This window comes from Ectobacillus polymachus (genome assembly GCF_048159605.1).
Classification (GTDB): domain Bacteria; phylum Bacillota; class Bacilli; order Bacillales; family Bacillaceae_G; genus Ectobacillus; species Ectobacillus polymachus.
The window spans coordinates 1-57,671 of sequence record NZ_JBLREB010000006.1; the positions used below are offsets into that span (position 1 = coordinate 1).

The 57,671-nt window shown below is 36.4% G+C and carries 60 protein-coding genes, 1 pseudogene and 1 riboswitch; of the genes and pseudogenes, 22 read left to right on the plus strand and 39 right to left on the minus strand.

Annotated features, from left to right (window positions below; all coding sequences use genetic code 11):
• The 18 genes and pseudogenes from ACM5BR_RS16915 to ACM5BR_RS17000 form a co-directional block, all read right to left on the minus strand.
• Positions 1–283 (minus strand): annotated as a pseudogene (locus ACM5BR_RS16915) (MerR family DNA-binding transcriptional regulator); the annotation flags it as partial.
• 149 nt (positions 284–432) lie between these two features.
• The gene (locus tag ACM5BR_RS16920; RefSeq protein WP_416829202.1) at positions 433–1,200 is read right to left on the minus strand and encodes a MerR family transcriptional regulator; all 768 of its coding nucleotides are present in this window, start codon (positions 1,198–1,200) and stop codon (positions 433–435) included.
• A gap of 91 nt (positions 1,201–1,291) precedes the next feature.
• Entirely contained in the window at positions 1,292–2,236 is a 945-nt protein-coding gene (locus ACM5BR_RS16925) for a DMT family transporter (protein WP_416829204.1), read from the minus strand.
• Positions 2,237–2,279: 43 nt separating this feature from the next.
• Complete coding sequence (locus ACM5BR_RS16930) at positions 2,280–2,639, minus strand: avidin-fold protein (protein ID WP_416829206.1); 360 nt, start codon at positions 2,637–2,639, stop codon at positions 2,280–2,282.
• 64 nt (positions 2,640–2,703) lie between these two features.
• Positions 2,704–3,342 carry a YdbC family protein gene (locus ACM5BR_RS16935; protein WP_416829207.1) on the minus strand — a complete coding sequence of 213 codons (639 nt, stop codon included), beginning with the start codon at positions 3,340–3,342 and terminating at the stop codon, positions 2,704–2,706.
• A gap of 99 nt (positions 3,343–3,441) precedes the next feature.
• Positions 3,442–3,960 carry a YfiT family bacillithiol transferase gene (locus ACM5BR_RS16940; protein ID WP_416829208.1) on the minus strand — a complete coding sequence of 173 codons (519 nt, stop codon included), beginning with the start codon at positions 3,958–3,960 and terminating at the stop codon, positions 3,442–3,444.
• A gap of 113 nt (positions 3,961–4,073) precedes the next feature.
• On the minus strand, positions 4,074–5,294 hold the full coding sequence (locus tag ACM5BR_RS16945; protein WP_416829210.1) for an MFS transporter: 1,221 nt from the start codon (positions 5,292–5,294) through the stop codon (positions 4,074–4,076).
• A gap of 322 nt (positions 5,295–5,616) precedes the next feature.
• Positions 5,617–6,552, minus strand: a complete 936-nt coding sequence (locus ACM5BR_RS16950) for a transketolase family protein (protein ID WP_416829211.1) — start codon at positions 6,550–6,552, stop codon at positions 5,617–5,619.
• On the minus strand, positions 6,545–7,360 hold the full coding sequence (locus ACM5BR_RS16955) for a transketolase (protein ID WP_416829212.1): 816 nt from the start codon (positions 7,358–7,360) through the stop codon (positions 6,545–6,547). The genes ACM5BR_RS16950 and ACM5BR_RS16955 overlap by 8 nt, the downstream gene beginning before the upstream one ends.
• Before the next feature lie 233 nt (positions 7,361–7,593).
• The gene (gene deoB, locus ACM5BR_RS16960) at positions 7,594–8,781 is read right to left on the minus strand and encodes a phosphopentomutase (protein WP_416829213.1); all 1,188 of its coding nucleotides are present in this window, start codon (positions 8,779–8,781) and stop codon (positions 7,594–7,596) included.
• 481 nt (positions 8,782–9,262) lie between these two features.
• Positions 9,263–9,565 carry a YciI family protein gene (locus tag ACM5BR_RS16965; protein WP_416829215.1) on the minus strand — a complete coding sequence of 101 codons (303 nt, stop codon included), beginning with the start codon at positions 9,563–9,565 and terminating at the stop codon, positions 9,263–9,265.
• A 252-nt stretch (positions 9,566–9,817) separates the two neighbouring features.
• Positions 9,818–10,741, minus strand: coding sequence for an RNA-guided endonuclease InsQ/TnpB family protein (locus ACM5BR_RS16970; protein WP_416829216.1), 924 nt, complete (start codon positions 10,739–10,741; stop codon positions 9,818–9,820).
• Positions 10,722–10,934, minus strand: a complete 213-nt coding sequence (locus ACM5BR_RS16975) for a helix-turn-helix domain-containing protein (protein ID WP_416829217.1) — start codon at positions 10,932–10,934, stop codon at positions 10,722–10,724. Before ACM5BR_RS16975 ends, ACM5BR_RS16970 begins: the two co-directional genes overlap by 20 nt.
• A gap of 230 nt (positions 10,935–11,164) precedes the next feature.
• Positions 11,165–12,061: an N-acetylmuramic acid 6-phosphate etherase gene (murQ, locus tag ACM5BR_RS16980; RefSeq protein WP_416829219.1), complete on the minus strand. Its 897-nt coding sequence runs from the start codon at positions 12,059–12,061 to the stop codon at positions 11,165–11,167.
• Between the two features lie 2 nt (positions 12,062–12,063).
• A complete protein-coding gene (locus ACM5BR_RS16985; protein ID WP_416829220.1) occupies positions 12,064–12,795 on the minus strand; it encodes a GntR family transcriptional regulator in 732 nt (243 codons plus the stop codon).
• Positions 12,779–13,546 carry a glucosamine-6-phosphate deaminase gene (gene nagB / locus ACM5BR_RS16990; protein WP_416829222.1) on the minus strand — a complete coding sequence of 256 codons (768 nt, stop codon included), beginning with the start codon at positions 13,544–13,546 and terminating at the stop codon, positions 12,779–12,781. The genes ACM5BR_RS16985 and nagB overlap by 17 nt, the downstream gene beginning before the upstream one ends.
• Positions 13,543–14,730 (minus strand): N-acetylglucosamine-6-phosphate deacetylase, encoded by a 1,188-nt coding sequence (gene nagA / locus ACM5BR_RS16995; protein WP_416829223.1) that lies wholly within the window; start codon positions 14,728–14,730, stop codon positions 13,543–13,545. The genes nagB and nagA overlap by 4 nt, the downstream gene beginning before the upstream one ends.
• Before the next feature lie 220 nt (positions 14,731–14,950).
• Positions 14,951–15,781, minus strand: coding sequence for a pentapeptide repeat-containing protein (locus ACM5BR_RS17000; RefSeq protein ID WP_416829224.1), 831 nt, complete (start codon positions 15,779–15,781; stop codon positions 14,951–14,953).
• Positions 15,782–16,095: 314 nt separating this feature from the next.
• On the opposite strand from ACM5BR_RS17000, the gene ACM5BR_RS17005 reads away from it, so the two are divergent.
• Positions 16,096–16,749, plus strand: a complete 654-nt coding sequence (locus ACM5BR_RS17005; protein WP_416829226.1) for a hypothetical protein — start codon at positions 16,096–16,098, stop codon at positions 16,747–16,749.
• A gap of 70 nt (positions 16,750–16,819) precedes the next feature.
• Positions 16,820–16,993, plus strand: coding sequence for a hypothetical protein (locus ACM5BR_RS17010; RefSeq protein WP_416829227.1), 174 nt, complete (start codon positions 16,820–16,822; stop codon positions 16,991–16,993).
• 30 nt (positions 16,994–17,023) lie between these two features.
• Here the strand turns inward: ACM5BR_RS17010 and ACM5BR_RS17015 are convergent, their stop codons facing one another.
• From ACM5BR_RS17015 to ACM5BR_RS17040, 6 genes are all read right to left on the minus strand, one after another.
• Positions 17,024–17,608, minus strand: coding sequence for a histidine phosphatase family protein (locus tag ACM5BR_RS17015; protein WP_416829228.1), 585 nt, complete (start codon positions 17,606–17,608; stop codon positions 17,024–17,026).
• A 168-nt stretch (positions 17,609–17,776) separates the two neighbouring features.
• Positions 17,777–18,826, minus strand: coding sequence for an alpha/beta fold hydrolase (locus tag ACM5BR_RS17020; protein ID WP_416829229.1), 1,050 nt, complete (start codon positions 18,824–18,826; stop codon positions 17,777–17,779).
• Between the two features lie 235 nt (positions 18,827–19,061).
• Positions 19,062–19,241, minus strand: a complete 180-nt coding sequence (locus tag ACM5BR_RS17025; RefSeq protein ID WP_416829312.1) for an HAD family hydrolase — start codon at positions 19,239–19,241, stop codon at positions 19,062–19,064.
• A gap of 27 nt (positions 19,242–19,268) precedes the next feature.
• The gene (locus ACM5BR_RS17030; RefSeq protein ID WP_416829231.1) at positions 19,269–19,718 is read right to left on the minus strand and encodes an HAD family hydrolase; all 450 of its coding nucleotides are present in this window, start codon (positions 19,716–19,718) and stop codon (positions 19,269–19,271) included.
• Complete coding sequence (locus tag ACM5BR_RS17035; protein WP_416829232.1) at positions 19,711–20,427, minus strand: aspartate/glutamate racemase family protein; 717 nt, start codon at positions 20,425–20,427, stop codon at positions 19,711–19,713. The genes ACM5BR_RS17030 and ACM5BR_RS17035 overlap by 8 nt, the downstream gene beginning before the upstream one ends.
• Positions 20,428–20,576: 149 nt before the next feature.
• Entirely contained in the window at positions 20,577–21,146 is a 570-nt protein-coding gene (locus ACM5BR_RS17040) for a cysteine hydrolase family protein (RefSeq protein WP_416829233.1), read from the minus strand.
• 121 nt (positions 21,147–21,267) lie between these two features.
• On the opposite strand from ACM5BR_RS17040, the gene ACM5BR_RS17045 reads away from it, so the two are divergent.
• Positions 21,268–21,702: an Lrp/AsnC family transcriptional regulator gene (locus tag ACM5BR_RS17045; protein WP_416829234.1), complete on the plus strand. Its 435-nt coding sequence runs from the start codon at positions 21,268–21,270 to the stop codon at positions 21,700–21,702.
• Positions 21,703–21,761: 59 nt separating this feature from the next.
• Here the strand turns inward: ACM5BR_RS17045 and ACM5BR_RS17050 are convergent, their stop codons facing one another.
• The 4 genes from ACM5BR_RS17050 to ACM5BR_RS17065 all read right to left on the minus strand — a co-directional run bounded on the left by ACM5BR_RS17050 (position 21,762) and on the right by ACM5BR_RS17065 (position 23,713).
• Positions 21,762–22,214, minus strand: coding sequence for a GNAT family N-acetyltransferase (locus ACM5BR_RS17050; RefSeq protein ID WP_416829236.1), 453 nt, complete (start codon positions 22,212–22,214; stop codon positions 21,762–21,764).
• Positions 22,215–22,312: 98 nt separating this feature from the next.
• Complete coding sequence (locus ACM5BR_RS17055; protein WP_416829238.1) at positions 22,313–22,519, minus strand: helix-turn-helix domain-containing protein; 207 nt, start codon at positions 22,517–22,519, stop codon at positions 22,313–22,315.
• 17 nt (positions 22,520–22,536) lie between these two features.
• The gene (locus tag ACM5BR_RS17060; RefSeq protein WP_416829240.1) at positions 22,537–23,025 is read right to left on the minus strand and encodes a DUF2975 domain-containing protein; all 489 of its coding nucleotides are present in this window, start codon (positions 23,023–23,025) and stop codon (positions 22,537–22,539) included.
• A 94-nt stretch (positions 23,026–23,119) separates the two neighbouring features.
• A complete protein-coding gene (locus ACM5BR_RS17065; protein WP_416829241.1) occupies positions 23,120–23,713 on the minus strand; it encodes a GNAT family N-acetyltransferase in 594 nt (197 codons plus the stop codon).
• A 93-nt stretch (positions 23,714–23,806) separates the two neighbouring features.
• Between ACM5BR_RS17065 and pdxR the strand changes: the two genes are divergently transcribed.
• Positions 23,807–25,165 (plus strand): MocR-like pyridoxine biosynthesis transcription factor PdxR, encoded by a 1,359-nt coding sequence (pdxR, locus tag ACM5BR_RS17070; protein ID WP_416829242.1) that lies wholly within the window; start codon positions 23,807–23,809, stop codon positions 25,163–25,165.
• Here pdxR and ACM5BR_RS17075 read toward each other — a convergent pair.
• The 5 genes from ACM5BR_RS17075 to ACM5BR_RS17095 form a co-directional block, all read right to left on the minus strand.
• Entirely contained in the window at positions 25,162–25,518 is a 357-nt protein-coding gene (locus ACM5BR_RS17075) for a hypothetical protein (RefSeq protein ID WP_416829244.1), read from the minus strand. The genes pdxR and ACM5BR_RS17075 overlap by 4 nt on opposite strands.
• A 168-nt stretch (positions 25,519–25,686) precedes the next feature.
• Entirely contained in the window at positions 25,687–27,549 is a 1,863-nt protein-coding gene (gene tdc, locus ACM5BR_RS17080) for a tyrosine decarboxylase (protein ID WP_416829246.1), read from the minus strand.
• Positions 27,550–27,567: 18 nt separating this feature from the next.
• Positions 27,568–28,977, minus strand: a complete 1,410-nt coding sequence (gene tyrP / locus ACM5BR_RS17085) for a tyrosine-tyramine antiporter (protein ID WP_416829247.1) — start codon at positions 28,975–28,977, stop codon at positions 27,568–27,570.
• 251 nt (positions 28,978–29,228) lie between these two features.
• Entirely contained in the window at positions 29,229–29,900 is a 672-nt protein-coding gene (locus ACM5BR_RS17090) for an SOS response-associated peptidase (protein WP_416829249.1), read from the minus strand.
• A 37-nt stretch (positions 29,901–29,937) separates the two neighbouring features.
• A complete protein-coding gene (locus ACM5BR_RS17095) occupies positions 29,938–30,405 on the minus strand; it encodes an SRPBCC family protein (protein WP_416829251.1) in 468 nt (155 codons plus the stop codon).
• A 201-nt stretch (positions 30,406–30,606) separates the two neighbouring features.
• On the opposite strand from ACM5BR_RS17095, the gene ACM5BR_RS17100 reads away from it, so the two are divergent.
• The 10 genes from ACM5BR_RS17100 (at position 30,607) to ACM5BR_RS17145 (ending at position 42,569) form a co-directional block, all read left to right on the plus strand.
• On the plus strand, positions 30,607–31,167 hold the full coding sequence (locus tag ACM5BR_RS17100; protein ID WP_416829253.1) for a biotin transporter BioY: 561 nt from the start codon (positions 30,607–30,609) through the stop codon (positions 31,165–31,167).
• Position 31,168: 1 nt separating this feature from the next.
• Positions 31,169–32,620 carry an AMP-binding protein gene (locus ACM5BR_RS17105; RefSeq protein WP_416829254.1) on the plus strand — a complete coding sequence of 484 codons (1,452 nt, stop codon included), beginning with the start codon at positions 31,169–31,171 and terminating at the stop codon, positions 32,618–32,620.
• The gene (locus ACM5BR_RS17110) at positions 32,617–33,711 is read left to right on the plus strand and encodes an acetyl-CoA C-acyltransferase (protein WP_416829255.1); all 1,095 of its coding nucleotides are present in this window, start codon (positions 32,617–32,619) and stop codon (positions 33,709–33,711) included. Before ACM5BR_RS17105 ends, ACM5BR_RS17110 begins: the two co-directional genes overlap by 4 nt.
• Positions 33,708–34,049 carry a hypothetical protein gene (locus ACM5BR_RS17115; protein WP_416829257.1) on the plus strand — a complete coding sequence of 114 codons (342 nt, stop codon included), beginning with the start codon at positions 33,708–33,710 and terminating at the stop codon, positions 34,047–34,049. The genes ACM5BR_RS17110 and ACM5BR_RS17115 overlap by 4 nt, the downstream gene beginning before the upstream one ends.
• Positions 34,016–34,399 (plus strand): MaoC family dehydratase, encoded by a 384-nt coding sequence (locus tag ACM5BR_RS17120; RefSeq protein ID WP_416829259.1) that lies wholly within the window; start codon positions 34,016–34,018, stop codon positions 34,397–34,399. The genes ACM5BR_RS17115 and ACM5BR_RS17120 overlap by 34 nt, the downstream gene beginning before the upstream one ends.
• Positions 34,400–35,244: 845 nt before the next feature.
• Positions 35,245–37,764, plus strand: a complete 2,520-nt coding sequence (locus ACM5BR_RS17125) for an isopeptide-forming domain-containing fimbrial protein (protein WP_416829260.1) — start codon at positions 35,245–35,247, stop codon at positions 37,762–37,764.
• A 37-nt stretch (positions 37,765–37,801) separates the two neighbouring features.
• Complete coding sequence (locus tag ACM5BR_RS17130) at positions 37,802–39,475, plus strand: SpaA isopeptide-forming pilin-related protein (RefSeq protein ID WP_416829262.1); 1,674 nt, start codon at positions 37,802–37,804, stop codon at positions 39,473–39,475.
• An 83-nt stretch (positions 39,476–39,558) separates the two neighbouring features.
• Positions 39,559–40,386: a class C sortase gene (locus ACM5BR_RS17135; RefSeq protein ID WP_416829264.1), complete on the plus strand. Its 828-nt coding sequence runs from the start codon at positions 39,559–39,561 to the stop codon at positions 40,384–40,386.
• Positions 40,387–40,625: 239 nt separating this feature from the next.
• Positions 40,626–41,855: a helix-turn-helix domain-containing protein gene (locus ACM5BR_RS17140; RefSeq protein WP_416829265.1), complete on the plus strand. Its 1,230-nt coding sequence runs from the start codon at positions 40,626–40,628 to the stop codon at positions 41,853–41,855.
• Between the two features lie 81 nt (positions 41,856–41,936).
• Positions 41,937–42,569 carry a class A sortase gene (locus ACM5BR_RS17145; RefSeq protein WP_416829267.1) on the plus strand — a complete coding sequence of 211 codons (633 nt, stop codon included), beginning with the start codon at positions 41,937–41,939 and terminating at the stop codon, positions 42,567–42,569.
• A gap of 235 nt (positions 42,570–42,804) precedes the next feature.
• On the opposite strand, the gene ACM5BR_RS17150 is transcribed toward ACM5BR_RS17145, so the two are convergent.
• On the minus strand, positions 42,805–42,951 hold the full coding sequence (locus ACM5BR_RS17150; RefSeq protein ID WP_416829268.1) for a BH0509 family protein: 147 nt from the start codon (positions 42,949–42,951) through the stop codon (positions 42,805–42,807).
• Positions 42,952–43,379: 428 nt separating this feature from the next.
• On the opposite strand from ACM5BR_RS17150, the gene ACM5BR_RS17155 reads away from it, so the two are divergent.
• The 3 genes from ACM5BR_RS17155 to nrdG all read left to right on the plus strand — a co-directional run bounded on the left by ACM5BR_RS17155 (position 43,380) and on the right by nrdG (position 48,012).
• Positions 43,380–44,546: an oxalate decarboxylase family bicupin gene (locus tag ACM5BR_RS17155; protein ID WP_416829270.1), complete on the plus strand. Its 1,167-nt coding sequence runs from the start codon at positions 43,380–43,382 to the stop codon at positions 44,544–44,546.
• 129 nt (positions 44,547–44,675) lie between these two features.
• A riboswitch (cobalamin riboswitch) is annotated at positions 44,676–44,857 on the plus strand.
• 360 nt (positions 44,858–45,217) lie between these two features.
• The gene (locus ACM5BR_RS17160; protein ID WP_416829271.1) at positions 45,218–47,458 is read left to right on the plus strand and encodes an anaerobic ribonucleoside triphosphate reductase; all 2,241 of its coding nucleotides are present in this window, start codon (positions 45,218–45,220) and stop codon (positions 47,456–47,458) included.
• A gap of 29 nt (positions 47,459–47,487) precedes the next feature.
• Positions 47,488–48,012, plus strand: a complete 525-nt coding sequence (gene nrdG / locus ACM5BR_RS17165; RefSeq protein ID WP_416829272.1) for an anaerobic ribonucleoside-triphosphate reductase activating protein — start codon at positions 47,488–47,490, stop codon at positions 48,010–48,012.
• Between the two features lie 127 nt (positions 48,013–48,139).
• On the opposite strand, the gene ACM5BR_RS17170 is transcribed toward nrdG, so the two are convergent.
• Complete coding sequence (locus ACM5BR_RS17170; RefSeq protein ID WP_416829274.1) at positions 48,140–48,646, minus strand: GNAT family N-acetyltransferase; 507 nt, start codon at positions 48,644–48,646, stop codon at positions 48,140–48,142.
• 343 nt (positions 48,647–48,989) lie between these two features.
• Here ACM5BR_RS17170 and ACM5BR_RS17175 point away from each other — a divergent pair, with 343 nt between their 5' ends.
• The 4 genes from ACM5BR_RS17175 (at position 48,990) to ACM5BR_RS17190 (ending at position 52,429) form a co-directional block, all read left to right on the plus strand.
• Positions 48,990–49,313, plus strand: coding sequence for a PadR family transcriptional regulator (locus ACM5BR_RS17175; protein ID WP_416829275.1), 324 nt, complete (start codon positions 48,990–48,992; stop codon positions 49,311–49,313).
• A complete protein-coding gene (locus ACM5BR_RS17180) occupies positions 49,306–49,869 on the plus strand; it encodes an HAAS signaling domain-containing protein (protein ID WP_416829276.1) in 564 nt (187 codons plus the stop codon). The genes ACM5BR_RS17175 and ACM5BR_RS17180 overlap by 8 nt, the downstream gene beginning before the upstream one ends.
• 1 nt (position 49,870) lies before the next feature.
• Positions 49,871–50,701 (plus strand): DUF4097 family beta strand repeat-containing protein, encoded by an 831-nt coding sequence (locus tag ACM5BR_RS17185; protein ID WP_416829278.1) that lies wholly within the window; start codon positions 49,871–49,873, stop codon positions 50,699–50,701.
• A 348-nt stretch (positions 50,702–51,049) separates the two neighbouring features.
• A complete protein-coding gene (locus ACM5BR_RS17190; RefSeq protein ID WP_416829279.1) occupies positions 51,050–52,429 on the plus strand; it encodes a catalase in 1,380 nt (459 codons plus the stop codon).
• 156 nt (positions 52,430–52,585) lie between these two features.
• Here the strand turns inward: ACM5BR_RS17190 and ACM5BR_RS17195 are convergent, their stop codons facing one another.
• The 4 genes from ACM5BR_RS17195 to ACM5BR_RS17210 form a co-directional block, all read right to left on the minus strand.
• Positions 52,586–53,293 (minus strand): ABC transporter permease, encoded by a 708-nt coding sequence (locus ACM5BR_RS17195; RefSeq protein ID WP_416829281.1) that lies wholly within the window; start codon positions 53,291–53,293, stop codon positions 52,586–52,588.
• A complete protein-coding gene (locus ACM5BR_RS17200; RefSeq protein WP_416829283.1) occupies positions 53,293–54,138 on the minus strand; it encodes an ABC transporter ATP-binding protein in 846 nt (281 codons plus the stop codon). Before ACM5BR_RS17200 ends, ACM5BR_RS17195 begins: the two co-directional genes overlap by 1 nt.
• A 171-nt stretch (positions 54,139–54,309) precedes the next feature.
• Positions 54,310–55,455 carry a LytTR family transcriptional regulator DNA-binding domain-containing protein gene (locus tag ACM5BR_RS17205; RefSeq protein ID WP_416829284.1) on the minus strand — a complete coding sequence of 382 codons (1,146 nt, stop codon included), beginning with the start codon at positions 55,453–55,455 and terminating at the stop codon, positions 54,310–54,312.
• An 81-nt stretch (positions 55,456–55,536) separates the two neighbouring features.
• Complete coding sequence (locus ACM5BR_RS17210) at positions 55,537–55,749, minus strand: hypothetical protein (protein WP_416829285.1); 213 nt, start codon at positions 55,747–55,749, stop codon at positions 55,537–55,539.
• Positions 55,750–56,052: 303 nt separating this feature from the next.
• On the opposite strand from ACM5BR_RS17210, the gene ACM5BR_RS17215 reads away from it, so the two are divergent.
• Complete coding sequence (locus tag ACM5BR_RS17215; protein WP_416829286.1) at positions 56,053–57,174, plus strand: M20 metallopeptidase family protein; 1,122 nt, start codon at positions 56,053–56,055, stop codon at positions 57,172–57,174.
• Positions 57,175–57,671: the final 497 nt, after the last annotated feature.

Sequence of the window (57,671 nt, forward strand, 5' to 3'; positions counted from 1 at the left end):
AACCTTTAGCATTAGCAAAGATTCGTAAAAATTCTACTTGGTTTTCTAAATCCTTCTTTTGACTTTGATTGGACACTCTAGCATAGAGGATGGTTTTTCCTACTTTATTTTCTTGCGAAATCCCCGTATATTCTCGATACTACGATTCAATATAGATATAGTACCTTCTTCCTTTGGGGTTTCGGTGAGCCACCAACTTGCCGTCATTATCCCAACGCTGTAATGTAATGACACTTACGCCTATCATAGACGCAAATTCTTTCTGTTTGTATATCTTTTCCATAATTACATTATACTAACATTGATCATTTTTGCGTATATTTTTATTATCTGTTTTTATCTCCTGCTTTTCCAATCGTTTGATTCTTTATTGTAGCTTTATGAACATAAAAAAAGGGCACCCATTGCCAGATGCCCTTATCCACTACCTATTTATTCCGTTTTCATCCCGGTATAAATCAATACCGCATCCCGAAGGAATTTCGCTGTGCCTGGATGTGCTTTATCATAATAAGCGGTAAATCGTTTATCATCTACATACATTTGTGCTATGCCTGCATGGGCTTCCTTCGTGTAGCGGTCCCAAAAATAACATAGCCATCTACGATGAAGGTCGGCAGCTTTCTGAGCCAGTTCGCTTGCTGGATCACCCGTTACAAAAGCCTTGTTTAACGTATCTAGAACCTCTTTCCCAAGCTTCTCTACTTCAGCATACTGCTCCTCCGTCATGCCCTTTATTTTTTGATTCGAACGATCAACCTGTTCGTCCCCATACTTCGCTCTCGCTTCCTTACCGTACTTCTTTTCATTCTCATCAATCAGCTTTTGTTTAAAGCCTTTGAATTTTTCTGTATCGTTCATGGTCATTCTCCCTTCCCTGGCAGATAATGTTCTTTCAACATTCGCAAGTAAGACATCTAATTGCCTGCGTTTTGTCAGAAGCTTTTCACGATGTTCCTGTAGTGCTTTTCTGTCATCGAAGGACAGAGAATTCAAGATTTGCTTAACGGTTTCTAAATCGACATCAAGCTCGCGATAAAAAAGAATTTGCTGCAGCCGATTCACTTCTGTTTGCCCATAGATGCGGTATCCTGATGCATTGATTCTTGCCGGCTTAAGAATACCAATTTCATCATAGTACCGTAGCGTCCTGCTCGTAACTCCGGCCAATTTTGCCAGCATATGCACTGTATACTCCATGCCCTCATCTCCTGACAAAATCATGATAAACCTTTACGTAACGTGAATGTAAATAGATAATTATGAATTTTTCTCCTATATTTACAACTATTTATGTATTCATTTCTTTTACCTCATGCATTTCTTTCGTTACTCTTCTGTTTTTACCAAAATAATTTGTACCTATAACTCCTGCAAGAATGGCAATTGTACCAATAATGTGATAATACCGTATTGTTTCATGCAAGAACATCACACCAGCTATAACTGTGATAAGCGTTGCAAAATTGCTAAATACACTCATTTTCGAAGCTTCGATTTTCGATAATGTATAATTCGATAAAAATGCTGTGCAGAGTGAAGAGAGAACACCTAAATAGATTATGGATACAACGAACGGAATGCTTAAAAACGGCGTAAAAAACGACGGAACGGATTTCTCTATTATATGGTCTGTTATCGCAATACTATTAAACACGATAAAAGCAAAAAAGGTCATCAAGTAGGTTAACGTAAAGAGGGAATACTGTCTTGTCAGTTTCCGAGCTAACACATTATAGAGAGCACTAGCTAAGGAAGATAAAAGAATGAGAACCGTCCCTTTTACACTGTAAGACGCCTCACTCACATTATTCATAATGAAAATAAAAATAACCCCTGCAACGGATAGGAAGGTACATACAGCTTGCACTGGGCTGGCGTATTCTTTTAATACAAATGCCGCTAATATTAAAGTAAAGATTGGAATCGTAGCTTGGATAATTCCTGCCTCTGAAGAAGAGGTATAAACGAGGCCAAATACTTGAAATGTAAAGAACAATGTCGGATATAGCAATGCCAAACACAAAATAGGCAGAACATCCTTCATCTTAATTTTTATGGATATCTTGTTAAACACAAGTATCAGTGTCGCCGCAAAAAATGCAATTGTAAATCGGTGTGCCAGTGAATCGATTGGACTTGCTACTGTTAATGTAATTTTTACAAACATAAATGCAAACCCAATAATACATGCATATAACATAGCGGCTGCATAGGCCTTTTTATGTGATGCCATTGATTATCATCTCCCATTCTCTTGGCCTATTACGAGGATAATTTTATTTATATTCCATTCGTTTTGCTGTATTTAATACTTCTTCTACAACAGATTCACCCTCGCTTTTATCACGATCAAACCACTTCCAGCTTTCATGTAGTTTAATTCTGCCATCCGGTAAAATTTCTGGGGTAGAATCACATTGTCCTCCCCTTATTTCATTTTTCGTATTGACATGATTGTATCTAAACTGTAAGTCCTTTACGATGCCTATTAATATACCTTTTACAATCTCTCCCCCGCTATAGGTAGCTGAAAGAATACTTCCTTCTTGCCTATATTCAAAAAACGTTTTTGATGAGACTTCACCGTTAGATGTATTTTCAATTGATACGAATTTACGTCCATCATAATTTATCACAAGTGACACCTCTTTTATTTTAGATTTTCAAAGCATGCGGTTAATGTTTTTGTATGTAATACAATCACTTTTTCAGAACGGACCATGATTCCTCTAGTTCTACCAGTAATCCTTTTATTTGGATTACATCTTCTTTTACATTTGCTTGTTCAAGTAATGATGGCAAAGCATAAGCCTCGTAATGTTTGTGTGCATATATGTGCTCCCATAAAGAAACGACTAAATATCTATATGGATGATTCTTTTCATTTTTACAGAAGACACCTGCCAGCATTCCTTCCGAATTGTTCATTCCTACATTCCAAATATTCTTTTGCACCCATTCAAAATGATCTCGCTTTTCATCTCGAACAAGACAATCTGCGATGCGAAGTATCGTACCTTTACTGAAAAGCTTCAAGATATCTTGTTCATTGATATCTTGAAGCTTTTCGTAAATCTGAACAGAGATACTGTCATATGTGCTTTCTTGTTCATTTTCTTTAAAAATAGTATTATGCTGATCCTCCATGAAAGCTTGATAAGCATCATTATCTCTCCAGAAAGAAAGAATTGCTGCTTGTGAAGTATGCTTCCTATCCCATCCTCCAACTTGCCCTAAAAAACCATCTAAGTTTTTTAGAACGTCCCATTGCTCCTGTGCTTGTGAAAACAAGGCTTTCTTATTTTCTGGCACGTTACATTGAATCCATTTCACGAGCATTTTATCATCACTCCAAATATATGAAATTACCTAGATGATATTATCCATAAAGTTAATTGTGCTCTACATACTCTACAATCACAAAGATAGATTAGTTGTTTACCAGCCCTTGCGTTTACATAATGAAGTAATATGTGCAAGATGATGCTGACCATGCCAAGCATAAATACCTATATTTTTTCCTACTGAAACTTCACCTAAGTCAGGATGTATAAATGTTTTTTTCAGGTCAGCAGGGCTTAGACTCCGTAACAGCTTGACCCAGCGTGTGTGCAATCCTTCAAGTAGAGAAAGCGAATGGCTAACAGGCAATTCGTAATCAGGAAGTTCTGCCCATTTCCCTTCATCATAGGTCTTAATAATAGGATTGTCTTCCGTAAGAGCTAATTTAAATCGAATATACGCATTCATATGACTATCCGCAAGATGATGTACAACCTGCCGTATCGTCCACCCTTCTAAGCGATAGGGTGTATCAAGCTGTTCATTTTCTAAGTCTCCTATAGCATCACGTAATAATTTTGGTAATTCTTCAATCTTATTTATCCAGCCCTCAATCACCTGAGCTGTTATCTCACCATCAAACTGAAATTCCCCAATTGGATATCTATCGTTCACTTTCTGTTCCTCCCCTCACATGCCAGTAACAAAAAAAGCACATCTCAAGATAACCATATCTTAAGATGTACTTTTTTACAATTTTTAGATTAAGTTCTATATATTGTAGAGCCTTAGGCTGCTTTGCTTGCTCCAGCCTTTTGTCTTGTTTCTGGGAAGGTAGCAACCAAAAAGATGTATATGCTTGAAACAGCAATAAAGAAAATCATCGCTGGCGTGTAGCCGGCTGTGCCTAAAATATAACTCCAAACAATGGTAGCGATTGTTTGGCCTGCGTAAGCCAATGCCCAGAATAAACCGAACATAATCGTTAGTTTTTGTGGAGTCATTCCCTTTAATTCATGAGGAAGGTTCAAAAAGATCGGGTACTGTATAAACATAGCAAATCCAGATATAGAAATAAGAATGTATGCAAGAAGCGGATTTGTATTAGCAAACACTAAAGTGAGTGCAAATGTTCCGACCATCGCGATTCCAGTTAACACAAGAGTTGGCTTACGTGGAAGATCTCGATTTCCAATTGCAATTCCTGCGAATGTTCCTAGAATTCCAAAACCAGATATTAATAAGTTCGTAATAGATCCATTCAATAATGTATATTGTTCAAAGATAGCTTTAAAGCTTACAAGAGATAAAACATATAATGTTAGGAAGGAAGCAAATGCCATACCATAACGCCATAGAAACCCATCCTTAAACGCATCTTTATATCCATATGCCTCAGCTTGTCCATCATTATTTGTTTTCATTTCAAAATTTTCTGCTTTCCAAAGCCATAGAGCAAAAAATATAATCGTTAATCCAGCAAAACATGTTAGTGTTAAACGCCAGTTAACAACCGTTTGTTTAGCGAAAAGCGTAAATACAACTGCCACGATAAATGCACCGACATTATACGAAACCGTATTGGCAGCATTGATGCGTAACTTTGTTCTTGCATCTGATACATAATGAGCAACAACAGGGTTCATATACACAATAACCATTGAGCCCCCTACAGCCATTACCATTCTTGCTACAGTATATGCCCAATAATTAGGAAGATAAATTGCGACAAGCCCCATCATTAAAAGCCCAATCGCCACTCCAGCTGCTTTTTTGGGCCCTAATTTCATGAGCACAATCGCTGCTAAAATGTTTGCAAACACACGAGCTGTTGTAATAGAATAATTAACTAATTGAGAGATAATAGGATTTACCGGTCCGCCAAAAAAAGTTTTCGTAATTTGCGGTGTCAACGAAGACCCAGCTACCCAGTTCATCGCAAAGGTTACATAAGCAAGCCATAAAACAGCCATCATAACATAACCTTTTTTAGAGTTTGTTGTATCCATAATGTCACCTTCTGTCTGTTATTTGCACTTTATATTATATATTACAAAAGTATTAAAAGACACAAAATGTTCAACAAATCTTCATATTGATTGCGCTTACTTGTCACAAATGTGTATTTTGTGAATATTTTTCATTGTATATTTAAAAAAAAAGAACGATTCCCCATTTTGAAGAATCGTTCCACGTACTCACTTCGTTAATCCATTTCCCTATATTTCCCTACATGCCTCTAGTGTTATGTCTGCAACATGTCTTGCTGTTAAACCATATTTAATTAAAAGATCATTTGGATTTCCACTTTCTCCAAAAGTANCCATTTCCCTATATTTCCCTACATGCCTCTAGTGTTATGTCTGCAACATGTCTTGCTGTTAAACCATATTTAATTAAAAGATCATTTGGATTTCCACTTTCTCCAAAAGTATCCTGTATACCAATCATTTTAATCTTGCATAAGTTATATGGTGATAATACTTCACATACGGCACTTCCTAGTCCACCAATCACACTATGTTCCTCACAAGTAATGATTAACTCATGATCTTCTGCTAAGCTGATAAGAAGTTCACGATCAATTGGTTTTATCGTATGGATGTTTACCACGGTTGGATTGATTCCTTGTTTCACTAATTCTTCTTTTGCTTTTATAGCTTCTTGAACCATTAAGCCAGTCGCAATGATTGCGACTTTACTTCCTTTATTTAAAACTACACCCTTACCAAGTTGAAAGCTATCCTCATTTTCATATACCTTTTCAACTGGACATCTTCCTAACCTTACATAACAAGGTCCATCTATTTCAGAGATTGCCTTAATGGCTGCTTTTGTTTCCATCTCATCACACGGCTGCACTACTGTCATTCCAGGTATTGTACGCATTAAAGCTATATCTTCGATTGATTGATGACTAGCACCATCTTCCCCAACACTTATTCCTGCATGTGTTGCACATACTTTTACATTTAAATGGGGATATCCAATACTATTGCGAATTTGCTCAAATGCTCTACCTGCGGCAAACATAGCAAAGCTACTTGCATAGACTATTTTGCCACTAGCAGCTAAGCCGGCAGCTACCCCCATCATATTTCCTTCTGCTATTCCCATATTAAAATGTCTTTCTGGACAAACCTTTTTTGCATCAATCGTTTTCGTTGATTTTGTTAAATCAGCATCTAAAACGACAATGCGTTCATTTTCAACAATTAACTCTGCCAGTGCTTTACCATATGCTTCTCTTGTTGCTACTTTACTCATGATCATCACCTAATTCTTTCAAAGCTTGTGCTAGCTGTTCCTTATTCGGAGCACTTCCATGCCAAGCATAGTCATTTTCCATATATGAAACACCTTTTCCTTTAGTGGTATGAGCTATAATCACCGTTGGCTTATCTTTGCATTCTTTTGCTTGATTAAAAGCCAAGGCAATTTCTTCAAAGTTATGTCCATTTATTTCAATGACATTCCAATTAAAAGCTGCAAACTTTTTATCAATAGGGGTAGGATTTAATACATCCATAATATTTCCGTCTATTTGGAGTTTGTTGAAATCAACAATCGCACATAAATTATTTAATTTATAATGAGCAGCACACATTGCGGCTTCCCAAACTTGCCCTTCTTCACACTCTCCATCGCCCAACAAAGTGTATACTCGATAATGGTTGTTATCAATCTTATTCGCAAGTGCCATTCCAACTGCTGCAGAAATACCTTGACCTAATGAACCCGTTGACATATCTACTCCAGCGATGTAGTTCATGTTCGGATGTCCTTGTAGTTTGGAATTAATTTTTCTAAATGTGTTTAAGTCGTTTTTGCTTAATAATCCTTTTTCAGCTAGTACCGCATATAGTAATGGAGATGCGTGCCCTTTTGATAAAACAAAGCGATCGCGATTAAGCGCTTCCACATTTGTGCTATCAATTTCCATTTCATTAAAGTAAAGGTACGTAATTAAATCTGCCGCTGACAGAGATCCTCCAGGATGACCTGAGTTAGCTTCGCTTACCATTTTTACAATACTTTTTCGAACTTCTTTTGCATGATATTGTAGATCTATCATGTATTCCACGTCCTATCGCTTAATCTGTTTTTCTAATTGATGTTTTTTCTATTAAACACAATGTCATCTCAAAGTATATGAAACCCTTTACCTTTTGAACTTAACCATGCACCTCTCAATTTTGATAGATGATGACAGTGTAAGAGAATACATGGTCAATTCAAAAGAATGTGAACAGTTTCACTTAAACTTAATTAGTATTTTCACTTACTGTCCTAATTCATGTAATGATACTATCTTAACTTTGGTAACAAGCTTTGACCGAACTTAGGCAATGATACACCAAAATTATCTGCAACAGTCGCACCAATATCAGAGAAAGTTTTACTTACAGGAAGTTCATTTGGTTCTTGAAGCATCTTACTAAATAAGAGTAATGGAATATACTCTCTTGTGTGATCTGTCCCATGATGTATTGGATCATTCCCATGATCAGCAGTTATCATTAACAAGTCATCTTCTCTTAATTCTGCAAGTACATCAGTTAATCTAGCATCGAACTCTTCTAATGCTTTTCCATAACCAATAGGATCTCTTCTGTGACCGTATAACGCATCAAAATCTACAAGATTTAAGAAGCTTAAGCCAGTAAAATCTGTATGAATTGTTTCCATAAGCTTATCCATACCATCCATATTAGACACTGTACGAAGAGACTTTGTTACACCTTCTCCATCATATATATCTGAAATTTTACCGATTGCTAATACATCATAGCCTTCATCTTTCAACTCATTCATAACTGTTCTATCAAAAGGTTTCAAAGCATAATCATGACGGTTTGCTGTTCTAGTAAACTTACCTGGCTCTCCAATAAATGGACGAGCAATTACTCTTCCTAGCATGTATTCTTCGCGTAAAGTTACTTCTCGAGTAATTTCGCAAATTTTGTATAGTTCTTCAAGTGGAACTATTTCCTCATGTGCTGCAATTTGAATAACTGAATCTGCAGATGTGTACACAATTAAAGAACCTGTTTTTACATGTTCTTCACCTAACTCATCTAAAATAGCTGTACCACTTGCAGGTTTATTTCCGATTATTTTTCTACCTGTTTTTTCTTCAAGCTCTTGAATTAACGCATCGGGGAACCCATCTGGAAACACACGGAATGGCGTTTCAATATTTAACCCCATAATTTCCCAGTGGCCTGTCATTGTATCTTTTCCATTAGAAGACTCTTGCAGTTTCGTATAATACGCTAGGGGCTTTTCCACTTTTTTAATTCCAGGTATTTCTTCAATATTGCTTAAACCTAGCTTTTCAATGTTCGGCATATTCAATCCGTTCATTTTCTCTGCTATGTGTAAAAAAGTATGAGCACCTTTATCTCCAAACTTTTCTGCATCAGGAGCTTCACCAATTCCTACAGAGTCCATTACAATTAAGAATATTCTTTTAAAATGTGGTAATTGTTTCATTTTAATACTTCCTTTCTAATTCTTTTTTTGTTCATTAGCAGGTAATATTTCGTAACATACAGCATTCCAACTGAAGCTAAACCAGCGGATTGAATTACTCTTGAAACAACAATACATAAAAAATGAGTTTTGAAAAAAATACCCCATTATAGATCCAATAGATAATAATATAATCCTAACAACTAATCATGTTCGAACACTAATTGGTCGTAATAAAAACTAGAAAGTACTATAAACAATATAATCATTCAGCAGGTTTAAACGCTTTCATTTCTAGGGAGATAAAAATAGATGTTTTTCATCTTATCTACTTGTATAATAACTTGTCTAATTTTATTATGCTCTTATTCTAGCACTGGTATGATTATTTAGCAATATTGTTTTTGAATCCAATAAAGTATTGATTTCATCTTGAAATACAATACTTAAAGGTTCTTTATTTATTTATATTTGTTTGTTAGTAATAGTAATAATTATGTCACTAAAACTTTCGATTACAATCCACAAACCTACCAAATTCTTCATCATATTTTGATGGAGTAAACTCTATTAATTCATAATCAGCAATATCATGTATGTAAAATGGGTCTTCTTTAATGATTTTCATTACTTGGTCTTTAGATGTCTGATTAATTAAAATGACGCCACCTACGCGTGGATTTCTTCTACCAGAAAATATGAAATTCTTTAATTTGTAATTTTTATCCAAATACAGCTTGTGTTCTTCTAAATATTCATCTACTTTTTCTAAAGATTGTTTGTAAGTTAACAACGCAAAAAACATAAAAAAATCCCCCTCTTCAATTTTTTTCTAATTATATACCTCCCTATATATACTGTAAATAAAGTGAAACCTATCCATAGCATGAACCTGCTTTGCCAATCGTACTCTTTTCTTCTTTAAAGACTACTAAGTGAACTACCCACCACTTAAACTCTTACGATTTTTGAAGTGGGGGCTTCTCGACTTATCGCTGCTTTTAGTAGCCAACGAAAACTGACCGAGCTAACCCTCTTGTTCCAAGAGTTTATCTCATTATGCTAACGCTACTAAGCTTAATCCTTCTCTTTTGATATTGATAGAAGCATCCCAGTCCCTGTCTGCCACAAAACCACATTTACAGTGGAAGATACGCTCAGAAAGAGATAGAGACTCCTTTACTTGACCACAACAGGAACAAGTTTTGGATGATGGAAACCACTTATCTATTTTGATAAGCTTTTTTCCTTGCTCCTCTAACTTGTATTGGAGGAATTTTGTGAACATGCCCCAAGCGGTATCCGTGACACTTTTCCCAAAGTGGAGTGCTTGCGACAGTGCTTTCATGTTGAGGTCTTCTATAACTACACAATCATATATGCGTGATAAGCGATACGATTCTTTATGAAGGAAATCTCTTCGTTGGTTTGCAATTTTTTCATGAAGTCTTGCTACCTTCAAACGTTGTTTATGCCAACGCTGACTACCCTTTGTTTTGCGTGACAACTTATGCTGTTCTGTTGCTAACTTTTTTAAGGCTTGTCGATAGAAATTGGGGTAATTGGCTTTCTTACCTGTTTCACTCTCGACAAATAAGCCGTTCATAGCAAAGTCCAGTCCAACAGCGTTTTGGATCTCTTTTGTTAGAGGATGATCCTCATATTCAGTGAGAATTGAAATATAGTATGCATTCGTCTTCGTTCGGGAAATGGTACATGATTTGATGATATGATGTCGTGGAATTTTTCGATGTTGTTTCAATTTGACAGGTTGTTTTATTTTAGGCAATTTGATAGAGCCATCCAATAGCACAATATTTCCGTTTACCATATTTGTTGTGTACGATTGTCTTGCTTTGCGAGTCTTGTACTTGGGGAATTCCGTTTTTCCATCGAAAAAGCTCTTGTATGCTTTTTGGAGATGAAGCTGTGTGTTTGCCAAAGCTAAAGAATCTACCTCTTTAGGGCCATGGAAACTCATCTTTGTACTTTGCGGGAGTCGGGAACTTTTGTTGTTTGAGCCTATCTTTATCGTCTTTATATTTTTCGTAGGTTTCTTTTCGCTCTTCCAGCATTTTATTATAGACAAACCGAATACAACCAAATGTCTTTGCAAAAAAGACGCATTGTTCCTCTGTCGGGTATATGCGAAATTTATACCCTTTGTTTACCATGCCCTTTCACCTCATCCAGATGCCGAATATATGTTCTATTATACCATAGAGGAGAAAGTGTTGGCTATCGCCATCCGAAATTCATCTCCCCCTTACCGCCTGGCTACGCCCTTCACACGCTTGAAGAGGGAGACTTCTTTCGGAGATATGTTAAATATAATGGGATAGAGCTACTTTTCCCCTATCCCATCATTTATGTGAACTATAGAGTTTTCATTATTTCGTAGTTGTCATTTATTTAGAAATAAATTAAGCGCTTTCTTTATATGCCCGTCTGCTTCTTGCAAATAATGAACAGATGCTTCACGTGAAACATCCGTTAATGCAATAAAAAGGGCTTCTTTCAATTGGTATTGACTACTCTTTAATATCTCAGCAGCTTCATACTCTGGGATATCTGCAACGGTTTGAATGATACCTATCGCCCGCTGAACGAGCTTTTGATTAATAAGTCTCATATCTACCATCTCATTCCCGTACACTTTCCCTAATCGGACCATGACCGCCGTTGAAATCATGTTCACTATCATCTTTTGTGCTGTTCCTGCCTTCAGTCGCGTAGAGCCTCTAATGATTTCCGGCCCCACTATAGCTTCAATTCCGATGTCACTTATTGCAGACACTTTTGTATTTTCATTATTAGATATTGAAATGGTTAAAGATCCTTGCTTTTTCCCATATTCCAATCCTGATACGACGAACGGGGTACTTCCACTTGCCGTAATACCAATTATGGTATCGATTCTATTTATTTCCCTATTCTTTAATTCAGCTTGAATCACCTTTTCATCATCTTCGTTCTCTTCAAGCGCTTGCCACATCGCTTCATTACCACCTGCTACAATAGTGATCCAGCGATTGCTTTCTACTGAAAATGTAGGACCGAGTTCTACCGAATCGAGCATGCCGATGCGCCCGCTTGTGCCAGCGCCAACGACAAATACCCGTCCCCCTTCTTTCCACCTTTTTACGATTTCTTCTACAGCCTTTGCTATTTGAGGAATAGCAGGAGAAAGACCGAAATAAATATGCCTGTCTTCCTCTAGCATTAGTGACACAATTTCTTGAGCCGACATTTCATCCAAATTCAAACTACGCATATTTCTTTCTTCCGTCTTTTTCTTCATTATCAATGCCGCTCCATCTCGATTTTAAATTTATAGCGGTCTCCGCGGTAAACCGATTGAACAAACTCGACAGGCTTTTCATTTTCCAAAAAGCTTGTTCTCTCAATTAGCAGTACGGATGCTCCTTCCTGAATTTGCAAAATTGCTGCTTCATTCTTTCTGGCGATGGATGCTTCCAGTACTTGTTCTCCTTTTGCAATACGAATACCCAATGTATTTTCCATATAATCATACATAGATGAACTAAGCACTTCTTCCGTTAAGTTAGGTACCAAGGTTTCGGAGATATACAGCATTTCGTAAGCCATTGGGATATCATCCGCAAGCCTTACACGCTTAATTTCATACACGATCTCCCCTTCATTGATTTTCAATTTTGAAGCGATCGTAACAGACGCTTTCACAAGATTGAATTCCAGAAGTTTCGAACTTGGAACCATGCCTCTTGCCTGCATATCTTCCGAAAAACTCGTTAGCCCTTGAAGTCCTTGTTCAATTTTACTATTGGCGACAAATGTTCCTTTTCCCCGCTGACGTACTAGGTATCCGTCATTCACAAGATTATTAATCGCTTGGCGAACCGTCATTCGACTTACATTGTATCGCTCTGACCATTCCCGTTCGGACGGAATGACTTCACCCGGCTTTAGGTCCTCCTTAGCAATCAGCTCCTTTATCCCTTCTTCTATTTGGTGATAAATCGGTAAAAGGGAATCTTTATCTATTTGAAACATTTATCTTGTCCTCCATTTCCCGATCCTTCCATAAGTTTAACGCCTCCCTGTCGGCAATTATCGTGACATTCGGATGCGTCTTTAACGCAGTCGCAGGAATGGATTCTGTAAGATCGGATACGAAAAGCTTGTGCAAGATTTCTGCCTTCCCTTTACCAGACACTAATAAGAGGATTCTCTTGCTTTTTAATATCGTCGCAATTCCCATCGTAATCGCATGTGTTGGTACTTCATCTATCTTATCGAAATAGCGTGCATTGGCGTTTCTCGTTGATTCAGCTAATTCTACTACCTGTGTTTTAGACTGAAACGACGTACCGGGTTCATTAAATCCGATATGGCCGTTATGTCCGATCCCTAGTATTTGTAAGTCCACTCCGCCCAACTCTTCAATCGCATCATCATAACGTTTGCATTCGGCTTCAAGATCATCTGCTTTTCCATTGGGAATGAATTGATGCTCCTTCGGCAAATCAATATACTGGAATAAATTACTGTTCATGTATGTGTGATAGCTTTGCTTATGATTTGGGTTCATGCCAACGTATTCATCTAAATTGACTGTATAGGCCTGTTTATAACTCGTGTTGTTTTCCTTAAAATCTTGAATGAGGCATTTATACGTTCCAACGGCTGTACCCCCCGTTGCCATTCCCAAAACAGCATTTGGTTTTCTTCTTATCGTTTCAATCATTAACGCTGCTGCACGTTGACTCATTTCATCATAATTTTCCACTTCAATGATGTTCACTTTGATCCCTCCTGTACTGTATAGGCGATACGTCCAAGGCAAAACGTCATGTAGATATCATCTTTTTCATCTAAAATGACTAAATCGGCGTCTTTCCCGGGTTCAATGCTTCCCTTTCGATCATAAACATTTAACTGCTTCGCTGGGTTAACACTTGCCATTTGAATGACCGCATCCAATCCGCATTGTGTAAATTGTTGAATATTTCTAGCTGCATCCTTTAGTTTCAGAATGCTTCCTGCTAATGTGCCGTCCTTCAGCGTTGCTTTCCCATTTTTCACCGTTACATCTTGCCCTCCTAGATCGTACGTTCCTTCCCCAAGACACTTTGCTCTCATGGCATCAGTAATTAAAATGAGACCTTCTTGTCCTTTATTGTTGAAAGCAAGGCGTACCATTTCAGGACGGGAGTGAATGCCGTCTGCAATGATTTCACATTTGATTTCATCATGCAGTAAAGCAGCACCGACAACTCCTGGTTCTCTATGATGGAGGGGTCTCATTTGGTTGAACAAATGAGTAGCATGATTTACTCCTGCCTCTATGCTTTTGACGACTTCCTCGTATGTGGCATCTGAATGACCAATCGAAGCTACAACTCCTTCTTCTGTCAAATAACGAACAAGCTCCAAGCCATTTGGCTGTTCCGGAGCCATCGTCACAAGCTTAATATGGCCGCCAGCAAGTTCCTGCCACTTGCGAAACAGGTCAATGCTAGGCATTTGTACATAGTCGGGATTCTGAGCCCCTATTCGTTTTGGGGAAATAAATGGTCCTTCCAAATGGACACCGAGTACCTCAGCTTTACCTGCCTCCCTATGGTTATTTATATAAGAAGCTGCATTTTGTAAAGCTCTTTCAATATCGCTTTGTGCAGTTGTCATCGTCGTCGCCAAAAAGCTCGTCGTTCCTTCCTTCGGCAAAACGGTTGACATGGTGTCCAGCGCATTCTCTGTCCCATCCATCGTGTCTGCTCCGCCCGCTCCATGAATATGGAGATCAATAAATCCAGGTATAATCTTGTAGCGGCTGGATAAATCTATCGTTATACAGGAATTATCTGGTTCAGGGCATGCTTCCATATTACCGACAGCAGCAATCACATTATTTTCTATCAAAAGGTACCCAGTTTCAATTAACTGATTACTTGTATATACTTGCAAATTTTTAATAAGAGTTTTCATATTGAAACCTCATCCTTTCCTAATTCTAAAGTCATCTTAACATATATAAAACTAGTTGTCTATACCAATTATAGTGAATATAAAAAGCTTCCATTCATCAAATTATGTAGGCTATTCTTTAGATTTCCCTACAGCCCCATTCCCATACTGAGATTTAATAATTAAAGTACTATAAAAAAACATCTCTGCTTTTACAGAGATGCTGTATGTATAAAATATATTACTTACCTAGCCAATGCTCAGGAATACGTAAAGAAGATGGCAATTTCGTATTTCTATCTCCCTTAGCCGAGTTAACTTGTGCTTGCGTGAGGAAGATACTTCCTGTAAGATTAGCACCACTTACATTAGCGTCTCTTAAATCGGCTCCGATTAAATCAGTCACTCTCATATCAGATTCTCTAAGATCTGATGCTATAAGCAAGGCTCCTCGCAAATTGGCTCCTCTAAGATCTGCCCCTCTTAACTTGGCACCAATTAGATCTCTTCCCCTATTTTCATTTTTCTTACATGAAACTTTTGCACGTACTAGTTCGCTTGTACGTAGAAGTAAATCATTAATGGTCGCTCTATGCGCTGGTACATCCAGATCTAGGATTGATTTTGGACTAAGATTCGTGAGGTATTCCGTTTTTTCTATAGCAATCTGCAATTCTTCATAAATAGGCCTAGCATCCTCTAAACGAAGAGCTTCATATAAGTAACAAAGCATTTCATGAAGTTGTTGCATAATCGGAAATACATCAAACATTTCCTTAGTTAACTCTGGGTTATCTCGCCAATCATTTCCGCCATAGGTGACTTGGGATACTTTCTGTCCTGCACCAAAGCATTCATATACAGCACAGCCTCGAAACCCTTTTTTTCTGAGATTATTATGAATGCCACAACGATAATCTGATTGCAAGTTCGGACAAGGAGTACCTCCATCTTTATCAAATGCAAAATCTGCTGATTTTGCATAAGGCAAAGCTACACAGCACAAGCCAAAACAATTTTCACAGTCTGCATGTAAATGATTAAGAATAGTATCGTTAAATTGATTAGACAATACTTACACTTCCTTAATAAGAAATTACGTTTCTAGTTTTTATTAACATTTTGCTCATTATAATACCGCCTATTATATTCAAATATCATATTATCCTTAATTGATATTCTTCGCTACCATTCTTTTTTGTCTTTTCACTCTTCTCCATCTATGTTCCTCCCCTTGACTTCATTCATTTAACCATATAAAGTACTAGAAAATGTGTATTTTATGGATTATTTTACATAATATACCTTAAACCGTATATCTACGGGATCTTTTTGTTGAAGGTAAGCTTCTTTACTTTGAAACTGATAGTAAGGGGGATAAAAAGAATGGATTTTATTCTGGAGAATAAGTGGCTGTTTCTTATTGCTGCCGAAGTTGTATTTTGGGTTTCTGTTTCGACCTTTTTGCTATTACGATATTGGTTTGGATTGAAAAAATTAAGTATAACCTTCTTTGTTTTGTTTATTGTGAACGATATGTGGATTGCAACTATGGGGTTTTTTGATTACTTGAAGACAAATATATTCTCTAACTATCAAATTGTAATTATCGTATTTCTTGTATACGCTCTTACTTATGGAAAGAATGATTTTAGAAAACTTGATGCCTTTATGCAAAGACAAGTAGCAGCCTGGAAGGGCCAACCGATTCCAAAGGTTGAAGGTGTCAAAAAGCTCTATGGAAAAGAACATGCAAGACATGAAAGAAAGCAGTTTTTTATCCATTTCCTTGTTTATGTGATTGCTCATATTATTTTTCTAGTAATGTTCGGTTTTTCTGATCAGATTACTAGCTTCCGTGACATTGAAAATGTGTTAAGTCATTGGTTTGAAGAGAAGCAAACGAATTTCCCGTCTAACAATCCTACTATCAACAATATAAGTAGGGTTTGGTCGCTCATCTTAGCTATTGATGCTGTGATTTCTCTATCTTATACATTCTTTCCTAAATCAGAAGGGGCCAAAAATGTGGATTTGTAGCCGATAGAGGTCACACTGCTTCGCTCATTATCAAACAAGAAGGATATCTTGAGGAGGAAAATAAGAAATAATGAATAAAGATTTTAAAAAGTTCATTTTCAAATCGATTGGACTGGCTATGGGGATTGCTACACTTGTTCTAAATATGATACAGACACTTGATAGTAAAAGTGCTATCACTTTATTATCCATTGGTCTAATTTGTTTAACTATTAGTGACATTGAAAATAAAAAAGATAATTAGCTTGTAACAGCGGCCTTTCTCTGCATCATACTAGGAAGGGCCGTGATTTAACACAAAAGAATAGGTAGTACAGTTCAAATGCTTAGAACTGGGGGTTCTCTTTCCTTTCCAACCCCTTCCTTGTAATTCTTTAGCAATCAGCATGTTAATAAAACCATGTCCAACTAAGGCTACTGATTCATGTTCCTTAGCATAGTTAACTAATTCTTCTGCTGCCTTTTTAGCCCTCTGTTTTGCATTACTCAAAGACTCACATTGTTTAGCGTATCCACTAAACCATAAACATCTTAAAATCACTGCCCAAATACTAGGCTTTAATTTTAAATTCCATAATTTTGTTGAAGGAACAGGCAATTCAGTTTCACGAAATAGAGGAGAAGAAATCGCTTTTACATTGGGATTTAATAATCTAACTGTCTCGGTAGTCCTTTTTAAATCACTAGTAATGACTAGTTTTGATGTTTCCAGTTTTTCGACAGTTGCTAAAGGGTAAGAGCTTTCTTCCAAAACTCCACTATCATCATATTTTTTAATCCAATCCTTAAATTCTTTACATGTTACCCTATTATTATCTATATGCTTAGATTTTCCATGCCTGATTAATGAAATTTCCATGATAAACTCCTATCTGGATTTTTCCTTAAAGTACTCCTTGATCTATTGATAAAGAAATTAAGGCTGAGATATTCACCCAGCCTATGCATTCTTGGAAAATTCTTGCATTAAGGACCTTATTTGCCCTTATGATTCTCTTCCATTACATGAAACCCATGTTAATAATTCTTAATCTTTGCCATTTGATAAAAATTTAAGAGTTTCTCCCGTTAATATATCTCGGTTTTTTTCATAAATAGCCCAATCTGTTGCATCAGGAATAACGACTTCTTTTTTCTCCTTTGTACCTGTTAACTTGTCCAGCATATTATGCTCTGCGAAGAAATCGTCTTGACCATAAATAACAAGAGTAGGGACAGTTATTTTAGAAGCATCGTACAAAGGCTTATTGCTCCATATTGAAAACATATCTTCTACCGGACCCATCGGGCGTCGAATGGCGCCTTTAAATTGATAACGTTGTGAGTCGGAAGCTAAGAATACATCCTTCACTGCTTTCATAGCATCATCGGATACTAATTGTTTATCGCCTTGCATCATCTTCCAATCATGTATACCATTCTCAAAATCGATTGTTTGGTAAGCTGACTGATATTTAAATTGTCCTGTTGCATCTTCATAAGGTTTTGTCATCATCGGCAATGAAAAGCCATTCATATATCCATAGAGCACGAGCTTATTGATGTCGTTTGGGTGACTAATTGCATAGTTACCAGCCACTACACCGCCATAAGACCATCCGACAATATGAATTTTACTTACATGACGTTGTTTCTTAATCAAATTTACAACCGTTGCTAAATCCTGCGTAGCATCATCCAAATGAATTACTGGAGGATTATAGCTAGCAGAAACCGTCATTTCTCTTGGACGCGAAGAATTCCCGAACCCCCTAAAGTCCATGGCCCATGTATCATAGCCTTTACGCGCATAATCATCCATCCAGGAATATCCTGGTACATCAAAAGCTTTAGCTGTCGGTACACTGAATGGCTCCAAAAACAAAACCACTTCATCTGAATTGTATGTTTGTTTTGTGTTTAAACTTTTATGTAAGACGTAAAGTTTGTCCTCCTCCCCTTGAGGAATTGTGTACTCTTCTTTTACGACTGTTGGTGATTCCGTTTGTTTTGCAGTTTCCCCACCTTTGCTACATGCCGTAACGAATGTAAAGCAAGCAAGGATTAAGATCGTTGTATATAAGAACTTGATTTTCATAGTCAAACTCCTTTTTATTTGATGGAAAAGAGAAGACCGGCTTTTCTCCCGTAATACGTTCTATCTCATCTCCCATTTTAGCCAACTACTTACCAGCATATTAAACTTATACAATTTTCGATTTTTTCTCAATAAATTCGTTGAAACTTTTCAAAAAACTCATAGAAATAGAATCCATTTTGAAAAAAGGTAATCAAAACGGATTCTATTTTGTAGTGTTCTATAGACCTTTCATTTATTTTCCCTGCCATGCTGATAATAAGCCTTCAAGTGCAACTAACTGCTTCACCTCATCAATTAAGAAAGTTGGTTCCTCTCCCTGCAATTTTTCTTTGCTGTGACTTCCCCAGCTCACACCACAAGAGTGTACACCAGCTGCCTTTGCCATTTGCAAATCGAAAATGGCATCCCCAATCGTTTAATTGATAAAGCTCGATTAGCTTTAAAATGCCTGCTGGATGCGGTTTATAATGGGATACTTTGTCAGAACCAATATATCTTTAAAATATGTATCTATTTTTAACGTTTGTAGATTGCGGAGTAGTACGTCTGATTTTTTGCTGGATACCACAAAGAGCTGTTTCCCATCTTGTACGAGATTGTTCAGAACTTCTGGAATATACGGGAATACAGCAAGCGTATCATTCTCATGTTCCTTGTATGCTTGACGGAAAGTCACAAGTAGCTCTTCAAATAATTCATCTGTAAACTCTGTTTCTGCCATTTCTTTAAAAGACACTTCAATAGGGATTCCCATATAATGTTCAATTAACTCTACACTTGGTTCAGCTAAACCAAATTTACGAAAAGCTTGTTGTGTTGCTAGAACACTACATTGTTTTGAATCTGCAAGTGTACCATCAAAATCAAATATCATATTTTTATTATTCATGTCGTATTACCTTCTCCATAACTTCTATTGCCTGATTAACTGCTTCAATAGCATGAATAACGGTTGTATCAAATAATGGAACTTCTGAATCCTCTTGTTTGACTAATAATCCGATTTCTGTGCAACCTAATATAATTCCTTCCGCTCCGTCATCAACTAATCTCTTAATGACCTCTTTATAATAATCCCTTGATGATTGCTGAATGTTCCCTAAACATAACTCTTCGTAAATGACTTTATTTATTGCATCTCTATCCTCATGATTTGGTATCAAAACCTTAATACCATTAGACTCTATTCGTGATTTATAAAAATCTTGCTCCATCGTATATTTGGTGCCTAGTAACCCAACCGTACGTATTTCTTGCTTTTGAATTTGAGTAGCTGTTGCATCAGCAATATGTAAAATTGGTAAACTCACTTTTTCTTCGATATATCCAATTACTTTGTGCATTGTATTTGTACAAATAACGATGATTTCTGCTCCTGCCTTTTCTAAAGACTGTGCAACATCTGCTAATAAATTACCGGCACTTTCCCAGTCACCTTCTGCCTGATATCGTTCAATCTCTTCAAAGTCCACGCTATATAAAAGACACTTCGCTGAATGTAATCCACCTAATTTATTTTTTACTTCTTCATTTATAATACGATAATATTCTAACGATGACTCCCAACTCATTCCACCAATAAGACCAATCGTTTTCATCAATAATCCCCTTCCTTTTTGATATATACCAAATATTGTATATCTATCTCATAGATGGAACAATATTTTTCTACCTATACTTTTTTCGTTCATATAAAAAAATCCTGCATCACTACAGGATTGGATTTCAACTCGGTTGTCTCAAATCATTATGCTTCGTTCAAAAAAGCAGCATTCTGTGTTAAAAATTCATTTGTTGTAGAGACAGTTGCATACATTCCATTTAGGGCACCGATAAATGCAAAATGAACCTGTTCAGCTGGGATTAACTGGTCTCGATACATTAAATCTTTTGTTGTACAAGCATCTTCAATTACAGTACATTCCAAACCTAATTCCCTTGCAGCTCTTACTGTAGCATCAATGCACATATGTGTCATCATGCCACAAATCACTAATTTCTTAATCTCTTTTTCTTTTAACTTGTTTCGTAATTCTGTATTAAAAAAACTATTAGGTGCGTGTTTTACGATAATATTTTCTTGTTCTAAAGGTAAAACCGATTGATGAATTTTTACCCCTTCTGTATCTGGAAGGAAAAAACCAGCTCCAGATCTGTTCGAAACATGTTGAATATGGTAAATTTCATACTTCTTGGCTCTAAACCAATCCAGGATTCTGCATGCATTGTTTGCTGCTTTCATAGGATTGCTTAGTTCCATTTTTCCATTTGGAAAATAATCATTCTGAATATCAATTAACATCAAAGCTATGCTCATTATAGCTCCTCCCTACTTATGAAATAGATTATAATCAAATCATAATTAATATTCTGATTTCCATCCATATTCTGGTGAAACACATCTACTCAAAATAATTTCATGATGAAAGGAGTACTATATGCTGCTTGATGAAATTGATTTTCAAATTATAAGGTTATTAAATGAAAATTCACGTCTTCAATGGAAAGAAATAGGGAAACTGATTCATATGACAGGACAAGCTGTAGGAAATAGAATTAAAAAACTAGAGGATAATGGAGTTATTAAAGCCTATTCCATTATTCTAGATGAAATGAAATTAGGTCTTTCTTATACAGCCTTTGTGACTGTATTTATGAAAACAACAAACCATAGCTCTTTTGCTAGTTTTATCAACGAAAGAAAAGAGATATCAGAAGCACATCGAATATCCGGAGAAGGATGCTATCTGTTGAAAGTCAAGGTTAATTCTCAAGAGCAATTAAATGAGTTTCTTAATACTGTTCTTACATTCGGTAACTATAAATTAAATCTTTCTATTCAGGTAATTAAAGAGGCAACGTATCCCATCTAGAGTGAACAATGAATACTACCTTAGATTGACAAAGTTCACAATGAAAATCACATAAATTATTATATTTCAAGCGATAATCGGATCATATCTCGACATTGAATTCCATTCTCAAATATCTCTTCCGTATAATGTTTAATAAAGAAGTCTTTGTCGACCCCGTTTATCCTAAAACCACATTTCTGATAGAGATATAGCTGCCCTATACTTGAATTCCCTGTCCCAATTTCCACTGTTTTGTATTTCCTAGACTTAGCAATATTTATTGCAGCCCTTAACAACTGCTTGCCGAGACCTCTTCCTTGCTGGTTTTCTACAACTGCAACATTGACTATTTCAACCGTGCCCGGCCTTGTAGGAAGTAGTACGAACTCGCCAATCACTTCTGTTTCATCCTCTGCTACATAACATTCTCCATATTTTAAGTACGACTGGACAAGCTCTTTAGACGGATCGGCCAATAATAACAAATGCCAAGGAGGCTCCTCCTGTAAATACAGTTTTCTTATCTGCATGGAATCCTCCTTATTAAATTAATATTTTGTAACCCCTAATAAGACAGCTCACTTAATTTCAACTCAAGCACGCGTCAATAAGAACAAGGTTCAAACAATTATTCCTCTACATACTCTAATATATCCCCCGGCTGGCAATCTAAAATTTTACATAAAGAATCAAGCGTGGAAAAGCGAATAGCTTTTGCTTTATTATTTTTAAGAATAGATAGATTAGCCATGGTAATTCCTAGTTTTTTTGAAAGCTCGGTCGAACTCATTTTTCTTTTATCCATTATGATATCAAGATTCACTATGATTGGCATATCAACTCCCCCTATGATTAAATTGTTAGATCATTTTCATTTTTAATATCGATTGCAATTTCAAATAATCTTGCTAAAACAAAACATAACAAACCTATCGTTATACTAATAAAAACTACGACTATGATAGGCCCCCCAAAAACAGTATATTGGAAAAATTGAACGGAATGTTTCAAGTAACTAACACATCCAATAAAAAGAATTACTTCACTAAAAGAACTTATCGCAATTACTTTTAGTGATTTTACACTTTCGTTAGAAAAAGGATTGTTTTTCACTACTAAATCAGACAGCTTTTTTAATTTGAATAACAAAATAACATATGGAATCGCACATAAATAAATACAAGCTGACACACTCCATACTAAATAATGATCCAATAGCCCAAACTGACTTTTGAAAAAAGCTGTAATAATCAGTGGAGTTCCTATCAGCAAAACAATAGTAATACATAACCCAAAAATCAATAAGATGTTTAAAACTATCGAACTAGTTAATTTCTTCATGATTTTGACCTCATTTCTTTTTTATTTACTATAAACCAAAATTTATTGTTTTTCAATAAAAATTTATCGTTTTTCAATAATAAATTATTGTTTTTCAATAAATTAGTCTATGCTGTTTGTCCCACTTTCTAAATTGTTCTTTCATAATTGCCCATTCTTCCTTCGTGATACTATACATAACGGTATGACGTATCGTGCCGTCTCTTCGAATCATATGATTTCTTAAAATGCCTTCTTTTACAGCGCCTAGTCGTTCAATTGCCTTTTGTGAACGGATGTTTTCATGGTCTGTTTTAATTTGCACACGGTTCATACCTATTGTTTCAAAGCAATATTCTAGTAATAAATATTTACAATTTGTGTTGATAGCTGTACGCCAATAGCATGGTGTAATCCAGGTAGAGCCGATTTCTAAGCGTTTGTGCTGTAACGAAATATCCAGGAACCGCGTTGAACCGATAATGTTATTCGTTTTTACATCAATAATGACAAATGGATACTCGGCGCCGTTCTCCTTCTGTTTTAGAGCCTTGTTAACATATTGCTGAACATCAGCCTTACTATGTAACTGAACACTCATATACCGCCAAATCTTTTCGTCAGTACCAACTGCAAAGATACCCTCGGCATCATTTAGCTCCAGCGGTTTCAATTTAACATATTCATTTTCCAACTTCGTATATTGCATTTCACACCACTCCTTACCCTTATTCAATACGAATTTTGGTATGATATACATAACCAAAATATGAATTTTTATCCATACCAGGGAGGATAGGTTGTGGAATTACATATTGCATTTACAAAATCAAATCCAAAATATATGCAAATTTACGAGCAAATAAAAACTAATATTTTTAATAAAACATTACATGCTCATGAACAACTACCTTCTAAAAGAGAGTTAGCTATGCAACTTAATGTTAGTGTTCATACAGTCAAAGAGTCGTATGAACAACTTTTAGCTGAGGGATATATTTATAGCGAGCAAAGACGTGGATATTTTGTTTCCCCATTTGAATTTGAGTGGCTATCACAAACCGAACCAACGACAACAATTATGGAAAAAACAACATCAGAATTTCGCTTTAATTTTCGGAATGGACAAGTTGACGCGAATGCTTTTCCGTATCAGCAGTGGCGAAAGCTTGGACGTAAACATATAGTCGCTACTAATGCCCCTAACGGGAACTGGCAAGGAGAATATGTATTACGTGAACAAATTGCTAAGTATGTCGAGCGTGCTAGAGGATTTCACTGTGATCCAACACAGATTTATATTTATAGTGGTACACAAAATCAATTACAAGCATTATGTCATTTTTTCGGGGATGTACAAGTAGGCTTAGAGGAACCCGGTTTTAATCGGGCGCGTTTTATTTTTGGGCAATGCCGTTTACCCGTCACCCCAATTGTTGTTGACGAATCAGGTGTGACTATTCCACAAACAAAGATAAATATTTTATATACAACACCTGCGCATCAATTTCCATTAGGTATGGTGATGTCATTTGAAAGAAGAACAGCGTTACTAAACTGGGCCTCTGAACAGAAGGCATTTATAATCGAAGACGATTATGATTCCGAATTTCGTTATAAAGGGTCCCCTATTCCATCACTTGCCCAAATGGATCAATTACAGTGCGTTATTTATTTTGGTTCATTTTCAAAAACATTGTTACCTTCCCTACGCATTAGCTATATGATTCTACCGAAATCCCTAGTAAAGGCATTTAATGAATATAATGATCAGCAGAAATCAACCGTTTCTAAAATCGACCAACAAATTATTGCAGATTTTATCGCTCAAGATTTATACGCGAAGCATATAGCAAAAATGCGAACACTTTATCGAACAAAGCGCATAGCACTTATAAACAGCATCCAAGATCATTTAGGAGATGAATTTACTGTCATTGGTGAATATTCGGGGTTACACATTGTTTTACAATTACCCTCATGGTTATGCGAGAGTGAAGCTATCACACGTGCTCGTAACGTAGAAGTGGCAGTTGACCCTATTTCGACTTCCTATCAAACGGAGGCCACGCAAAATATGGTGATTTTAGGCTACGGCGCATTGCCAATCCATGAAATAACAGAAGGAATTAGACGGTTAGCTTCTGTTTGGAAAGACTAACGTATTCCCTCACTAGATTCCGGTGCAACTGGATCAGAAATGTTGGTTGGTTCTCCTATTGATGGAGATTTAAATCCCTTCTGAATAGATTCCTTTTTTTCACCATTATTTATTCCGTCTTCTGGGATGGCATTCTCCATTTTTTCTTTTGTCCAGTAACCAGCAGGATCTTCTGTATCATTTGAATTTTGAATAGGAAATGAAATTTCTGGGGCGGTTTTAAATTGGGTAAGAGGGTCATTGTTTGCTGAAGTTTCTTTACTGGTCGTTGCAAATACAGTAATAATGCCTAAGGACACTGCTAAACTTACACAAGCTACAGTAGCAAAAAGTAAAAATTTTAACTTTTTCATACATACCTCCTTTTTATTTCATTCATTTAAATCATACTATATTTATACATTTTTGTATTATTAAAACAATTGATTTGTCCTAATAAAAAAAAGCTGATTTTTCTTAAGAAAAACCAGCTTTTTCAACACCTTTGGATTTAAAATTTACTCCTAGTATCCAATGAAGAGCTAGCTCTTCACATTATAAATCTTCTCAAGTTTAGATTGCATTGCATTCTGAATCTTAGTAGCATATTCTTCGAATACATCTTTATAATGAGCGTACGGAGACAACGCACAAGCCCGTAGTACTGTTATCTTCCCTTCTTTATTCCATTCGCTTTCACTAATTCCAAGACTTTTCACATATGGTAGTGGGCTGTTACCATAGTCAGGAATAGCAAAATCTGTATGAGATGTAATAAATTCATTGCTATAAAGTTGACCTTCAACGTAAGAAGCTTGACCAAAAAAGTCATGGTTTAATTTGTTCATTTTTCCTAAATCCGTGTTTCCTTCTTCATTAAATACATAATCAACCATATTAAAATCGGGTTTTGTTAATGGATAAACATTAATCGTCTTATCTCCAACTTTAAATTTCTTACCCTGTAAGAAGTGATAAAAAAGATAAGCTCCTTCAATACTTGCACCAAGTAATTTACCATAACCAGTTACGTTTAATGGTAATACTTTATGGGCTGTCCAAACTGCGGCTGCAGTTGCCCCTGCTTTAGAGCCTTCAAGAATATATGCACCAAGCAATGCAGGAATATCTGCTCCCTTTTCAAATACATATGTTGCAAAGTATGAAATGACGTCACGCATTCTAATATCTTTTACAACAATTCCACCGGCAGAGTAAGGTATATACCCCATTTTATGCGGATCAATTGTAATGGTTTCAACCTGGCTCATTGCTTTGAATGAATTATAAATATCCTCAGTCAACCATTCATTGTTTCCCGTAAAAACATTATATTTTTTATATACTTCATTAATTTTATTGTAATCAATAAATTCATTGTTTTCATCTAAGAAAATAGATCGAGCATATCCACCATAAGCAGCATCTACATGAATGTAGAAGTAAATACCCTCTTGCATTAATTTATCGCGCAGCGCAACCATTTTATCAATATGATCTACTTGTCCTTCTTCTGTTGTACCAATAACACCCACCACACCGAGAATAGGTTTTTTTTCTGCAGCTAATGCTCGAATTTTTTCTTCAAGTTTCCCGATATCCATACGGTAGTTATTATCAACATCAATTGCTTCCACTCCATCAAGGCCTATGCCAATAATGTCTGCTGCTTTTAGCCAAGAATAGTGTTTGGTTTGTGGAATCAACCATTTACCCAGCTCTTGTAGATGTTGACCACTACGTGCAGAGTGCGCTTTGATTTCATCAATTTTTTCAGGAATTTGATCTAAAAGATTTAAAATCTCTTCTGTAGACATATTTAATAATTGCCATTCCGATTTATCTTTAACAAATTCAGGAGCTACTTCTTTAATCGCTAAAGGAAGAGACTTCATGTTTCTTGCATACCAAAGGCCTTCTAGATTAGCAATTGAACCATCTGCACAAATATGCCCCCAACTCTTACCTTTTTGATAGCTCATCATAGCAGCAAATTCATGTCCTACTTCTTCTTCCATTTGAGAAGTACCTGGTGAAGATTCATATGCCACATTATTCCCATTCCATAACATTGCAGCTGTATACGCAATAATAGCTGGCATTAATGTTTCAGAATTCATATGTCCCCAAAACCGTCCTGCCGAATGCCATGGCAATGAATTCGTACGAAGATTTGATGATAATACATTCATTACGCTGCGGATATGATCCGCCGTTTCTTGAAAGCTTTTTGAACTTTTATCTTGCGGAGTTATAACTGGTAAATCTTGTGGTTGGTAATTTTGACGCCACCCTACATGTTCATCTACCATCTTGTTTAACAGCTCTTTAAATAAATCGGCATTTTCACCTTTATCCCCTAAGAATAGTGCTTTTAAATCTATATCTGGCATTGTATATTTCATTTTTCAGTTCCCTCCAAATTATGATTCTTTCTTCCACTCTGGCTTTTTAAATCTGTTGATGACAAGTGCTATACCAATCATTACTAATGTAGCGACCACTTGATAAATAATGTATCCCGTATATTGATTTGGATTTAAAATCGATGGCGGAATAAGGCTTACAATAATTGTAAAAATGATACTTATCATCGAAAGAAGGAAGACAATCCACATTAACCCATTTCCATTACTACCCAATCTGAATGGTCTTTGAAGATCAGGCATTGTATAACGTAAACGAATCGCTGAGAGAGCGATTAAAATATATACAACACAATACAAAATCGTTGTTGTAATTGTAAGAATAAAGAATGCACTGCTAACATCTGGAACTACTATATATAAGATAGACACTAAGGAAATTACAATTGCTTGAATCATCACAAATGTAATGGGAATATCTCTCTTCGTTCTCTTTTGAAAGAATTTCGGAAGGTTACCTGCTTCTGCAACTGTAATCATCGATTTACTTGGTCCAAGCACCCATGCGCTTAACTGTACTAAAACCCCAATTAATATCATCAATGAAATGAGATTTACAAAAATAATGGGAATACCTAAATCCGTGCAGAAGATCAAATATGGCTGTGTAATATTAGCAAGCTCCAATTTACCTTTTGGTACTGCATTTGCTTCAGTTAAACCAGCAATGATATTAAAAATTGCTAATAAAATTACTGAAGCGATAACAGCAATCGGATAGTTACGTTTTGGATTTTCAATTGCATTCGCATGTACAGACGAAATTTCTACTCCTGCAAAAATAAAGATAATCCCCGATAGATAAGTTATACTTCCTAAATCCTTAAAATTAGGAACAAGATCACTTCGCTTAAAGCCCCCTAAATAACTATTAGGCTGAATCCCGTTTTTCATCATGTAAGCGACACCTAGAATAACAAGAAATACAAATGGAATATACACACCAATAACCGCTCCCCAATTACCTGCAACTTTAACCATATCAAACTGAAGATTCAATAAGGTTACACTCCAGTACGAGATAAGGATAATAAAGAAAATAAAATAATTATTTGAAGATAAATGGGGTTTATTAATGACGTACCCTAATAGAACTCCTACAGTTGAAGAAACCATAACCATCCCAAAAAACATTTGAACCCATAATAACCAGGAGGTAACAAATCCCCATTTTTCACCTAAACCGTGAGTCACCCAAACTTGAGGTCCTCCTTCTTCAGTGAATCCTGTTGAGAGTTCAGCTGACATTAATGCAATCGGTAAAGCAAATGCCAACGCAGCAACGAGCATATAAAAAATTTGCGTCCAACCAGTAATAGCAAGGGTTGGCACACTACGTACAGTCCCAAAAAAAGCCATCGTAATACCAATCAATCCGTAAAGTGTTAATTGTTTTGTCTTGTCCATAAATAATGCCTTCTTTCCGATATTCAATTTTTGGTTGAATGTCTTATTTAAAGATTAGAACCAGCTCTTTTTTAGAGTTATCATGCCACTTGATATTTATGTCAGGTAAATATCTGGTAAAAATTTGGTACTCACGAAATTCTTCAGACATTTTCGGGTTTCTGAACGCAAAAAGAGAACCGAAATAACGTTGGTACGTTATTTCGGTTCTCTTTTTGCATTATATTCGGCAGGAACTTATGCTCTAAGTTTTAATAAACTGGCTTTATTACTTCTGGAAGGTCATTTTTCGGTGAATTGACTAAATCTGAAATCTCGTATGCTTCCATTTGTTCCCCTGAATACGGAATAAGTAGTTGTTGTAACAAATCCAAGTCATCAATAGACCTATCTAACCAAGCCTTTTCATCCTTTTTACTTTGTAAAATGACAGGCATACGATCGTGGATGTCACTCATTACGCTATTCGGCTCTGTTGTAATGATCGTGCATGAATGAATTACTTTATCATTTTGCTCCCATCGATCCCATAAACCTGCAAATGAAAAAATCTCATGTGATTGAAGCTGAATTCTCATTGGAATTTTCTTTCCATCTTTCTTTTTCCATTCATAAAAGCTATCTACAGGAATAATGCAGCGTCTCCGCTTAAAAGAGGATTGAAAAGAAGGCTTTTCTTGTAATGTTTCTGTTCTAGCATTAATCAATTTGTAGCCTATTTTTATATCTTTCGCCCAGGATGGAATCAACCCCCAACGAAGCTCCCCTAAACGATTGTTTTTTCCATCATTCACGACAGCAAGAATATTTTGCGAAGGAGCAATATTGTATCGGGGATGGTACTCTAAATCACCTGGAAATATTGCTTCAAAACGTTCTGCAACACTCCCTAAATCGTCAATTAAAGTGAATCTCCCGCACATACCATCACAACCTTTTTATAATTTAGGAGTTATTTAACTAATCCCGTTCTATCATACACTTGTCTAGGTGCTCAAGCACAATCGGCCATGCCTGTTCGTGCTGGTTCTTTGACTCCTCATCTGGAAATCCTGCGTGCGTAAGACGTAGCTGAGTGCCATTACCGAAAGGTTCAAGTTCAACTGTGACGACGGTCTCAGCCCCCTTTGTTCCCCCTGCACCAGTAACCCACGTCATTTCAACGAGACAGTCTTGCTCAAGTCTTAGAAATCGTCCGTAATGAGGATGATGCTGTGTCTCACTATGCTCGTTGGGCTTAAAGATTGTCTCAAAAAAGAAGACCGAGTTGACTTCTCCCTTCATTACCATCGTTCCAGGTGCTGCGAACCAACGGTCAAATTGTTCCGTCCAAGCTCGAAAAAGCACGCCGGGCGCTGCATCCATCAAGCGTTCAACCTTCAGATGAAATGGTCTTGACGAAAGATCAGGTATCGTAATAGGTAGCATTCTAATTCCTCCACTTCATACAAAATTGTGCTGAATTATTCTAATAATATCATCGCTACAGAACGATCTACAAATGAGCGCTCTGGACGGGATTTGAATATCAAATTTCTCATCGTAATGGGAAAGTTCTGCCATTGTATTCTTGCAAAAACATCCCTTATACTTATGTTACCTAATTTTAAATGGAGGTTAACATAAGATATGAAATTAATAAATATGGTTTATGTTTCTATGTTTGCGGCAATTATGGGGGCACTAGGGGTGATTCCGCCTATCTTTTTGAGTTTTACACCTGTGCCTATTACCTTACAATCGATGGGAGTCATGCTTTCTGGTTCTATATTAGGAGCTCGTCTAGGTCCTAAGTATGCGGCACTTAGCCAAGCCTTATTTTTGCTTGTTGTGGCGGCAGGTATGCCATTGTTATCTGGCGGACGAGGTGGAATCGGTGTTTTTGCTAGTCCTTCTGGAGGCTACTTAATCAGCTATATTGTAGGTGCCTATGTGATCGGGTATTTTGCCTATCGAATGAAAAAAATTTCAATCATTAAGATAATGCTAATCAATATTCTCGGCGGTATTTTCGTTGTGTATTTATTTGGTATTCCCTTTCAAGCACTGATGATGAATATATCAATTGCAAAAGCGGCCTACATGAGCCTTGTGTTTCTTCCAGGTGACTTCATTAAAGTGGTCGTTGCTTCCTTGCTGGCTATAAAATTGCAAAAAGCAATTCGGGTAAATAAAGAGATCGAGGCATAGGATGAGAATTACAGGTACCTTTCATCTGTCTGCAAAAAAGAATCCCAATAAGCCTGCGATTGTCACAGAAAATGAAGTGATTACCTATAGAGCATGGAATGAACTCGTACAGCAGACGGCGGCTGCTTTCTTTAGCGAGGTTCCTGTTTACAAACGGGTGGCATTATTTTTACCAAATAATCGTTTGTTTCTCCAATTATTCGCTGGTGCCAGTTTCGCCGGCTGGGCTAGTATTGTTGGAGATATGAGATGGAAAGAACAAGAAATAAAGGAACGACTCGATCAAACGAAGCCAGATCTGATCATTGCCGATGAAAAGATGAAACCAACCTTAGACAAGCTTCCTCTCCGTGTGATTTATTCAGATGAATTTGAAAAATGGATTCATCCTGATATAGATTTGCCAATGGTCGAAGCTGAGAATGAGGCTCCTTTTTACATTGGATTTACTTCTGGTTCGACAGGAAAGCCAAAGGCCTTCGTAAGATCTCATACCTCATGGGTTGAGAGCTTTCGTTGCAATCAAGCGGATCTTGGGATGACGGAAGATGAGCATGTACTCATTCCAGGTTCCTTTGTGAATTCCACCTTTTTATACGGGGCCTTAAGTACGTTATTTTTAGGGGGCACGATTTATGTGCTGGCTAAATTCTCTCCTGCTCGTATTATGGAGTTTCTGCATCTTTATCCGATTACTACGGTATATGTTGTACCAACAATGATCCAGGGGTTATTAACGGAAGGCTGCCGGGATGAACAGACGATCACCTTTATTTCTACGGGAGCCAAGTGGCTGCCGCTGACAAAGGAACAAATGCGGTTCCATTTCCCTAACGCCCGTTTTTATGAGTTTTACGGCACATCCGAGCTCAGCTTTGTTACCGTGCTAAAAAGCAACGAGCAAAGACAATATGCTGCTTCTGTCGGCCGGCCTTTCCATAATGTTGAAATCTGCATCCGCGGTAAAAATGGACCCGCTCCGGCCGGCGAAGAAGGATTACTATACGTAAAAAGTAAGATGATCTTTGATGGCTATATAGATAATGAAGAAGAAACAAAAAAGGTATTACAAGGAGAATGGGCAACTGTTTATGATATGGCCAAAGTGGATGAGGAAGGCTACCTATATATACTAGGACGGCAAAATGACATGATCCTTTACGGAGGGACAAATATTTACCCACAAGAAATCGAGGAAGCGTTGAAAAAATGCCCTGGGGTGGAAGAAGCAGTTGTATTTGGTATCAAAGATGAGTACTGGGGACAAAAACCGGTGGCCTGTATAAAAGGAGAAGTGTCAATCCCTTCTATAAAGCATTACTGTCTCCAAACTTTACCTGCTTATAAAATTCCCCGCGTCTTTCGAAAGGTTGAAAATTTTACATATACCACTGGTGGAAAAATTTCACGCCAAGAATTAAGGAAGCTGTTTGAACAGGGGGTGTTAAAATGAGCCGAGCGGTGATCGTCAAAGCCAAGCGAACAGTAATAGGAAAAAAAGGCGGCATCTTAAAAGAATACTCACCTGAGCAATTGGCCGCTTTTGTCATCCAAGCTCTCACAACCAACCTGACTGAAGAGGTCGACGAAGTGATTTTAGGAAATGCCGTAGGGCCTGGAGGAAATCTAGCCAGATTATCAGGTTTGGAGAGCGGCCTGCCGCTTACGGTACCAGGTATGACAATTGACCGGCAATGCGGTTCAGGATTAGAGGCGATCCGCCTTGCCTGTTATCTCATCCAAGGAGGGGCAGGTCAAATCTATATTGCAGGCGGGGTCGAAAGTAGCAGTCTATCGCCGTTCGTCCAGCGTGCCCGCTTTTCACCAGAACGGATTGGTGACCCCGATATGGGTGTGGCTGCCGAGAATGTGGCTGAAAAATTTGGGATTACACGTTCCATTCAGGATGAATTTGCCTTATTAAGTTATAAACGGGCTGTCGAATCAGTTAAAAAAGGCTATTTTTCAATGGAAATCGTCCCCATTCCCAATCTCCCTTTCTATGATGAAGGCATCAATCTAAAGACGAATTATGAACGGATGCTACGGCGTTTATCACCTTGTTTTAAAGAAAATGGCACGGTGACGCTGGGAAATTGCTGCGGCATCAATGATGGGGCAGCGGCAGTTCTTGTGATGTCAGAGGAAAAAGCAAAAGAACTTGGGTACCAGCCCATTCTACGGTTTGTGGATAGTGTCGTAACGGGAGTGGACCCAAACTACCCAGGCGTCGGTCCAATTCCAGCTGTTTCAAAACTATTGTCGAGGAATTCCTTATTGATGTCGGACATCGACCTCATTGAATTAAACGAAGCCTTTGCTTCAAAGGTCGTCGCTTGTGCAAGGGAGTTATCTATTCCGTATGAAAAGTTAAACGTGGAGGGCGGGGCCATTGCCTTAGGTCATCCTTATGGAGCATCCGGAGCAATCCTGGTAACGAGATTGTTTTATGAAGTCCAGCGGTATCAAGCAAACTATGCGATTTCAACGATTGGGATAGGTGGCGGTATCGGGCTTTCTATGTTATGGGAGAGGATATCTTGAAAACAGACGAAGTGATCGTAACAATCACCAAAGAAATGGTCCAAGGCTTTGAGAAGATTTTCGGAAAACAAACAAAATTACCGCCTACCTTTCCGATGCTCTTTTATCAATTCATGAACGTTCCATGGCAGTATGAAGCAGCACCGATCCACCGGAAGCAGATATGTACTTGTTCAAAGGAGCTGTCCATCGGGGACCGTTTTCGCTGCAAGGTAACGCTTGATAAGGAAATAAAGAAAGGAAAGTATACCTTTTATACTCAGACGCTGATTGGTTATGACTTAGAAGGAAGCGAGTGTTTTCAATGTGTGTCAGAATTAGTCGTACATTCACAATAACAGAAGAAAAAATTAACCAATATGCCTGTCTATCCGGAGACTTAAATCCGATTCATCTTAATCAAAAGGAAGCAGAGCGTGCCGGATTCCCCGCTCCCATTGCCCATGGCATGTTAACCATGGGCCTTACCCTCGAAATTACCTCTTTTTTTGCGGAAAAGGGATTGAGGATTTCCTCCTATGACATGCAATTTCTAAAACCTGTTTTCAGAAATGATACCATTCGCATCGTTGCAATGCAAAAACAGAAAAATGCTGCTTCTGATATAATCCTCGAAGGGTTTAAAGGAACGGAACTGGTTATCCGCGGGAAAATAGTATGGGAGGATAGCTGTGGTAACAAGCTATAGGAAAAATAGGAAAGGAGAAATAACTCCTTTCCTATTTTTAACATCTTTTAAAATTATTTATTACCTTAAAATCGTTTTCGTAAGCAGTCTGTACCATACGAGTGCCAAGCTAACAATCAGAGTTAACGAAGGTTCTTTGGAATTCAACTCCGTACCAAGTAGATCCCAACTCACAAGATCTTTGCTTTACTGCGGATGTATAAAGACCTTGTAATTGAGTTAAGGAATCGTCAAACATATGTAAAGGCCCTCTGCCTTAATTACATGTAACCTGTCATGCAATACTGCTTCACTATCGGTTACAAAAAAAGTTACACCGTTTTACCCCTTTGGTTTTGATTTTCCAAAGGGGCGTTTTTATGTCCAAGAGAAGAAGAATATCTAGAATTGAGCAGAGTTGTCCATCATTTTCTAATTCCTCAATAGCTGTGATTGTTTCCCAAATTTTTCTCTTAGAAACGTTGAAACCATGTATATACTCTTCCAGCATGATTGTTACGACAGATGTTCTCTATATCAGATACATTGAGGGATTTATATACTCTCTCCCTAGATTTGTATGAACTATTGAATCTAGCAAACAATAAAGTATTCAATTAATGATTCTAACATCGAATTTATCCACACCAACAAATTAATCTTGCTTTTGATAAAAAATACCAATTATACGGAAAAAATACCATAAATTTAACAAAAAACCACATAATATTTTACATGTAGGTAACATTTACTAAAAAAGTCATAAAAGGAGGCGAAATTTTTCGTTTCATGACTGTGGATGTTACTTCAAAAAATGCTGATGAATGAAACTAATATTTCAAAAAGGGGGGAAAGGAGCTAAAGGAATGAAGAAAAAAGCATCTGTATTGATGATTTTTCTTTTACTACTGCAGCTATTCTCACCAGGATTGACATCTTTTGCTGCATCTCCGGTAAAAGACATAAGTCATACAATACAAACAAAAGAAGCAGCTAATCTGTGTTTAAGAGAATATGAAGGACAACTCAAGTTTCAATGGCCCTCTAACAAAAAGAAAGTAGACCTTGTTATTGTTCAAGATGCAAGTGGTAGTTTTCAGAACACCTTACCAAATGTGAAAAAATCATTAAAAAGTATTGTCGATCAATTGGATCCACAAAATGATCGAGTTATGGTAACAAGCTTTCAAGATTATCTTGGATTTAAAAAGATGAACGGTAGCGTGCTGGATAAAAGTGGAACGGGCATAAAAACCACTTTGCAGTCAGGTTTAAATAGTGGTCTACAGTCTGCCAAAAATGGGATTGACAAAATTAACGCTAATAGCGGTACACCAATGGCAAGCGGTCTACAGTTTGCCTTGCAACAATATGAACAAGCAAAAGGACAAGCCGATCCAGATCGAGAAACTGTATTTTTGCTAGTAACAGATGGTGTTGCGAACGTCCAGTTAGATGGATATATCTATAAAGAAACAAATCAACTAACAGATACAGGAAAGGGATATAGCTCTTTAGAATACGGTCAAGATTACAAAGGGGCGTTGTCTCAAGTAACCGATCAAGCGAATCTGATAAAAGGAAAAGGGTATAAATTAGTTACTGCTTTCTGGGAAGATAAAAAAGCTTTATCTGCTTCTGATCAATATTATACAAAGTACGACGTAGTAGGACCATATGCACAGAATGCCCTTCAAAATATGGCGACAAAACCAGAATGGTTTGTTTTATCCAATAATATTGAAGAGTTTACTAAGAAATTATTTGACACAGTAACCGAAGTTACCAAAAACGACAAAATGGTTTTAGATTTTTATAATGACTTGCAAGTAACAGAATTTAATGTATCTGGACCGAACGGTTCTACTACAAAACCTGTTTTGAAAGATAACCAATTAACTTGGGATCTAGCAAGACAACCAGCAGGAACATACACCCTTACTTATAAAGTCAAAGAAACAAAGCCTCAGCCAAATGGATTTGACGTTGCAGGTGGATATTTTATTTCATCTGACCAAAGAATTGAAATTCCAACAACGAAGACCTCCCCAAATCCAAATGCAGATCAATGCTACAACAATGTATCGAAAAAAGTTTCAGATGCTGATCAAAAGTTAGTAGATGCTGCGCTCCTAAACTCAATTAATGAAGAATTCCAATATGATATCAATTACAGATTGGGATTCGACGTAGAATCCAAACAAGTAATTGCCCTGCAGGATGATTTAGAAGATATATTAGATATTTTAGATACGAAATTAACAAATGCAAAAGGGGAAACTATTCAAATAACCCCGATAATAGATAAAGCTACGTCTATCGTTACGTATACGCTTCCAAAGCAAAACGGTTCATATGCGTATCTAGCCGGGCAACAGTATACATTAACCATTAAAGCGAAAATCAAGCCGGATACAAATCTAGATGTGCTAAAACAATTCATCGCAAGCGGTGGGATTCCAAATATAGCTAAGCTTATTTTAGATAATAAGCCTTTGGAATCGAATAAAGTTACCGTTACTCCTCCAATTGAAGAACCAAAGCTTCATAAAACCGTTTCAGATAATGATGAAACAAATGTCGAAAAGGCAACTTTATCAAGTACGAAAGAGAAATTTACCTGGAATGTGAATTATGAGTTTGGAAATGCACCTGGTGGCTATAATTCCATCGTATTGAGTGATGATTTAGAGAATGTTTTAGATATTGTAGATGTGAAGGTTGTCAATAAAAAAGGTGAGAACATCAATGTCCAACCGAACATTGATCCAACTTCGAAAAAAGTAACAGTAGAACTGCCAAAGAAAGATGGGAGCTATGCATATTTAGCTGGAGAAACTTACACATTGCATATTACTTCTAAAATTTCTGATCAGGCGTCTACAGAAGAATTAGCGAAGTACTTATCAAAAGGTGGAATCCCTAATAAAGCAGAACTATTGCTTAACGACAAATCGACGATGTCAAATGAAGTAACGGTTGTACCGCCGATTGGTCAAATTGAAATTGAAAAAGTCGATGTCTCAGATTCTAACATCAAACTAAAAAACGCCGTGTTTCAGATACTAGACAAAGACGGTAAAGAAGTAGGTAAAATAACAACCGATGTAAATGGGAAGGCGACTTTAGACCAACTTTTATTAGGAAAATACACAATTAAAGAAGTACAAGCACCAGATGGCTACATGCTGTTAAGAGATCCAATTGAAGCAGAAATTACACTGGAAACTCCTATACAAAAAATACAAGTAGAAAATACAAAAAGAGAATGGACAATTCCTAGTACAGGTGGTACGGGAACTCCAATCTTCTATTTCGGCGGCAGCATAGTAATGCTATTAACTTTATTCTTTTATTTCCGTAAAAAAGTGGCTGGTAGATTTTAAAATTAAAAAATTCATAGAGATGGTGAGGAGAAAGCACATGAAGAAAATCTTTAATATTATGTTGGCCTTTGTGCTAACTTTATCAATGCTTCCTAATTTAATTGCAAATGCAGAGTCAGAGTCTAAAGAGAAAGGTTCTTTAACCATTCATAAGTACGAGCAAGAGAAAGATGGAGACAAGGGCGTAGAAGGTGATGGTTCTGCAAATCAAACCATTCCAGATGGCGTGAAACCATTACCAGGCGTAACGTATGAAATTAAACAAATTGCATCATTTGAAAAAATCTCAAATGAAGGAAAAATCGTAAAAGAAAATGTAAAACCTGTTACAAACGGAAAGACCATTACAATTACAACAAACGACAAAGGGGAAGCTGTATTTAAAGAATTACCTTTAGGTCGATATGAAGTGAAGGAAATTTCTGGTCCAGCGCATGTTAATTTAAACCCAAATACGTATACAGTTGACATTCCAATGACAAATAAAAACGGAGATGTGTTAAATTATGATGTTCACATCTACCCAAAGAATGAAATCAAGCGTGGTGCAGTAGAACTAACAAAAACAGGTGCAAATGATACAGAATTAGCCGGTGCTGAATTCTCTTTATTTAAAGAAGATGGTACAAAAATTAATAAAAATGTTTTAGTAACAGGTGCAGACGGGAAAATCCGTGTACAAGGTTTGGAATATGGTAAATACTATTTCCAAGAAACAAAAGCGCCGGATGGATATGTTCTAGATTCAACAAAGTATGCGTTCTCCATTGAACAATCAGGTACAACGAATGAAGATGGTACCATTACATCTGGTGTACTAGTAAAAGTAAAAATGAAAAACTTCGAAGAGCCTACGATTGATAAAAAAGTTAACGGAGAATTAGAAGTTTTACCAATTAATCCAATCACAAATTTTAATTATGATATTAAAACATTAATTCCAGAAGATATTAAAGATTATAAGCAATACGTTGTCTCCGATACTTTAGATAGTCAATTAATGATTCAAGGTAAGCCAATCGTTAAGATCGATGGCGTTGAAGTAGACGCAAGTGTTGTAGACGTAACGATAGATGGACAAAAAGTAACAGCTACTGTAAAAGATTTCTCAAAATTAGTTGGTAAAAAAGAACTCCATTTACAAATTACAGCGCAAATTAAAGAAGGTGTAGAAGCTGGAACAAAAATTCCAAATACAGCGATGATCGATTTCACAAACAAAAATGAAGTGACGAAGGAAAAAGAAACAAAACCAGTAATTGTCTCACCAACAACTGGCAGCATTTCATTAACAAAAATCGACAGTGGTAAAGATCATAAGAAATTACAAGGTGCAGAGTTTAAATTAGTCGATAAAAAAGGGAATACCGTAATAGTTGAAGGCAAAGAAGTAGTAGGCATATCAGATGCGAACGGCGTTATTACTTGGAATAACCTTCCTTACGGCGAGTACCAAATCGTTGAAACAAAATCACCAACTTATACAAAAGACGATGGTACAATAGCTTCTTATCAATTATTAAGAGACCCAATCCAGGTAACCATTGACAAAGATCACACAAAAATTGAATTAACTGTAGAGAATAATAAAAGTGGTTGGGTACTTCCTTTAACAGGTGGTATAGGAACAATTCTGTTCACTGCAGTAGGTCTTGCCCTAATGGCTGTTGCAGCATTTGTTCTCTTTAGAAGAAAGTCTACCAACAACTAAAGTTTTAGACATGTAATAGGAAAAGAGGAGAAGCAAATCGCTTCCCTCTTTTCCGTATTTTCCTACCCTTAAAGGAGCAGATTATGAAACGAAACATCATTTTCGGATGCATTTTTTTAGTAGGATTTGGTGTTTTTTTGTATCCAACGGTTAGCAATTGGTTAGCAACAAGAGCACATTATTCTGCGGTTAGCTCTTTTGATACAAAAATAAAAGCAATGGAAAAGCAAGAAATCGAACTCCGGGCAAAAGAAGCAGATGAATATAATAAAAAAGTACAAAATTCCACACAGCCTCTTACAGATCCATTTAATGGGCAAAAAAATAGAAATTCAAATTCCTATGCAGATGCGTTAAATATAGGGGATGTAATGGGATATATTGAAATACCTAAAATAGACGTAAAACTTCCGATTTATCAAGGAACCTCTGAGGAAGTTTTAAGTCGCGGGGTAGGTCATGTAGATGAATCATCTTTACCAATTGGAGGAGAAGGTACGCATACCGTTTTGACAGGACATCGTGGTTTGCCTTCTGCAGTCTTATTTAGCAATCTAGATAAACTAGAAAAATCTGATGTTTTCTACATTCATTCATTAGATAAAACCCTTGCTTACAGGGTCGATCAAATTAAAGTGGTATTACCCAATGAAACAAATGACTTATTAGTTGTGAAAGATCAAGATTATGCGACGTTGATTACTTGTACACCTTATGGGGTGAATACACATAGATTGCTAGTTAGAGGACATCGTATTCCTCTTAATGCACAAGAAAAAGAGAAAGAATCAGCTTCAAAATCATTTTTTCCAGAAGAGTTGATGATATGGATGATAATTGTTCCAATTGCTATTCTAGTTGTACTTATCATCTATATGAAAATAAGAAAGAAATCATTACCTGTAAGGTAAGCCATAGAAAAACACCTGATTAATCTCTAATTGATCAGGTGTAATAAGATTTACATTTAATCTTTTTCTTCTTCTAGATATAAGACTGAACACTCCATCTGTTAAATATCCATTCACGTCGTAAAAATATGAGTGCTTTTCCGTAAAACTTATGGTAAAATCTTGAATAAATTTAAATTTATGGAAAATATTAGCAAAAGTAGATTTTCATCTTTTTAGAAGATGTAAAGGAGGAAATGATGAATAATTTCATTGACATACAATATATATGCCATATGATATGTAAAACATTCACAGTTCCTGTTTGTTTTTTATCCACGGATAAAAATATCTTGTATGAATCTACTCCTAATGATAGTTATAATCCTTTTTATTCTTCAAAAGAAAAACAGTTACATGAATTATATCAAGAAAGTGATTTTTTTGATTTTCCGCTCATCAAAACGAATCCTTATCTTGAAAATTTTGTTGTAATTCATATAACCAATCATGAACATATAAAAGGGACTCTTATAATCGGTCCTTCTATGCACACCAAATTATCAGAAAAAATGATCATCAAACTTATGAGTAAGTTTAATTTAATTACCGGACTACAAAATGTACTCAACTACTTTCATTCAGTACCTGAAATTAAAAAAATTAGTTTAATTCATATAAGTATTTTATTACATTACATGATTTATAATGAAAAATTAGATATAAGCACTGTTTGGAAAAAAAATAAATTACTAGAAGAAAAATCATATGACATTATAAATCTAGATTTATATATTTCAACACGCCATCAAAGCAATCCCGTCCATTACGACATATCAATTGAGAAACAATTTTTAAACACTATTAAAGAAGGAAACAAAGAAAAATTAATAGAATATGCATATGCATTTCCACTAGAAACTGCTGGAATTTTATCAACAACGGATCAGCTAAGAAACCAAAAAAACTATGGAATTATTGCCATTGCCCTAGCTACTAGATACGCTATAGATGGTAATCTACCGTCAGAAATTGCTTTTTCACTTAGTGATTTATATATACAGACCCTTGAAGAGTTAAATGACTTGCACGCTATAAATAGATTATTAGAAAATGCTTTATGTACTTTTGCGGATCGCGTCAAAGAATATAGTGTACATAAATACTCAAGCACTATCACTGCTTGCCTAAATCATATTTCCAAAAACATTTACCATGAGATATCACTTCAAGATCTCGCTAGCGTTACGAATATAAATCCCTCTTATTTATCCCAGTTATTTAAAAAAGAAGTAGGTATCCCTTTAAGTGAATATATTCAACGAGAACGAATAGAAGAAGCTAAAAAACTATTAACTTTAACTAAATATCCTCTATCCGATATTTGTACTTGGCTCACTTTTAATGATCAAAGTTATTTTACAAAGATTTTCAAAAAAGTTACTAACACTACCCCAAGGCAATATCGCCAAACATACACTGTAATATAAAGTGAAACTCCTATTCGTGTGTCTTACTACTACAGGTTACACGAAGTGCTTCTTTCAAAAATTAGAGCGAGGAATAGAGATATGAACAAGAAGAGAATTTATAATATATTGATAATCCTGCTATTTACGGTTGGTTGTATTTTCATTGCAAAACCTTTTTATGACGCTTATAAAGCTAAGAAAACGCAAGAAAAAAACTTAGAAACTATCATGAAAATGAAGTACAACAAGCAAGAAACCACATTTACTGATGCTTCCAACATAAAACGACCAGATTTAGCAGATGTATCCAATGCTTCATTAGATGAGAAAGCGGTCATCGGGCGTTTATCCATTCCAAGCATTGGTTTGGGACTACCGATTCTAAATTCTTCGACAGAAAATCATTTATTATCAGGTGCAACAACAATTAGAGAGAAACAACAGATGGGAAAAGGAAATTACGCATTAGCAGGACATAATATGTCCAAAAAAGGTGTGTTATTTAGCGATATTTCGGAATTAAAAACGAATGACAAAATATATTTATATGATAATGAAAATGAATACGAATATGCAGTACAACAAATAACAGAAGTTTCACCTAGTACATGGGACGTTGTGGAAAATCACGGCAAAGATGAAGTAACACTTATTACATGTTTATCTGTACTTGATAATTCAAAGCGATGGGTAGTATCTGGTGATTTAGTATATGTAAAAAAAATACAGTGAGCCCCAAAAGTTGAGGATTGAATTCTGTATTTGTACAGGGCACAATCCTTTTCGTTACCCTTTTACATATTCTATTATTCTTGTGAATTTTGATGACGCACTTTACCCTGAACCTCGACCTTGTTTAATCCTTTTTTCAATTTCAGATGTTCTTTTTCTTTTGAACATAAAAACACCCCTTAGACAATTAAAGGGGTAAGACGGTGCAACTTTTTTACTTAGTATTTGTATTTAATTATTCAGCAATTTCTTGAAGATGAAAGTAAGTTACGTTATAAATATGTTCAATCTCAGCATCCGTCATAAATATTAACGTATCTTTGTGTAACCCTTTATTCATTGCAATAAATTCGATCATGTTTTTACGTTCTGTTCTAGCCATTATTAATTCCTCCCTTTATTGTATTAACACAGATATATTTTAGTTATTTCTATTATATAACAGAACGAGCGATACGCAACACAAAATTTTCAAAAAACTCAAAATATTTTTTAGGAGGATCTTTAAAACTGTTTTTCCTAAACCATCAACAATTGTAGGTTTAAAAAAGCGATTTTAATAAAGGAATTGTGGCTTTTCCATCATGTAAGCTTCCGGTAGAATGCTAGGATTTCAGAATGTATGGACTACTCGTTCCAACTGCTAAATGTGCTTTGTAACCAAACCAATATGTAAATACTTTACCCTCGCTTCTCTCTCCTCCCCCATTATTCTGTACATCTGCATACCAAACATGTTTATATCATATATTTGGTACAAGCAATCATACAGGTATTGCAGTGCATTGTAATGAGAAAGGAGCATATTTTGTGGAATCACGACCTTCGAAAAAAACTGTGTATGGAAATATACCGCACCCTATCAGAGATGATGGCGCTGGCGCGACCGATTTTGGTCCTCGTGACATCATGCGAGATATTGAAAACCCCGATATGTTCGTTCCCCCGGTCACCGACGCCGGAACGATTCCTAATTTAAAGTTCTCTTTTTCCGATACCAATATGCAGTTAAATCACGGTGGTTGGTCACGGCAAGTAACGATAAGAGAACTACCGATCGCAACCACGCTTGCGGGGGTGAACATGCGTCTGACGCCGGGCGGTGTACGGGAGTTACATTGGCATAAGCAAGCTGAATGGGCCTACATGATTTTAGGGCGGGCACGAATCACCTCGGTCGACCAGGACGGGCGGAATTTTATAGCCGATGTCGCAGCAGGGGATTTGTGGTACTTTCCAGCCGGAATTCCACACTCGATTCAAGGACGAGAGGAAGGTTGCGAATTTCTGCTCGTGTTCGACGATGGCAACTTCTCCGATTTCGATACCTTCTCTATTACTGATTGGTTCGCCCATACACCAAAGGATGTGTTGGCTGCGAATTTCGGTGTAACGGAAAGCGCCTTTGCTCATATCCCTACAAAACAGCGCTACATTTTCCAAGCAAAGTTGCCCGGCTCACTGGAAAGTCAGGAGATTTCGGATCCTTACGGTACTGTGCCAAAAAGCTTCACACATCGGCTTCTTGCACAAGATCCGATCGTAACTCCGGGCGGGACGGTACGTATCGTTGATTCCACCAACTTCCCCATTTCGTCTACAATTGCGGCGGCGTTAGTGGAAATCAAGCCAGGCGGAATGAGAGAAATGCATTGGCATCCGAATAACGATGAGTGGCAATATTACCTCTCAGGATCTGGACGCATGACGGTATTTGCAGCGAATGGCACTGCCAGAACTTTTAATTACCGGGCCGGCGATGTAGGATATGTACCGTTCGCCATGGGACATTATATCCAAAACACAGGCAATCAAAGCCTATGGTTTCTGGAGATGTTCAAGAGTAATCGCTTTGCCGACGTGTCATTGAACCAATGGATGGCGCTAACTCCAAAAGAGCTAGTAGAGGAACACTTGCATGTAGGGCCAGAATTGATGAACGCACTGCGCAAGGAAAAATGGCCTGTCGTTAAATAGATGATAGAACAAAAGATGCAACACTTGAGACATTGATTTAGTTAATAGAATATAACTAATTTTAATTTTTCACATTTACTTCTATTCAGTAATTGTGGTACACTTATTTTTGTATTAGAAAACTATATATTGTGTTCGTTTTAATTAGGTACCACTATATGTGGTTTAATAGGGAAGTTCGGTGAAAAACCAACGCTGTCCCCGCAACTGTAAAGCTGACGAAGACCTAAGTCCACTATGTTATGTAAAACATGGGAAGGAGGTCGGAGGATGAAGCAAGCCAGGAGACCTGCCTTTATAAAACCGATCAATCATTTCTTCGGGGATTGAGAAATGGAGACGTAACCATTTTTCAAGTTTCTAACGTTTCCATTTAAAGCTATCTCTTTTGAAGAGATAGCTTTTTTAATTTTGTTCAGTAGATACCCCTCCCTATTTGGTGAGAAATCTGGACGAAAATTACGCCAAGAAGATGTAATTAATATTTTGAAAAGGCGAATGATCATGTCTAAACTTTTAAAAAGGAAAAGTAATACTCTACTTGGTCTACATCTAAATATCGAATAACATTCAAATTATGTTCGGTAATTATGATGAAATTGATTTTAAAATGTATATATAATACCACATTAGAGACTAATCGTATTTTTTTATGAAAGAATGGGATGTATATGAAAACAATAAATAAACATCAAGAAGTAATAAAACGAGATAAGTGTATTGTGCCATTTTGTGCAGATAAAATCATTCAAGCTATTGAAAAGGCGGAACAAGCTACAAAACTGGGAGTAACCCCCACTCTCGCTCAAAGTATATGTAATAAAGTTTTGGAACAAATTCAAGTAGACATAATTTCTGTAGAGGAAATTCAAGATTTAGTTGAAATCGAACTTATGAAGAGTGAGCGAACAGATGTAGCAAAAGCTTATATTTTATATCGTGAAGAACGAACAAAAGCAAGAAATGGAAAATCATTTGAAACGATTGCATCCATTATTAGAGCTGAATCTAATGATATTACAAAAGAAAATGCCAATATGAGTGCTGAAACACCTTCTGGGATGATGATGAAATTTGCGAGTGAAACGACAAAAGCTTATACTTTCTCAGAATTGTTGAAACCAGAGCATCGCTTTTTACATCGTACCGGAGCCATTCATATCCATGACCTTGACTATTATCCTACGCGGAGCTTAACTTGTGTTCAACACCCGCTTGATCAAATGCTTGAACATGGATTAGAAGTGAACCATGCTTCCTTACGTCGTCCTAACAGTATTCATGGAGCCACAGTGATGGCTTGTATTTCCCTTGAAACTGCACAAAATGAAATGCATGGAGGGCAAGCTATCCCAGCTTTTGATTTTTATATGGCTCCTTTCGTTAAAGTAACTTATGAAAAAGAATTAAAGAAGGCTTGTGAATTTACAGGAAGTGATTTTGATGAATTAAAGAAACTTCCAATAGCCGTTTATAAAGAAACAAGTTTAGAAGGGTTAACAGGACAAGAAAGGGTTCTCCAACATGCGTTAAACCGAACTGTGAATGCGGTTTATCAAGCGATGGAAGGGTTTATCCATAATATGAACAGCATTCATTCGCGCGGAGGCAATCAAGTCGTATTTTCATCCATTAATTATGGGACAGATACATCACCGGAAGGACGTTGTGTGATGGAACAATTGCTGCGATCAACTGAACGTGGTGTTGGTAATGGACAAACAGCGATTTTCCCAATTCAAATTTTTAAAATAAAAGATGGTGTGAACTTAAAAGAAGGAGATCCAAATTATGATTTATTTCAATTGGCCTGTCGCGTGACAGCGAAACGTTTCTTCCCTAATTTTATTAATTTAGATGCGCCATTTAACCAACATAATAAGTGGAATTCAGAAGACCCGAAACGTTATCTCTATGAAACTGCGACAATGGGCTGCCGTACTCGTGTCTTTGAAAATCTTCATGGGGAAAAAACATCCATCGGCCGGGGAAATGCATCCTTTACTTCGATTAACTTAGTGCGCATCGCTTTAGAAACAATGGAAGAAGTAAAAAAAGAACAACTTCCTGAAGAAGAAAAATGGAATCGATTCTATACAAAACTTGAGTACATGGTCGAGACAGTTGGAGAGCAATTAAAAGTACGTTATGATTTCCAAAAACAGGCTTTAGCAAAACAATTTCCAACGCTGTTGAAATATTTATGGCAAGGCGGACGCCAATTAAAACCGGAAGATCATATTGAAAAAGTTATCAATCAATCTACTTTAGGTATTGGATTTATAGGATTAGCAGAATGTTTACTAGCTTTAATTGGAAAACATCAGGGAGAGTCTGAAGAGGCACAAGCAACAGGTTTAAACATCGTATCATTTATGCGTGATAAATGTACGGAACTAAAAGAACGTTATCAGTTTAACTACAGCCTGCTTGCTACCCCTGCCGAATCCTTGTGCAAAAAGTTCCCTAAGCTTGACCGGGAACGCTTTGGCGAAGTTGAAGGAGTAAATACACGAGAATATTATACAAACTCGAATCATGTGCCTGTATGGCATCCTATTTCTGCAATCAAGAAAATGCAAATTGAAGCTCCATATCACCCATTAACATTGGGTGGACATATTGCATATATTGAATTGGATGGAAAGGCATCAGAAAACTATCAGGCAATTCAAAAGATGGTACTTATGGCACATCATCTGCAAATTGGTTATTTCAGTTTAAATCATACAGTTTGTCGGTGCTTAGATTGTGGGCATGAAACGAATCATGCAGAAACAACAGAGTGTGAGTCGTGCCAAAGTAATAATATTGATGTCATTCAACGGATTACAGGTTACCTAGTAGGAACAACATCCAAATGGAACGAAGGGAAAAAGGCCGAATTACGAGATCGAGTTGTTCATTCTTGAAACAAATGATATAAGGAAAGTGAACATACATGAACATAGCAGGGTTTTATCCGGATTCCATTTCCAATGGAGAAGGGTGGAGAGCGGTTCTCTTTGTAGCAGGCTGCCCGCATCACTGTCCAGGATGTCAGAATCCACAATCATGGGATAAAGACTATGGAGAACCATATAATGAAGATGATGTATATAATCAAATTGTAGAGAATCCCTTTTTAGATGGTTTAACTTTGTCGGGAGGAGAGCCCTTCCTTTACTGCAGAGAGCTCTTTTCATTAGTTCAACGGGTTAAAGAAAACGGATTAACGATTTGGTCTTATACTGGTTTTACATTTGAAGAACTTTTGCAATGGTCTAAAAAGAATATGGATGTTCTAGCATTTCTAAAAGAAATTGATGTATTGGTAGATGGTAGATTTCTAGCAGAAAAAAAGGAACCGAAAAGAATATTTCGTGGAAGTGCCAATCAACGGATTATCGATGTGAAAGCTTCAATTGAAAAACAGGAAGTTGTATTACACTTGCTATCCGAAAGTGAAAATGGTTTAGACAAATAAGTCGATTAATAAAAAAAGCTATCGTTTTGAATAAAGCTTGATCAAAACGATAGCTTACTTTTATTTTTAAGAGCTGTTTTTTATATAAGCTCCATATTTCACTAAAGCACCTGTTAGTTCAAGAAGATTAATTATTATTTTTATAGTAGAAGATGGTAGCAGCTAATTCACCATTCTCAGATTTCGCATAGTTAGGAATCCGTCCAGCTTGAATATAACCTAATGAAGTATATAGTTTATTGGAAGGGTCTCCTTCTCTAGTATCTAATACTAAAAGAGACCTGCTTTCTTGTTTTGCTCTTTCTTCTGCTTTTTGCATAAGTGAGCGTCCAATACCGTTACGTCTAAAGTTTGGATGAGTCATTAACTTGCAAATTTCAGCTCTGTGGCTTCCATTTGGCTTTGTAATTAAATGCAATTGAACACTGCCCGCCACTTTATTGTTTATTTTAGCAAGAAACAATATCACCTCTGGTGCTAAGACAGTTTGCCAATACTTTGTCGCTTCTTCTTGTTCCAGTGGAGGTAAAAAACCTATTGACGCTCCATCATCTACTACGGTTTTCAAAAGTTCAGAAAGCTCTTCAATATCTTCATCAAGTAGTTTAATCTCTTTTATTTCTAGATCTTGCATCACTTTTCCCCCTTTTGTTCACTCAATATATAATTGTATATTATCACCAACAACACCCATTCCCTTCTTTTTTTCTATTTCTCTTCTAATTCTTGATGGGATTAGATAATATATTTACCTCTGCTTCAGTCAATTGACGGTTTACAATTGCAACAAAATCAATATCGCTAGATCCTTCATAAATAATCAAATTTAGATTTGGAAAAAATTTGTTAGAAATATAGCCCAGTACCTTGCATTAATTAATAGTAAATGGTATTTTATTCATAGATAAGGAATATATGTATATTCAGCTATTATACATTGCACAGTATCAACCATTACTTTATAGGTGGTGAGTTATTTGAATATTCAATTTAAAAAAGGTGCACTGGAATTATGTGTATTGGTCTACACGTTGAAAAAGGATCGTTATGGATATGAGTTGGTTCACAGCATCTCTGATAAAATCCAAATTGCGGAAGGAACCGTATATCCTTTATTACGACGCTTAACGAAAGAGGGCTATTTCGCAACATACTTGTCGGAATCCAATGAAGGCCCGCCTAGAAAATACTATCAGCTGACGAAAGCAGGACAAGAATATCTTGAACGGTTAGTAAAGGAATGGAAGCAATTTTCTGCCAGTGTCAATGAAATTATTAAGGAGGGAATGAAGTATGACTAAACAACAATTTTTAAATGAACTAAACCGTCTGTTAGTACCATTGCCTGATGAGGAACGAAAAGATATTTTAAGTGATTATGAGTCACATATTGATTCTGCGATAAAAAATGGAAAAAGCGAGGAAGAGGCGGTTAAAGATTTAGGTTCGCCGAGAACAATCGCATTTGAATTAGGGACTCCTATTGAGAAGACGGACACTGCCGATTTGATCTCACAAAAGGAAACTACAAATCGAAGTGTCGGTCCTAACATTTTTGCATTTTTAGGAATGCTGCTCTTCAATCTCATTTTCATTGTTGGACCTGCATTGGGTATCGCTGGGGTATTTATTGGGCTTTATGCCGCGTCAATCGGTTTTCTTGTTACACCACTTGGATTCATCATGAATTTGTTTACACACGATACACCGATTCTTCTTATGTTCTTCGTCGTCCTTGCGGCTTTTTCATTTGGGTATCTGCTGTTATGGTTAACGAACTTTTTAGCAAAAGGTTATATACGCTTACTCTATTGGTATTGGAAGCTTAATGTGAAAATCGTGAATGGGGGTTATTAGAGTGAAGAAACTTTCAATCCGTATTGCTATATTAGGATTGGTAATTGGGGTCATAGGAGTTTTCTGTTTTGGTTTTGTCAATCCTGCTCCGTCAGTCACAGTAGATGAAACAAAAACGATTCAAGTAACGGATATCAACAAGATCTCGCTGGAATCCCGTTCATCTAGTGTCCATTTTTATCCTTCAACATCGGATGTTTTGACCGTTCATCTCTACGGCCAATCTTCCCGAAAGGATCAGGTGCTTTCCGTAAGTAAGAGCGGTGATACAGCAATGATTAATATCGGGCATAAAAAAGATTACATGTTTTTTACATTTTTTGGCTTCGTGAACAAAGGCTTGCAAGTTGATGTGGAAGTACCGCAAAAAATGTACAGTGAAATAACTGGCCGTTCTTCCGCAGGGCATATCGAAATCCAGCAAATTTCAGCTGGTCGCTTTGATTTAGATTCTTCCGCAGGCAGTATTAAAGCTGACGACTTAAAAGGGGATGTAACCGCCCATTCTTCTGCGGGAAGTATAAATCTAACTAACATTGAGGGAAAAATGGATTTAGACAGTAGTGCCGGTTCAGTTAATGTCCGATTAAAGGCAATTACGCATGACATCACCGCTCACAGCAGTGCCGGTTCCATTCAAATTGTGACCGAACAGCAGCCGGAGTCCCTTCAACTGAATGCCCGGTCATCCGCAGGCAGTGTTAAAAGCAATCTAGCAAACATTTTGTACAGTACAAATGAACGTGACCGTGTCAACGGCTCCATTGGTTCAGGTGGACCTAAGCTGCAACTAGATTCCAGCGCGGGTTCCGTATCCATCAACAAACATTAGAAGTTTAAAGATACAATCATAGAATGGAAAACTGTTTAGGCTATCGAAATTCGATAGCCTTTTTGTGTCTGGATCAATTACATCGTCTATGACAGCTTCGTTTTCTAGTAAGCTAGTGGACTTTGCTCTTCTCCAAAGGTCCACTGCATAGGAGTTTTCTTTAACTAGCGGTCTGTTCACACATCGGTTCAAATTCACTTTATATTGCAATTCCCTGAAAAATGCTACTAACTTTAAGAAACTATATTTCTAATGAATGTTGAACATCAAAGAAGAAGATACATATTCGAGCCTTAAAAATCATATTTAGTAACGATTGATGGAAATTAAATTTTGGAGGCTATAATAATGAATGAAAAGCATCATAAACAGAGGCAAACTTTATTAGAGGAAAGCCATTATGAGAATCGAGACCTCTCCAATGAGCCAGCTAAACTTCATTCCCAGACGATTGGCTCTGGGGGATCTGTACTGGAACAAGATGGTGTACTACACGAAACCTTACAAGAATTTATTCATGAAAAGATTTTAGAAAGACCCGTTCATGTAAAAGGATTTGGTGCATTTGGTTATTTTCAAACGATATATTCGATGTCCGAACATACAAAACTGAGCTTTTTACAAAATTCTAATCAGAAAGTTCCTGTTATGGTTCGCTTTTCGTTAGCTGTCAGTACGAAAGGAACACCTGATACATCTAGAAATGTAAGTGGTTTTGCTACAAAATTTTATACAGAAGAAGGCGCTTTTGACCTTTTATGTAATCACATTCCTGTCTTTTCTGTTCGTGATGCGATACGATTTCCGGAATTTATTAAAGCAATCTTACCTTCACCAAAAAATAATTTAATTGACCCTAATAGGTTTTGGAGCTTTGTAGCAAGAGCGCCTGAATCGATTCATTTTATTGTACGTTTATACTCAGATGCTGGTACGATAAAAAGTCTTCGCCGCATTCCAGGACATAGTGTAAATACATATGTTTGGAGAAATGCTCAAGGTATTAGAAAGTACGTTAAATACCATTGGTACCCATTTGAAGGTGTACAATACATTAGTCGCGAAGAAGCAAATAGACTAGCTGCTGAAAATCCTGATTACGCTGGTAAAGATTTATACGATACGATTGCAGGTGGTAAACCGGTGGAATATGGCTTATATGTCCAGCTCATGAACCCAAAGGATGAAGCAAATCTTTCTTATGATCCTTTAGACGATACAAAAGTATGGGATGAACAAGAGTATCCCCTAATACCAGTAGGCAAAATGGTATTAAATATAAATCCTGATAATTATATGGAACAAGTAGAAAAAGTCGCCTTCTCCGTTTCTAATTTACTAGACGGCGCAGAATTATCTGATGATAAAATACTGCAGGGCCGTGCCAATATTTATAGTGATTCTCAAAGAAGAAGAATTGGAACTGAATTTCGTAAGTTACCGGTTAACCAACAGCAAAATTGGACACCAGCTAATCAAATTACAAGTGGTGATGGAAGATATGTTGAAGGCAAACTAGAAAGAACTTCTATAACAAAGCAAGACGATTTTGGGCAGGCTGGTGAATTCTATACGAGGCTACCTCAAATAGAAAAAGAACATCTTGTCGAAAATTTAGCCAGTGATTTGAAAGTCATATCTGATGATATTAGAAAGAAAGTTATGGAGTATTTCAATAAAGTATCATCTGACTTAGCAAAGAGAATTGAGATTGAAATGAAAAAGTGATAAGAAGATTAAAAAACGTCATTATTACGATTAAAATGACGTTTTTTTGTATAAAATTTATTAATTTCCACCATGTTCTTAATAACCGTATACTTTCACAAATACTACAATTGTTGCATTGAAATTAACGTGCAACAATTCCATTGATTCTTTCTTTCAATCAAACCTGCGTTTTTTATAGATGACCACTGTTATAACAATTGATAAGGCTACCCATCCCAATAGCACAAGCATATTATCAATGATTTTACTAAAGCCTTCTCCATTGCTTAAACCGAGCCAAATTGCGTTTAATTGTTCATTCGGTAAATAATCGATGACCTTTAAGAGCATTTCGTTTTTTACCATTGGTTTAAGCATAGAACTCATCCCAAATATCACCATTACAGGCATTCCGATAATACTCGTTTCCATTACCGTTCTTGATAGCAAGCCAAGAATTGTTCCAATCGCAAGATAAAAAATCAAACCCAATATGACACTTAATACAAATAATGGAGGTGATGGAACTTTGTAATCTGATAAAAAGATGGAGCCAATAATAACAACAATCGTCGTGACAGCAGATAATGCACTTTTTCCTATTAAAATCTCCAAAGTACTTGCTGGTGATAATAATAATCCTCTCAAAGTATTTTTCTCTTTTTCTTCTGCGACCATTGCTGATTGAATAAAAGCACCGGCGATAACAAGAGCAAGATTGATTGGATATGTGTTCAATACGGCTCTGTCATCACCCATGCGTCCAAGCCACGCAGCTAAAACTAAAGGTAAAGCTAACGTAAAGATAATGTATGAATTTCTTTGTAGGTCTTTCCAATCCTTTATAAATATTGCATTTACTCGTTTAAATGAAAAGGACATCATAAATTCCTCCCTGTTAATTGTACGAAAATGTCTCCAAGTGTCGGTTCATTTGAATGAATCGTTAAAAGCTCTCCAGCTTTCATATATCGGTAGATTTCTTTTGCACCTTCTTCGTCTTTATCAACAATAACTGAACGGTTTCCCTTTAATAAAAGTGAAATCGATGTGTTTTCTTGTTGTGCTCTTAAATTTTGAGGTGTATCGAGTAGCCTGATTTCCCCATTGTGTAAGAATGCAACTCGATTACAAAGCTCTTCTGCCTCTTGCATATCATGGGTCGTTAAAAAAATGGTTGTCCCTTCTTGATTTAATTTTTTTAGACCCTCATGAATATGCTTCGTATTGACTGGATCTAAGGCTGAAGTCGGCTCATCTAAAAAGAGAAGATCAGGTTTATGGAGGATGGCACGTGCCAATGTGACACGCTGCTTCATTCCTTTTGATAGCTTTTGAACTAGTTTTTTCTTATCTTGTACTAGATTAACTGATTCAAGAACCTCATTAATTCTACTTTTCTCTACTTCATATAAATCACAATATAATGCAAGGTTATCGTAGATGCTAAGCCGATCGTAAAGACCACTATTATCCGTTAAAATACCGATTCTCTTCATATAACTAGGATCTTTTAATTTATGTATTGGTTTTCCGAACACCTTGACCTCCCCAGCATTTGGATGCAGTTGGGCTGTTAATATTTTTATCATTGTCGTTTTACCAGAACCACTAGGTCCTAGAAAACCAATCGTTTCTCCTTTTTTCACTTCAAAGTTTACATTTTTCAAAGCTATATTGTTTTCAAATGATTTAACAAGCTCCCTTACTTCGATAACATTTTCCATTTCAATTTCTCCCTTTTCCGTTTGTGCTTTCTTGATTCAAGTTTAGCTGCAATAGTAGACAAACGCAGTAATATCAAGGTGAAAAGAGTGTAGGTAAGGTTGAATGGCATCAATTTTCAGATGAATGGAGCATATTTTTTGTCCAAAAATACGTTTTACCGTGAATATAAATTAGATCCCGATGATATCCTTCAACTCATTTAATTTCCCTTTAGATAATGGAACAGAACTTTTCTTTGGATCTCCAAGAATTAAACTATAGCTATTTCTAGTCCAAGTAATTACCTCACGTACTCTTTGTAAATTGACAATATATGATCGATGGCAACGGAAAAAACCAAATGGTTGTAATCGATCAGATAATTCATTTAAAGTTATGGAACAAGGAAAGACTTCTCCATTAACATGTAGTTGTGAAATTCCTTCATTACTCTCAACGAAAACAATCTCCGTAGGATCAAATAGGATGATTTTTTCATTGATTTTTGCTGGAATCTTTTCGAATCGCAACTGTCTGTGAATGGTCGTTACTTCCCCTTCAGCTTGTTCTTTATCCTCCCTTACCTCTTTAGAAACTGAACTTACAATTTTTTCACTTTCTATCTCAGTAGCTAATTGTTCTTGTGAACCAACAGGAAGGTCTTCTTTGGAAACTGAATGTAATTCTTCATTTTCCTCATCCACCACTTCAATCTTCTTTAAGCCTTCTTCATTAAGACGGTAAACAATATTTGTCATAGAAATTGCACTTTCAAAGTTATTTGTTGTGATAAGAATCGCCTTACCTTGCTCAGTGAATTCTTCTAATACTCTTTGCATAATGATTTTACTTTCTATATCAATGTTTTGGTCAGGCTCTTCCATAAGTAGGAGATCTGGCTGATGTAAAAGGACTCTAGCAAGCTGTAACCGTTTTTTTTCTGAAAAAGAAAGCTTGATAATTTTCGTATTAACTTTCTCAATTAAATCAACTTTTTGAATGACTGAATCGGTCTCAATGTCCACATCATATAGCCTTTTAAAAAACTTCAGATATTCCTTTGGTGTAAGACGATCATACAAAGCTTCATCTAACATAAAAATCCCTACACGCTTAGATAAGCTTTTATAATGAACGTTTAATGGCAACCCTTCTAACAAAATCTCGCCATTCGAAATCGGAGTCTCTCCAATCATCATGTGTATTAACTGTTTTCCAACTTCATTATTGCACTGAATTGCAACCGCCTCTCCCTTATGAAGCTCTAAATCTATCTTTGGAAAAAGAATCCTATTTCCTTTACTTTTTTCAATTTGGTTTATTTGTAATATACTCATGCGCTAAGACACCTCAATTAGAGAAATTAGATTTTATAACTTTATACCGTCAACAAAATGGAAATTTGATATTATCAAGCCCTAAAAATAAAGGAGAACACATACACATTCATCTTCACGGATTTCATATGTAACTAATCTAATAATTTCATTTTTATCATTCATGAAAACAAAACCATCTAATTCGTCACATTTATATACTCCTATTGAAATGATCATTTCAGAGCTACCCCAATGCTCTTTAAAAAATGAAATTACTTCAGCTTTATTTTCACGATTAATTGCTTGAATCATAATTATTCCCCTTCATACCCTTGTGTCAAATATAAAATTACTGAATATTCCATATAATTATTATACAATATGGAAAAAGCCGTCACTAAATCTATTAGTATCGGCTTTATTTTTAATGACTATAAGAATAGTAATTGTATCATTTTTCAGCAATTCTCAAGAATATATTGATGTGTTTTGTTAAATGGCTTAAGTTATTGTTATAGAAAGGGGAAATATACGCTATAACACCAGGAAACTCCCTCTTCCACTATTTGAGAGGAAGACAGATTTTAATTTGGCCAATATGTAGGAGTGATTTCAATGGATCGAAAAAATTTAGATTTATCAGTTCAATTACGACATGAGTTACATGCACATCCGGAATTATCTTATCAAGAAGATTGGACAAAACAGCATTTAATGGAATTCCTTAAAAAACATACGACTAACTTAGAAATTACCGATAAGGGTAAGTATTTCTATGTAAAATATATGACAGGTAACAACAAACCAACGATTGCCTTTCGCGCTGATTTTGATGCACTGCCAATTCCGGAAACCATTGATCTTCCATGGAAATCCCAATATGAAGGCGTTGCCCATAAATGCGGCCATGACGGACACGCTTCTACTCTTGCTGGATTCGCCCTTGAAGTAGATCAAAAAGGTGCAGATAAAAATATTATCTTCCTCTTCCAGCATGCGGAAGAGACAGGACAAGGTGCCCTTGATGCCCGTGAAGTCATTAAAGAAGAAAATATTGAAGAAATCTTCGCTTATCACAATATGTCGGGTATTCCGTATAATACAGTAAGTGTCATCGATGGAACAGCATGGTGTGCTTCTAAAGGAATGTCAATTGAAATGGTTGGTTCTCCTGCGCACGCAAGTGAGCCGGAAAAAGGTGTAAATCCTTCTTATGCTATCGCTGAAATCGTTGCGGCAATTCCTAAGTTTATTGCTCCAGATCACTATGAAGGCTTAGTTCTCTGTACCATTATTCAAATTGATGTAGGCTCTGAAAATTATGGCATTTCAGCTCATGAAGGTGCCTTACGTCTGACCATTCGTGCAGAAAAAGAAACAGAATTAGATAAACTTCAAAAAAAACTTGAGGATTTTGCATTAAAACTTGGCAAGGAACAAGGGATTAAAGTAAGTTTTAAATACTCTGATGTATTCCCGGAAACGGTTAATACTAAAGAAAGCGCTGATAAGGTTCGTAAGGTTTGTGAAGAAAAAGGGATTCCATTACGTGAATTGCAAAAACCATTGCGTTCATCAGAAGATTTTGGTTATTACCAAAAACTTATAAAAGGTGCCTATTTCCTTCTTGGAAATGGAGAAGATCATGCTCCTATCCACACTTATGAATATGATTTTGTCGATGAACTTATCGAAACAGGAGTAGAAGTATTTAAAGGCTTGGCAGGAACAAAATAATAGAATGACGGGGGATGCCCATAGCAAACTCTTAATGGAGGGCAGGGTAAAAACAGACGTCTAAATCTTTTAATAGGGGTCTCACCAACATTATGCGCTTATCTTAACTCTTACATAGAAAACCTTTGTTTATCGATGTTTTATTCATTGAAGTCATATAAACAACGTATTCTTCTAGAAAATGAGCCTCGACCTTCTTTAATCCACTTCTCAATTTTAGATGTTCTTTTTCTTTTAGACATAAAAACACCCCTTTGGTTAATCATAACCAAAGGGGTAGAGCTTCGTAACTTTTTTTAAAACGTCGCGACTTTATTCTAAAGCCACAACATTTTGTTCACCGACATTAATGTTGGTAACCAAAAAACCCGTTAATATCAAGGATTAACAAGTTTTTTAAACATTTTATACTTACATTAATGTTGGTAACCAATTTTTAAGTAAATTTCATTGACTTACATTAATGTTGGTAACTATATAAACCCCCAGATGCTGTA

Excerpts from the sequence above, each read along its gene's own strand:
- ACM5BR_RS16920 (WP_416829202.1), bottom strand. The coding sequence starts at position 1,200 with ATGGAGTATACAGTGCATATGCTGGCAAAATTGGCCGGAGTTACGAGC.
- ACM5BR_RS16925 (WP_416829204.1), bottom strand. The coding sequence starts at position 2,236 with ATGGCATCACATAAAAAGGCCTATGCAGCCGCTATGTTATATGCATGT.
- ACM5BR_RS16935 (WP_416829207.1), bottom strand. The coding sequence starts at position 3,342 with ATGCTCGTGAAATGGATTCAATGTAACGTGCCAGAAAATAAGAAAGCC.
- ACM5BR_RS16945 (WP_416829210.1), bottom strand. The coding sequence starts at position 5,294 with ATGGATACAACAAACTCTAAAAAAGGTTATGTTATGATGGCTGTTTTA.
- ACM5BR_RS16950 (WP_416829211.1), bottom strand. The coding sequence starts at position 6,552 with ATGAGTAAAGTAGCAACAAGAGAAGCATATGGTAAAGCACTGGCAGAG.
- ACM5BR_RS16955 (WP_416829212.1), bottom strand. The coding sequence starts at position 7,360 with ATGATAGATCTACAATATCATGCAAAAGAAGTTCGAAAAAGTATTGTA.
- deoB (WP_416829213.1), bottom strand. The coding sequence starts at position 8,781 with ATGAAACAATTACCACATTTTAAAAGAATATTCTTAATTGTAATGGAC.
- ACM5BR_RS16965 (WP_416829215.1), bottom strand. The coding sequence starts at position 9,565 with ATGTTTTTTGCGTTGTTAACTTACAAACAATCTTTAGAAAAAGTAGAT.
- ACM5BR_RS16970 (WP_416829216.1), bottom strand. The coding sequence starts at position 10,741 with ATGAGTTTCCATGGCCCTAAAGAGGTAGATTCTTTAGCTTTGGCAAAC.
- ACM5BR_RS16975 (WP_416829217.1), bottom strand. The coding sequence starts at position 10,934 with ATGGTAAACAAAGGGTATAAATTTCGCATATACCCGACAGAGGAACAA.
- murQ (WP_416829219.1), bottom strand. The coding sequence starts at position 12,061 with ATGAAGAAAAAGACGGAAGAAAGAAATATGCGTAGTTTGAATTTGGAT.
- ACM5BR_RS16985 (WP_416829220.1), bottom strand. The coding sequence starts at position 12,795 with ATGTTTCAAATAGATAAAGATTCCCTTTTACCGATTTATCACCAAATA.
- nagA (WP_416829223.1), bottom strand. The coding sequence starts at position 14,730 with ATGAAAACTCTTATTAAAAATTTGCAAGTATATACAAGTAATCAGTTA.
- ACM5BR_RS17005 (WP_416829226.1), top strand. The coding sequence starts at position 16,096 with ATGGATTTTATTCTGGAGAATAAGTGGCTGTTTCTTATTGCTGCCGAA.
- ACM5BR_RS17010 (WP_416829227.1), top strand. The coding sequence starts at position 16,820 with ATGAATAAAGATTTTAAAAAGTTCATTTTCAAATCGATTGGACTGGCT.
- ACM5BR_RS17015 (WP_416829228.1), bottom strand. The coding sequence starts at position 17,608 with ATGGAAATTTCATTAATCAGGCATGGAAAATCTAAGCATATAGATAAT.
- ACM5BR_RS17020 (WP_416829229.1), bottom strand. The coding sequence starts at position 18,826 with ATGAAAATCAAGTTCTTATATACAACGATCTTAATCCTTGCTTGCTTT.
- ACM5BR_RS17030 (WP_416829231.1), bottom strand. The coding sequence starts at position 19,718 with ATGAATAATAAAAATATGATATTTGATTTTGATGGTACACTTGCAGAT.
- ACM5BR_RS17035 (WP_416829232.1), bottom strand. The coding sequence starts at position 20,427 with ATGAAAACGATTGGTCTTATTGGTGGAATGAGTTGGGAGTCATCGTTA.
- ACM5BR_RS17040 (WP_416829233.1), bottom strand. The coding sequence starts at position 21,146 with ATGAGCATAGCTTTGATGTTAATTGATATTCAGAATGATTATTTTCCA.
- ACM5BR_RS17045 (WP_416829234.1), top strand. The coding sequence starts at position 21,268 with ATGCTGCTTGATGAAATTGATTTTCAAATTATAAGGTTATTAAATGAA.
- ACM5BR_RS17050 (WP_416829236.1), bottom strand. The coding sequence starts at position 22,214 with ATGCAGATAAGAAAACTGTATTTACAGGAGGAGCCTCCTTGGCATTTG.
- ACM5BR_RS17055 (WP_416829238.1), bottom strand. The coding sequence starts at position 22,519 with ATGCCAATCATAGTGAATCTTGATATCATAATGGATAAAAGAAAAATG.
- ACM5BR_RS17060 (WP_416829240.1), bottom strand. The coding sequence starts at position 23,025 with ATGAAGAAATTAACTAGTTCGATAGTTTTAAACATCTTATTGATTTTT.
- ACM5BR_RS17065 (WP_416829241.1), bottom strand. The coding sequence starts at position 23,713 with ATGCAATATACGAAGTTGGAAAATGAATATGTTAAATTGAAACCGCTG.
- ACM5BR_RS17075 (WP_416829244.1), bottom strand. The coding sequence starts at position 25,518 with ATGAAAAAGTTAAAATTTTTACTTTTTGCTACTGTAGCTTGTGTAAGT.
- tdc (WP_416829246.1), bottom strand. The coding sequence starts at position 27,549 with ATGAAATATACAATGCCAGATATAGATTTAAAAGCACTATTCTTAGGG.
- tyrP (WP_416829247.1), bottom strand. The coding sequence starts at position 28,977 with ATGGACAAGACAAAACAATTAACACTTTACGGATTGATTGGTATTACG.
- ACM5BR_RS17090 (WP_416829249.1), bottom strand. The coding sequence starts at position 29,900 with ATGTGCGGGAGATTCACTTTAATTGACGATTTAGGGAGTGTTGCAGAA.
- ACM5BR_RS17095 (WP_416829251.1), bottom strand. The coding sequence starts at position 30,405 with ATGCTACCTATTACGATACCTGATCTTTCGTCAAGACCATTTCATCTG.
- ACM5BR_RS17100 (WP_416829253.1), top strand. The coding sequence starts at position 30,607 with ATGAAATTAATAAATATGGTTTATGTTTCTATGTTTGCGGCAATTATG.
- ACM5BR_RS17105 (WP_416829254.1), top strand. The coding sequence starts at position 31,169 with ATGAGAATTACAGGTACCTTTCATCTGTCTGCAAAAAAGAATCCCAAT.
- ACM5BR_RS17110 (WP_416829255.1), top strand. The coding sequence starts at position 32,617 with ATGAGCCGAGCGGTGATCGTCAAAGCCAAGCGAACAGTAATAGGAAAA.
- ACM5BR_RS17120 (WP_416829259.1), top strand. The coding sequence starts at position 34,016 with ATGTGTGTCAGAATTAGTCGTACATTCACAATAACAGAAGAAAAAATT.
- ACM5BR_RS17125 (WP_416829260.1), top strand. The coding sequence starts at position 35,245 with ATGAAGAAAAAAGCATCTGTATTGATGATTTTTCTTTTACTACTGCAG.
- ACM5BR_RS17130 (WP_416829262.1), top strand. The coding sequence starts at position 37,802 with ATGAAGAAAATCTTTAATATTATGTTGGCCTTTGTGCTAACTTTATCA.
- ACM5BR_RS17135 (WP_416829264.1), top strand. The coding sequence starts at position 39,559 with ATGAAACGAAACATCATTTTCGGATGCATTTTTTTAGTAGGATTTGGT.
- ACM5BR_RS17140 (WP_416829265.1), top strand. The coding sequence starts at position 40,626 with ATGAATAATTTCATTGACATACAATATATATGCCATATGATATGTAAA.
- ACM5BR_RS17145 (WP_416829267.1), top strand. The coding sequence starts at position 41,937 with ATGAACAAGAAGAGAATTTATAATATATTGATAATCCTGCTATTTACG.
- ACM5BR_RS17150 (WP_416829268.1), bottom strand. The coding sequence starts at position 42,951 with ATGGCTAGAACAGAACGTAAAAACATGATCGAATTTATTGCAATGAAT.
- ACM5BR_RS17160 (WP_416829271.1), top strand. The coding sequence starts at position 45,218 with ATGAAAACAATAAATAAACATCAAGAAGTAATAAAACGAGATAAGTGT.
- nrdG (WP_416829272.1), top strand. The coding sequence starts at position 47,488 with ATGAACATAGCAGGGTTTTATCCGGATTCCATTTCCAATGGAGAAGGG.
- ACM5BR_RS17170 (WP_416829274.1), bottom strand. The coding sequence starts at position 48,646 with ATGCAAGATCTAGAAATAAAAGAGATTAAACTACTTGATGAAGATATT.
- ACM5BR_RS17180 (WP_416829276.1), top strand. The coding sequence starts at position 49,306 with ATGACTAAACAACAATTTTTAAATGAACTAAACCGTCTGTTAGTACCA.
- ACM5BR_RS17190 (WP_416829279.1), top strand. The coding sequence starts at position 51,050 with ATGAATGAAAAGCATCATAAACAGAGGCAAACTTTATTAGAGGAAAGC.
- ACM5BR_RS17195 (WP_416829281.1), bottom strand. The coding sequence starts at position 53,293 with ATGTCCTTTTCATTTAAACGAGTAAATGCAATATTTATAAAGGATTGG.
- ACM5BR_RS17200 (WP_416829283.1), bottom strand. The coding sequence starts at position 54,138 with ATGGAAAATGTTATCGAAGTAAGGGAGCTTGTTAAATCATTTGAAAAC.
- ACM5BR_RS17205 (WP_416829284.1), bottom strand. The coding sequence starts at position 55,455 with ATGAGTATATTACAAATAAACCAAATTGAAAAAAGTAAAGGAAATAGG.
- ACM5BR_RS17210 (WP_416829285.1), bottom strand. The coding sequence starts at position 55,749 with ATGATTCAAGCAATTAATCGTGAAAATAAAGCTGAAGTAATTTCATTT.
- ACM5BR_RS17215 (WP_416829286.1), top strand. The coding sequence starts at position 56,053 with ATGGATCGAAAAAATTTAGATTTATCAGTTCAATTACGACATGAGTTA.